Source organism: Micromonospora sp. NPDC050784, from assembly GCF_044456765.1.
Taxonomy (GTDB): Bacteria; Actinomycetota; Actinomycetes; order Mycobacteriales; family Micromonosporaceae; genus Micromonospora; species Micromonospora foliorum.
Map to the genome: position 1 here is coordinate 1 of NZ_JBITGG010000007.1, position 57,671 is coordinate 57,671.

Sequence of the window (57,671 nt, forward strand, 5' to 3'; positions counted from 1 at the left end):
TGTTTTGGGGGTCGGGGCCTTTGTGTGGTGGTGGGGGGCTGGGGGGGCCCAAACTGGGGGGGCATCCCCCACCCCCCCGGGGGTGGGGGGGGGGTTTTCCCCCCCCCCCACGACGGTTGGTTGGGGCGAAATCCTCCAAATTGAGACGGCGCGGGGAGGAGGTGCCCTAACCCCGACGGCGCCGGTGATCCGACGACGAGGCAAGGGCGGCAAGGAAACGACTGTCGAGCTGAACGCTCTTGGGGGCTATGGACTTTTTCGGCATGACGCGACGCCTGGGCAGGTGGCCGCCGACGGGCTGAATGAGCACCTCAAGGCTTGGCGGAACAGCCAGGGTCGCGAGTCGAGGTAACCGTTCTTAGTCGCGGCGGAGCCAGACGGCACCCAACGGCGGTACCTGGAGGGCCGCCGAGGCCACCATCCCGTGCCACGGCACGTCCTCGGCCCGTACCGCGCCCAGGTTGCCCACCCCCGACCCGCCGTAGTGGTGCGCGTCGGTGTTGAGCACCTCCTGCCACGTCCCGCCGGCCGGCAACCCGATCCGGTAGTCGTGCAGCGGCTGGGCGGAGAAGTTCGCCACGCAGACAAGCGTCGAGCCGTCCGGGGCGATCCGGACGAACGACACGGTGTTGTTGGCGACGTCGTCGCCGGCGATCCAGCGGAAGCCGGCCGGTTCGGTGTCCTGTGCCCAGAGCGCCGGGGTGTCCCGGTAGACCCGGTTGAGGTCGGCGACGAGCCGTTGCACGCCGGCGCGGGCCGGGTCGTGCAGCAGGTACCAGTCGAGGCCGCGTTCCTCGCTCCACTCCCGGTCGTCGGCCAGTTCGGAGCCCATGAAGATCAGCTGCTTGCCGGGGTGCGCCCACATGTACGCCAGCAGCGCCCGCACGTTCGCCAGTCGCTGCCAGGTGTCGCCGGGCATCTTGCCGGCCAGTGAGCCCTTGCCGTGCACCACCTCGTCGTGGCTGATCGGCAGCACGTAGTTCTCGCTCCAGGCGTACGCCAGGGAGAAGGTGAGCTGGTGGTGGTGGTGCTGGCGGTAGATCGGGTCCTTCGAGGTGTAGAGCAGGGTGTCGTGCATCCAGCCCATGTTCCACTTGAAGCCGAAGCCCAGGCCGCCCTCGGCGGTGGAGCGGGTGACGCCCGGCCAAGCGGTGGACTCCTCGGCGATCATCACGACGCCCGCGTGGTGCTTGTAGACGGTCGCGTTCACCTCCTGCATGAACGCGATGGCCTCCAGGTTCTCCCGACCGCCGTACTTGTTCGGGGCCCACTCGCCGTGGTTGCGGGAGTAGTCGAGGTAGAGCATCGAGGCGACCGCGTCGACCCGCAGCCCGTCGACGTGGAACTGGTCGCACCAGTAGAGCGCGTTGGCGACCAGGAAGTTGCGCACCTCGTTGCGGCCGAAGTCGAAGACGTACGTGCCCCAGTCGGGGTGCTCGCCGCGCCGCGGGTCGGGGTGCTCGTAGAGCGGGGTGCCGTCGAACCGGGCCAGGGCCCACTCGTCCTTGGGGAAGTGCGCGGGCACCCAGTCCAGGAGTACGCCGATGCCGGCGGCGTGCAACTGGTCGACGAGGTGGCGGAACTCGTCCGGGTCGCCGAACCGGGAGGTCGGCGCGTAGTAGCCGGTCACCTGGTAGCCCCAGGAACCGCCGAACGGGTGCTCCATCACCGGCAGGAACTCCACGTGCGTGAAGCCCAGCTCGGTGACGTACGCGGTGAGTTGTTCGGCCAGCTCGCGGTAGCCCAGGCCGGGCCGCCACGAGCCGAGGTGCACCTCGTAGACGCTCATCGGTTCCTGGTGCGGCTGCCGTTCGGCCCGCCGGGCCAGCCAGTCCGCGTCGTTCCACCGGTACGTCGAGTGGTGCACCACCGAGGCGGTGGCCGGCGGCACCTCGGCGTACGCGGCGAGGGGGTCGGCCTTGTCCCGCCACTGCCCGTCGGCGCCCAGCACCCGGTACTTGTAGCGGGCCCCGACCCGGGCGTTGGGGACGAACAGCTCCCACACCCCGCTGGAGCCGAGCGACCGCATCGGCCAGCCGTCGTCGGGGCCCCAGCCGGTGAAGTCGCCGACCACGCGCACTCCACGGGCGTTGGGCGCCCAGACGCTGAACGCCACGCCCTCGTCGAAGACCCGGGCGCCGAGCGCCTCCCACAGCCGCTCGTGCCGGCCCTCGCGGATCAGGTGCAGGTCCAGCTCACCGAGAGTCGGCGGGTAGCGGTACGGGTCGTCGTGCGTGGCGCCGTCGACCTCGACCCGGTAGTCGAGCACGGTGCCGTCGACCTGCGCCTCGAAGACACCCACGTCGTGCACGCGCTTCATGGGGTGCCGCTCGTCGCCGACAAGCAGCGTGACGTCGCCGGCACCCCGGCGCATCGTGCGGATCGTCGTCGAGGAGTCGGCGGGGTGCGCGCCGAGCAGCGCGTGCGGGTCGTGCGTCGCGCCGGAGATCAGCTGGTCCATCGGGCGTCCTTCGGGGCGGGAGCGGTCGGCGCGGAACGGGATGAGCGGGCGGCAGACGAACGGGCAGCCAGGCGGGACGCCACCGTGGCCGGCGTCGTCGTGGCCAGGGTCGTCGTGGCCGGGGCGGTCGTGGCCGGGGTCGTCGTGGCCGGGGCGGTCGTGGCCGGGGTCGTCGGCGCGGTGCCGCCAGAGAGGTCGTCCGGCACCTCGGCGAGGGTGAGGTCGGCGGGCTCGGCGCCCGCCGGCTGCGGCGCGGTCGGCGGGGTCGGGCGGCGCACGGTCAACACGTGCGCGGGTTGCAGGTACGGGTCGAGCCGGACCGCGTTGCGTTGACCCCAGTCGTAGCTGGTGCCGGTCAGCTCGTCGTGCACCGTGAACCGCTCGTGCCAGTCGAAGCCGAGCGCCGGCATGTCGAGGGTGGTGTTGCCCCACTGCACGACGCGCGGGTCGAACGAGCAGATCACGATGACCGTGTTGCCGGTCTCCGGGTCGTGCTTGGACCAGCAGAGCAGCGCCGGGTTGTCGATCTCGTGGAAGCGCAGGTTACGAAGCTGGTGCAGGGCCGGGTTGTCGTGGCGTACCCGGTTGAGGGTGGTCAGGAACGGCGCCAGCGAGCGGCCCTGCGCCTCGGCGCCGGCCCAGTCCCGGGGGCGCAGCTCGTACTTCTCGTTGTCCAGGTACTCCTCGGCGCCCGGCCGGGCCACGTGCTCGAACAGCTCGTAACCGGCGTACAGGCCCCAGGAGGGGGAGAGCAGCGCGGCCAGCACCGCCCGGATCTTGAACATCGGCGGGCCGCCGTGCTGCAACGACTCGTGCAGGATGTCCGGGGTGTTCGGCCAGAAGTTCGGCCGCATGTAGTCGGCCGCCTCGATCAGCTCCTCGCAGTACTCCCGCATCTCGGCGGCCGTCGTGCGCCAGGTGAAATAGGTGTACGACTGCGTGAAGCCGATCTTGCCGAGGCCGTGCATGATGGCGGGCCGGGTGAACGCCTCGGCCAGGAACAGCACGTCCGGGTCGACCGCCTTCACCTCGGCGATCAGCCGGTGCCAGAAGTCGAACGGCTTGGTGTGCGGGTTGTCCACCCGGAAGATCCGGATGCCCTCGCCGACCCAGTGCAGCACCACCCGCAGCACCTCGGCCCGGATGCCCTCCGGGTCGTTGTCGAAATTGACCGGGTAGATGTCCTGGTACTTCTTCGGTGGGTTCTCCGCGTACGCGATGCTGCCGTCGGCCCGGGTGGTGAACCACTCCGGGTGCTCGGTCACCCAGGGGTGGTCCGGCGCGCACTGCAACGCCAGGTCCATCGCCACCTCCAGGCCCTGTGCCGCGGCCGCCTGGATGAAGGCCCGGAAGTCCGCCGGCGTACCCAGATCGGGGTGGATCGTGTCGTGGCCGCCCTCGGCGGCGCCGATCGCCCACGGCGAGCCCACGTCGGTCGCCCCGGCGGTGAGCGCGTTGTTGCGGCCCTTGCGGTTGACCCGGCCGATGGGGTGGATCGGCGGCAGGTAGAGCACGTCGAAGCCCATGGCGGCGACACCTGGCAGCCGCTCGGTGGCGGTCGCGAAGGTGCCGGACCGGCCGCCCACCGCTCCTTCGGAGCGGGGGAAGAACTCGTACCACGCCGAGTAGAGCGCCCGCTTGCGGTCAACCCAGATCGAGTACGTGTCACCGACGGTGACCAGCTCCCGTACCGGGTGCTCCCAGAGCAGGTCGGCCAGGGCCAGCGCCGGGTCGACCCGCTGGGCCAGCGGCAGGTCGGTGTCGACAAGCGCGGTGAGCGCGTCGGCGACCCGGGGCCGGTCGGCGGTCGGGACGAGGCCCCGGGCGGCGGCGAGCACCCGCGCGCCCTCGGCCAGGTCGTTGGCCAGGTCCTCCGGCCCCTGCCCGGCGGCGATCTTCTTGGTCACCGCGTTCTGCCAGGTCAGGTACGGGTCCTGGAACGCCTCCACGGAGAAGGTCCACGAGCCGACGGCGTCCGGTGCGATGGTGGCGTGCCAGCGGTCCTGGCCGGGCTCGCCGGGGCGCATCCGGGTGAACGGCCGGCTCGCGCCGTCCGGGCCAGCCCACACCACGTTGCAGCCCAGCGCGTCGTGCCCCTCCCGGTAGGCGCGCGCCGACACCGGAACCGGCTCGTCGACCACCGCCTTGGCCGGGTATCGCCCGCACGAGACGACGGGGGAGACGTCTTCGATCGGGAACCGTCCAGTCACCCCGCCAACCTACTGCGCGAGATCCGTTCGCGCGCGGCCAAGCCCGCCGGTCCGCCCCACGCCCCCGGGTAGCCCAGCAAGATCCGCGCACTTTCGGGAAAGCTGCTGCCTCACGGCGTCGTCCACGCAGCAACTTCCCCGAAGTTGTGCGGATCTTCGCGGTGCCGGCGAGGTGACCTCAGGCGGAGTGTCCCCGGTCGGAGGGAGGCCCGGCGCCCCAGCCGGTGTTCGTCGCCCGCCAGGACGGCCAACCGTGCGGCCACGTGTCGGGCCAGTTGTCGATTCGGCCGGCCGGCACGATCCCAGTGGGGCTGAGCGCGTCTCGGACGACCCGATCGGCGACCTCGCCGATCTCCACCGCGGTCAGCGGCGCCCACCAGCCGAACCGCTCGAGCGCTCCGTCGACCACAGCCTGCGCCTCTTCCGACGGTATGCCGGCTGCGGTGAGGAACCACTGCAGGGTGACCCGGCAGTTCCCCTGCCAGCCGTCGTCGTCGACGACGGGGGTGGCGGCGAATGTCATCAGCTGTGCGACGGCGACCTCAAAGGCGGCGACGACATCCGCCGCGCCGGCGGCCCGCCTCGGATCGACCGACGGCAGAAGGTGGTCGAAACGCTCAGCCAGGCTCTCCAACCAGTGCCGCCAGGCCAGTAGCGAGTCGGCGACGAACGTCGGCGCGTCGGCTGGCGCCGGGATGCGGTCGGTCACGAAGCCCACATGCTCCCGCTCCCAAGGGCCCCAGTGCCAGCGGTAGGCCCACGGGCCGTACCGGTCGGACAGGAGCACGCTGACGGACTCGACCCAGGCGGAGGCTTCTGAATACCCGGCCCACCCATCGTCGCGGGTCGGCTGCGGAGGCGGCGGAGGCACCAACGTCCGGACCGCCGCCGACATCTCGACCGGGTCGAACGGGTACCGCGCCGGATCGACGTCCGCCCACGTCGCGAGAAGATGTCTCAACCCGTCGTCCGCCATGGCTCAGCATCGTGGCAGGCGGCCAACCCAGCGTCGAGCGAGTACCCGCGAGCGGTGGCCCAGGGGGCGACGGTGGTGCTGGCTCTGGTGCTGCCGGCTGTGACGGTGCGGTCTTCGGTGTCGGGGGTGCGGCGGTACGGAAGCTGGTCGCGGTCGTGTGGCGGTCCGCCGACGCACCGGCCGGCCTGGCCCAGCTCGCCGCCACCCTCCGCGACACGTGACGCGCGCCGTGGGCAGCGGATAGCTCCGTCGCTGGCTATCTGCGGAGGTGGTAGTGGTTGCGGCGGGGGACCTGTTCGGGGTCGAGCCAGGCGGGTGGCACGAATTCGGGGTGGCCGTCGCCGCCGAGTCGAACAGCCCAGTCGCCGCTGTGCAGGTGTCGGTGGTGGTGGCCGCAGAGCAGCACGGCGTTGTCGAGGCTGGTGGTGCCGCCCTCGGCCCAGTGCTTGATGTGGTGGCCGTCGCACCAGCGCGGCGGGCGGTCGCAGCCCGGGAACGCGCAACCCCGGTCGCGCAGCACCAGGGCGCGGCGTAGCGGCCCGTTGATGAGGCGGCGTTGCCGGCCGACGTCGAGTGGTTGACCGTTGCCGCCGAGCACTGCGGGCAGGATCGCCGCGTCGCAGGCCAGGCGGCGCACGGCCTCGGGCGTGAGGTGTAGGCCGGTGTCGAGAGCGCCGGTGCCCAACTGGCGGGTCAGCCCGTCGTAGCTGGTGGTGACGACGACCTGGGCGAGGTCACCGCCGTTCCCGGGTAGCTCACCGGTGCGCAGCGCGAGCCGGCACACGTCGGCCAGGGCGTCGTGGCGGCGTTGGCCCGGGGTGCGGGTGTCGTCGGGCCCGCCGGCGGTGGCGTGGACGGTGCCGACCGTGGAGGCGATGACCCGGACCTGCTCCACGTCGACCGCCCCGCCGGCCAACGCGTCCCGCACTCCCGGCGGCGCGGTGTCGAGGGTGGCGGCCAGCTCGACCAGACGACGGGCGACACCGACGCCGAGGCGTAACCGGTCACGCAGCCACACCGCTGTCGAGGACGCGCCCTGGGCCGTCGCGGTGCCTCGGCCATCCAGCTCCCGCACCAGGGTCAACTTGACCGCCGCCAGGCGCTGCTCCAGGCGATGCGTCGCATCCAAGGCTGCCACGAGATCCCGCTCGGTGGCAGCCCAGGCGGCCGTGTCGAAGCAGGCCGCCACCGCGGCCTCGGCCTGCTCCAACGCATCGATCACCGGCAAAGACTAGAACAGGTGTACGACACTTCCCGGTGCGGAAGTGACGTAGCCTCCCGCCATGACCGAACGGGTGAGAGTCGCGGTTGTCGGTGTCGGTAACAACACGTCCGCGTTGGTGCAGGGGCTTGCCCTCTACCGCCAGAGCGGCAGCCTGGTCGGAATCCGCAGGCCGATGATCGACGGGCTCGGGGTGGGCGACATCGACGTGGTGGCGGCCTTCGCCACCTCCGAGGAGAAGATCGGTCGGGACCTGACCGAGGCGATCTTCCTGGCGCCCAACAACTTCCCCCGGCTGAACTGCGACCTGCCCGAAGCGGGTGTGCCGGTCACGAAGGGCCTGGTCGACGCGACCGAGGTGCGGCGGGTGGCGGCGGCGCTGGCAGGGGCGGAGGTGCTGCTCTACTCGGCGCCGAGTGGCCGGCCGGAGACCGCCCAGGCGTACGCCGCGGCAGCCCACGCGGCGGGCGTCGCCTTCATCAACACCACCTCCGACCCGGTCGCCCGCGATCCACGGCTGCTGGCGAGCTTCGAGGCGGCCGGTCTGCCGCTGCTCGGCGACGACCTGGCCAGCCAGTTCGGCACCTCGGTGCTGCACAACGCGCTGCTGCGGCTCCTAAAGGAGCGGGGCCTCACCCTGGTCAGCTCCTACCAGGTCAATCTGGGCGGCACCGAAGACTTCCGCAACCTGGTCGAGAACCCCAACACCAAGAAGCAGTCCAAGCTCAACGCCCTGTCGGCGGCTGGCAGCGTCGAGGTGGCCCCGCTCGGATACATGCCGCATCTCGCGTCGCAGAAGGTGGCTCACCTCAACCTTGAGGCCCAGGGTTGGGGTGAGACCTCGGTGAGCCTCGACGTGAAGCTGAAGGTGCACGACCCGAGTGGTGCCGCCGGCGTCAACATCGACCTCATCCGCATCGCCGCCAGCGCGCTACGGAACGGGCGTGGTGGTCATGCTGCCGAGGCGGCGTCGTTGCTCAAGTCGCCGCCGGGAACGGCGATCTGAACTTTGTCTCCCTCAGGCCGCGCCGACGGAGCGGTAGACCTCCAGCGTCTGCCGGGCGATGGCGTCCCAGGAGAAGTGCTGCACCGCGCGCCGCCGGCCGGCCAGGCCGAACCGCTCGGTGCGCGCCGGGTCCCCCAGCAGGGTGTTGATCGCGGCCGCGAGGTCGGCCACGAAGCGGTCCGGGTCCAGGGGGGTGCCGGAGCCGTCGGTGGCCTGCTCGATCGGCACCAGCAGGCCCGTCTCGTCGTCGGCCACGACCTCGGGGATGCCGCCGGTCGCGGTCGCCACCACGGCCGTCTCGCAGGCCATCGCCTCCAGGTTGACGATGCCCATCGGCTCGTAGACCGACGGGCAGACGAAGACCGTGGCGTGCGTGAGCACCTGGATCACCTCGGGCTTGGGCAGCATCTCGGCCACCCAGACCACGCCAGAGCGGTTGGCCCGCAACTCGGCGACCAACTCCTCCACCTCGGCGGCGATCTCGGCGGTGTCCGGTGCGCCGGCGAGCAGGACGAGCTGGGTGTCGGCCGGCAGCTCCCGGGCGGCCCGCAGCAGGTACGGCAGCCCCTTCTGCCGGGTGATCCTGCCCACGTAGACCACGCTCGGGCGGGACGGGTCGACGCCGAGCCGGTCGAGCACGTCGGTGCCCTGATCAGGGGCGTACTGGATGGTGTCGATGCCGTTGTAGACCACCCGGACCCGGTCGGGGTCGATCTGCGGGTACGCGGTGAGCACGTCGTTGCGCATCCCGCCGCTGACCGCGATCACCGCGTCGGCGGCCTCCATCGCGGTGCGCTCGATCCAGGAGGAGAGCGCGTAACCGCCGCCGAGCTGCTCGGCCTTCCACGGCCGCAGCGGCTCCAGGCTGTGTGCGGTCACCACGTGCGGCACCCCGTGCAGCAGCTTCGCGGTGTGGCCGGCCAGGTTCGCGTACCAGGTGTGGCTGTGCACCACGTCGGTCCCGGCCGCGCCGGCGGCCATCTCCAGGTCCACGCCCATCGTGCGCAGCGCGGCGTTCGCGCCGGTCAGGCCGGGTGGTTCGGCGTACGCGGTGACGCCCGGCTCGGTGCGCGGCAGGCCGAAACAGTGCACCCGTACGTCGGCGAGGCGGCGCAACTCCCGAGCCAGGTACTCGACGTGCACGCCCGCGCCGCCGTAGACCTCCGGTGGGTACTCGCGGGTGAGAAGGTCAACGCGTAGAGGGGTGCGTTCCGTCATGACCTCGCACCCTAGTGCAGAAGACTCCCCGTACGAGTGGTGAAGTGCGACGCGGGTGGATAGCGTCGGGGCATGGCTGCCAAGGTGCTCGCGATCGTCCTGGCGGGTGGGGAGGGCAAGCGCCTGATGCCACTCACCACGGATCGGGCCAAGCCGGCCGTCCCGTTCGGCGGGATGTACCGCATGGTCGACTTCGTCCTCTCCAACCTGGCCAACGCCGGCTATCTCAAGATCGTCGTGCTGACCCAGTACAAGTCCCACTCCCTCGACCGGCACATCACCAAGACCTGGCGGATGTCCACGCTGCTCGGCAACTACGTGACCCCGGTGCCCGCGCAACAGCGTCGCGGCCCGTGGTGGTTCGCCGGCTCGGCCGACGCCATCTACCAGAGCTTCAACCTCATCAACGACGAGCAGCCCGACTACGTGATCGTCTTCGGCGCCGACCACATCTACCGGATGGACCCCCGGCAGATGGTGGAGGACCACATCGCCTCCGGCGCGGCGGTGACCGTCGCCGGCATCCGCCAGCCGCTGTCGATGGCCGACCAGTTCGGCGTCATCGAGGTCGGCGACGACGGCAAGCGGATCCGGGCGTTCCGCGAGAAGCCCACCGACGCGGTCGGCCTGCCCGACGCACCGGACGAGATCTACGCCTCGATGGGCAACTACGTCTTCACCACCCGGGCGCTCTGCGAGGCGGTCGAGCGCGACGCCGAAGACAAGACCAGCAAGCACGACATGGGCGGCAGCATCATCCCGATGCTCGTCGAGCGCGGCGAGGCGAACGTCTACGACTTCCGCGACAACGAGGTGCCGGGCAGCACCGACCGCGACCGCGGTTACTGGCGTGACGTGGGAACGCTCGACTCGTTCTACGACGCGCACATGGATCTGATCAACGTGCACCCCGTCTTCAACATGTACAACTTCGACTGGCCGATCTACACCGAGCAGCCGCCGTGGCCGCCGGCGAAGTTCGTCCACCAGTGGGGTGAGCGGGTCGGCCGGGCGGTCGGCTCGATGGTCTCCCCGGGTGTGGTGATCTCCGGTTCGCTGGTGGAGAACTCGATCGTGTCGCCGAAGGTGCGGGTGCACTCCTGGGCGCACGTCGAGGGCTCGGTGCTGATGGAGGGTGTGGAGATCGGCCGGCACGCCGTGGTCCGGCGGGCCATCCTGGACAAGAACGTGTTCGTCCCGGAGGGCGCCGAGATCGGCGTCGACCTGGAGAAGGACCGGCAGCGCTACACCGTCTCCGACAACGGCATCGTGGTGATCGGCAAGGGCCAGAAGGTCGAGCCGTGACCGACAGGTACTCCCCGAGGAGGTTCCCGCAGTGACCCACCCCCGTGCCGGCCAGCCCGCCGAGCCCGCCGACCTGGTCGACGTGCCGCGCCTGGTGACCGCCTACTACGCCGAGCATCCGGATCCCGCGGACCCGGCGCAGCAGGTGTCGTTCGGCACCTCCGGCCACCGCGGCTCCAGCCTGCGCAACGCGTTCAACTCCGACCACATCCTGGCGGTCACCCAGGCGCTCTGCGACTACCGACGCGAGCAAGGGCTGGACGGGCCGCTCTTCCTCGCCCGGGACACCCACGCGCTCTCCGCGCCGGCCGCGGTGGACGCCCTGGAGGTGCTCGCCGCCAACGGGGTCACCGTGCTGGTGGACAGCCGCGACGGCTACACCCCGACCCCGGCGCTGTCGCACGCGATCCTCACGCACAACCGGGGGCGCACCAGCGGGCTCGCCGACGGCATCGTGATCACCCCGTCGCACAACCCGCCCGACGACGGTGGTTTCAAGTACAACCCCACCAACGGCGGGCCGGCCGACACCGACGTGACCCGGTGGATCCAGGACCGGGCCAACACCATCCTCGCCGCCGGGCTCAAGGAGGTCCGTCGGATCACCTACGCGCGGGCGCGGGCCGCCGACACCACCGGGGAGTACGACTTCCTCGCCAACTACGTCGACGACCTGCCCGCGGCGATCGACATCGACGCGATCCGCGACGCGGGGATCCGGATCGGCGCGGACCCGCTGGGCGGGGCGAGCGTGGCGTACTGGGGTGAGATCGCCGAGCGTCACGGGCTGGACCTGACCGTGGTCAACCCGACGGTCGACCCGACCTGGCGGTTCATGACCCTGGACGGCGACGGCAAGATCCGGATGGACTGCTCCTCTCCGAACGCGATGGCGTCGCTGATCGCCGCACGGGCCGACTACCAGATCTCCACCGGCAACGACGCCGACGCCGACCGGCACGGCATCGTCACCCCGGACGCCGGGCTGATGAACCCCAACCACTACCTGGCGGTGGCGATCCGTCACCTGTTCCGCACCCGCACCGAGTGGGGGCCGGACGCCGCGGTGGGCAAGACCCTGGTCTCCTCGTCGATGATCGACCGGGTCGCCGCCGACCTGGGTCGGCCGCTGCTGGAGGTGCCGGTCGGCTTCAAGTGGTTCGTCCCCGGCCTGCTGGACGGCGCGGTCGGCTTCGGCGGCGAGGAGAGCGCCGGGGCGTCGTTCCTGCGCCGCGACGGCTCGACCTGGACCACCGACAAGGACGGCCTGCTGCTCTGTCTGCTCGCCGCCGAGATCCAGGCCACCACCGGGCGCAGCCCGAGCGAGCACTGGGCGGAGTTGGCCGAGCGCTTCGGCGCGCCCGCGTACGCCCGGATCGACGCCCCGGCCACCCGGGAGCAGAAGGCCGTGCTCGGCAAGCTCTCCCCGGAGCAGGTCACCGCCACCGAACTCGCCGGTGAGCCGATCACCGCGACGCTGACCACGGCCCCCGGCAACAACGCCCCGATCGGCGGCCTCAAGGTCAGCACGAAGTCCGGCTGGTTCGCCGCAAGGCCCTCCGGCACGGAGGACGTCTACAAGATCTACGCCGAGTCCTTCCAGGGCCCCGACCACCTCAAGAAGATCCAAGAGGAAGCCAAAGCCCTGGTAGATCAAGCCCTAGCCTCCTAACCCCCACACCCACCCCGGGCCCCGCCCTCACCCGCGTTGATCATGGGGTTAGCGGGCTTGTCGATCTCCAGATGCCCCGCCAACCTCATGATCAACTGGGACGGTGGGGGGTGCGGGCGGGTGGGGTGGGGGTTAGCAGGGTGGGGGGATTTCTTGTTGGGCGCGTCGTCGTAGTTCTTCGGGGAGGAGCTCGCGGAGCTGCTCCGGGAGGAAGGGCAGGTCCAGCAGGGTCATCTTCAACTGGTTGCGTTCCTGGTAGCGCAGCGGGTCGAAGCGGACCACCAGGCCGGCGTTGCGGCGGTAGGTGATGTCCACGGCCCCCTCCGTCGCCGCGTCGCGGAACACCAGCCCGTCCATCTCCACCACCACCGGCGATGACTCGGGTCGTAGCTCCAGCCGGATCTTCTCGTCCGGCGAGAGCACCACCGACCGGGAGATGCCGGCCATCGGCGCCGACGGCGTGATCACCACCGAGTCGGCGGCGGGGGAGATCAGCGGTCCACCAGCGGCGTAGCTGTACGCCGTCGAGCCGATCGGGGTGCTGACCACCACGGCGTCGCTGCGGTAGTAGCCGTACTGCTGGTCGTCGATGGAGAGGGTGACGCTGACGAAGCCGGACCCGGGTTGGCGGACCAGCGCGATGTCGTTGAACGCCACGACGTCGTCACCGCACACGTCGCAGGCGAGGCAGGCGTGCGACTCGACGGTGAAGTCCTTCGACAGCAGCCGGCTCAGCGCGTCCGGCAGCTCCGGCGGCTCGATCTCGACGAGGAACCCCAGATGACCCAGGTGTACGCCGAGCACCGGCTTCGGGTCGCGGATGGCGGAGCGCAGCGCACCCAGCATGGTGCCGTCGCCGCCGATGCTGATCAACGCGTTGGCGCGCGCGGCGACCTCCTCCGCCGGCACCGGTTGGACGCAGGACGATACGCGGTGCTGGTCCTCCTCGCGCACCATCAGCGTCTTGTGGTGGCGCTTCGCCCAGCGCTCGATGATTTCGACCACCTCGGTGACATCCCGGGTGGGGTGCAGCACAAGTCCCAGCCCCGACACCCGTACAGCCCATCACATCGGTGACGGGCGCACCGGGCGTACACCGAAGGTGTGCCGACACGTCGAAGACGCGCCGTGGGGCGTACGACGTGTCGGCCGTGGTCGGTCAGGACCGGAGCGGCGCTCGGGAGTTCCGTCACCTCGGCTCGACGGGATCGTTACGGAGGTGTTTGGTCCGGTGACGCTGGGCCATTTTCTCCGCCGATTGCTCCGTAAGTGAGGTCGACAGGTGCCGAGTCGCGTTCGCACCATGATCCGCAGGGTCCAGGACCACCTCGCCGGCTCCCGTGATCCTGAGGCGTTCGCCCGTTCACTCGGTGTGAAGCTGAACGGTCGGGTCAAGTTCTACGCGGTGAACCGGGCGATGTTCGGGTCCGAGCCCTGGTTGATCACCATGGGGGACAACGTCTACATCACCGCCGGGGTCCAGTTCGTGACGCATGACGGGGGCACACTGATCCTCCGCAAGGACCATCCCGAGCTGGACTGGACGGCCCCGATCACCATCGGCAATGACGTCTACATCGGCATGCGGTCGATGATCCTGGCCGGGGTCAACATCGGTAACAGGTGCGTGATCGGCGCCGGTTCGATCGTGACCCGCGACATCCCGGACAACACCGTGGCGGCCGGAGTGCCGGCTCGCCCGTTGCGCACCACCGACGAGTACCTGGCGCAGTTGCAGGCCAAGTCGCTGGGCGTCGGGCACCTCGCGGTCCAGGCGAAGCACGAGGCGATCAAGAGGATCTACGGGGTCACGACGGTCTGACGCCGCCGACGCCCGCCGGGCCGCGATTTCGGCATCTTCCGGTACAGACGCACCGTTACTGCACCCTGGCCTCGCTCGATGTACAGGTGGTCGGTCCATTCACCGAGAGGTTGTCGATGCGCATTCTGATCACTGGCGGGGCCGGTTTCATCGGTTCGAACCTGGCCCGCGCCGCGTTGGTCGATCCCGCGGTGAAGGAGGTGACCGTCCTCGACGACCTGTCGGTCGGGCTGCGTGGCAACCTCGACGGGCTCGACGTCGACTTCGTCGAGGGGTCGATCCTGGATCCCCGTGCGCTGGACGCCGCGATGGCCGGACGGGAGGCCGTCGTCCATCTGGCGGCGCTGCCCAGCGTGCCGCGTTCGCTGAGCGACCCGCTCGCCTCGCACCACGCGAACGCGACGGGCACGCTCATGGTCCTCGAGGCGGCGCGACGACACGACGTCGGCCATGTTCTGGTCGCCTCGTCCTCGTCGGTCTACGGCATGAACCCTGCGCTGCCGAAGGAGGAGCTGACCTGGACCCGGCCGATGAGCCCCTACGCCGCCAGCAAGCTCGCCACCGAGGCGTACGCCCTCGCCCACCAGGCTTCGTTCGGTCTGCCGACGCTGGCCTTCCGGTTCTTCAACGTGTTCGGTCCCGGGCAGCGGCATGACCATGCCTACGCCGCGGTGATCCCCCGGTTCGTCCACGGGGCCCTGCGGGGGGAGCCCGTCCTGCTGCACGGCGACGGCACCCAGTCCCGCGACTTCACCTTCGTCGGCACGGTGTGCGAGGTCATCCTCGACGCGCTGCGCCGGCGCGTGCACCACCCGCACCCGGTCAACCTCGCCTTCGGGGCGCGGGCCAGCCTGCTGCAGGTGCTGGACGAACTCACCGAGTTGCTGGACCGTCCGATCGCCCGCGAGTACGCGCCGCCCCGCGTCGGGGATGTCCCCCACTCGCTGGCCGACAACACCACGCTGCGGGAGCTGTTCCCGGAGGTCGTGCCGATCGCTCGTACCGACGGTCTCCGGGCGACGATCGAGTGGATGGCCGGGCTGTTACACGTCGAACACACCGGACAGCGGTGACCCAGAAGTCAACGAGCAGGGTGAAGCGGGCAGAACTCACCGCCGACCCGCCCCTACCACCCCCCGACCCCGGCCCACCGGCCGCGCCGGAGGTCGCACCCGGACGGGGCCTGCTGCGGGTCCTGCCCGCGGGGCGCGACCACCGGCTCAGCGTGGACATCGCCACCTCCCTGGTCGCCAAGGGGGTCGGTCTCGCCGCACCGCTGGTCATCACCCCCGCGTGCTTCCGTTATCTGGGCGACCAGCGCTACGGCCTGTGGATGGCGATCACCGCGCTCACCGGGATGGCCTGGTTCGCCGACCTGGGGCTCGGCAACGGCCTGCTCACCCGACTCAGTCTCCTCGCCGACGACCCTCGTCAGGGGGCGCGGGAGATCTCCAGCGCGTACGCCACGCTCGGCGTGGTCTCGGTGGCGCTGCTGTCCGGTCTTGTGCTGGTCGAGCCCCTGGTGCCCTGGGCCCGGGTCTTCGGCGTCACCGACCCCACCATCGCCGCGGAAGCGTCGACCCTGACCCTGCTCTGCTTCGGGGCCTTCGCGATCAACATCCCGCTCTCCCTGATCCAGCGGATCCAGTACGCTCGCGCGGAGGTCACCCGGAGCAATGCCTGGCAGGCCGCCGGGGCCCTGGCCTCGATGGCGGCCGTGCTCGCCGCGATCGCCGCCGGGAGTGGTCCGCTGACGGTGATCGCCTGCGCCGTGGTGGCCGTCCCGCTGACCAACATGATCAACACCCTCGTCTACTTCTGGCGCCAGGAGTCCACCGCGCGACCGCGACCCGGGCTGGTGCACCGGGCCACGGCGGTGGGGCTGCTCCGGCTGGGCCTCCAGTTCTTCGCGCTCTCGGCGATGTCGTCGATCGCGCTGAACGTGGACAGCCCGCTGGTCGCACACGTCCTCGGGCTCAGCGTCGCCGCGTACTACGCGGTCGTCGGGAAGCTCTTCGGCGTCCTCGCACTGTTCGTCGCGCTGGTCGGGATGACGGTCTGGCCGGCGAACGGGGCCGCCCTCGCTCGTGGCGACATCGCCTGGGTACGCCGGACCACCCGACGGATGGTGCTGCTCAACGGTCTGATCGTGGGAACGGCCGGGCTCGCGCTGGTCGTCCTCGGCCATCGGCTGCTCGACCTGTGGGTGGGTGGGGTCGACGTGGCGGTGGTGCCGGTCGCCGTCCTGGCCGGGCTTGCGCTCTGGTCGTTCCTGGTGGCGATCGCGTCCCCGCTGCTTCTCGTTCAGAACAGCATCGGCCTGCTCCGCCCGCAGTTCGTCGGCTGGATGGCCTTCCTGCTGCTGGCCACCGCGCTGAAGTTCGCAGGGCTGCGTGAGTTCGGGCTGGTGGCCCTGCCGGTGGCTGGCTGCCTGGCCTACCTGCTAACCATCTGGCCCGCCGCCATCGTCGGTTACCGGCGCGCGCTGGCCAGGTCCGACCGTGCCGCCACGCCCAGCGGGTCCGAGGTGGCGGTGTGACCGTCCGCCGTGCAGGCCGGCGGGGATCGTCAGCCAGCCGGCCCTCGCCAACAGCTAGGGGAGTCCTTCGATGAAACAGGCGCAGATCGTCATCGACGCCGCTGGCGGGGCCGGCGGCGGCGCCGGACGTCTCAAGACCGAACTCGACGCCTTCCTGGCCGACGGCACCGCCCCGGTCCGGGTCATCGGCCGGGACCGCCACCTCACGCCGTCGTGGCTGGTGCGGCGCGAGGTCGCCGCCGGCGGCGCCCCCGTAGTCGCCTCGCTGAACAATGTCTCGTTCGGCTGGCGGGGCGCCGAGCGGCGGGTCCTGGTGCACAATGCCCTGCACTTCCTGGCGCCCGCCGAGCGATGGCTGTTGAGGCTGCAGCCCCGGTCGCTGCGGGCGCAAATTCCCGTGGTCCGGCGCATGCTGCATCGAGCCGACGTGATCGCCGTTCCGTGCTCGGCCATGGCGCAACGGGTCGCCGATCTGGTGCCGGCGGTACGCGACCGACTGCTGGTGCTGGCGAACCCGGTCAGCCCGGTCGGCCCCCGCGTGCCCACGGACGTGGTGTCGATCCTCGTCCCGGTCGTGCCATCGCCGTTCAAGAACGTGGTGGCGGAACTCCGTGTGCTGCTCGCCGCGCTGGACCGGCGTCAGCACCCGGCCCGGGTGCGGATGACCGCGCACCCGCACGACCTCCCGGACGACCTGGCCCGCCACCCCCGACTGGACCTGCTGGGGCAGTTGCCGCACCAGGAACTCTCCGAACAGTGGCGCCGGACGACGGCTGTCTTCTTCCCGTGTCTGGTGGAGTCATTCGGCTACCCGCTCGCCGAGGCACGCGTCTACGGCCTGCCGGTGCTGGCGGCGGACACCGAGCAGTCCCGAGAGGTCGCGGGCACTGCCTTGACTCCGTACCGACTGTCGGACGTGGAAAGCCTCGCGGAGGCTCTCGACCAGATCGACCGGACGGTGGTCCCGGAACCGGATGCGTTCGAGCGGGGCGCGTATTTCACCCGGCTGCTGGGACTCGACCGGCAGCGTCCGGGTCGCCAGGCCGGCGGGTCGTCGGCGGCCACCGCACGGGCGGTCCGCCCGTGACGAGGGGCCGGACCGCAGCGCAAGGGGACGCAGTGGTCGACAGCGCGGGCGACGGTCCCGGACGTCGGGGTGACGACGGCCGGTGCCGGGTGGTACGGGTCCTCGGTGAGCTGAACTTCGGCGGAACGGAGATGCGGACCGCCGAGTTGCTGCCCCGTCTCGCAGCCGCCGGGACGGAAGTCCACTTCGTGACGCTCAGCGACCGGATCGGGCCCGGGCCCCTGGCCGGGACGGCCGTCCGACACGGCGGATCAGTCCTCCCGATCCCGCTCGATGTCCGGTTCCCGCTGCGCTTCCTCCGGCTGCTGCGGCGGCTGCGTCCGGACGTGGTGCACGTGGACTGCGCGAACTTCTCCGGCGTGTTCCTCTGCCTCGCCCTGCTCGGCCGCGTACCGACCCGCGTCGCTCACTTCCGGGGCGACGACAACCAGCACCGGAACCTGCGTCGGCGGATACAGCGGTGGATCTGGAGACAGCTGCTGCGGGCATCGGCCACGGACATTCTCGGCGTCTCGCCCAGCGCGCTCACCTTTGGCTATTCCCGTGCCTGGCGCGACGACCCGCGGTGTCAGGTCGTGCTCAACGGTCTGGACCTCGACCGGCTCCGCAGGCCGACCGGTCACCATCTCCGGGCCCTGACCGGGGCCGGCCCCGACGACCTGCTCTGTCTGAGCGTGGGACGGGCATCGCCGGAAAAGCGGCGCTGGCTTCTGCCACCGATCGTCGCTGGTCTGCGCGACCAGGGCGTCGACGCCCACGTCGTTCTCGTCGGCCCCTCGGACGAGAACGACGAAGCCCGCGTGCGGGCCGCCGCCACTGAGTACGGGGTCGCCGATCGGGTGCACCTGCTCGGTCCGCGCGACGACGTGGGTGGGCTGCTCCGCCAGGCCGATGTGGTCGTGCACCCGTCCTGCCTGGAAGGACTGCCGGGTGGCGTGCTGGAACCCGTGGCCCTGGGGATCGGCACGGTGGCCGCCGACCTGCCCGGTGTGCGCTTCATCGACGAGCACCTGCCCGGAGTCACCATCGTCGACACCGACGCGGCGCCGGCGGTGTGGGCGGCGGCGGTGACGAGCGCCGCCGGTTACACGATGACGACGGATCCCGACGCGGCCGGCAGACGCTTTCAGCTGAGCCCCTTCGCGATCGAGGCGGCGGTCATGACGCACCTGGCGATCTACCGGCGGCGGCTGCCTGACGGCCCACCGTCCGCACCTGTTGTCAAGAACAGAAGTCGGCTGCCCGCCGCTTCGGAACGGTGAGACAGATGAACGACCAGACGACGGTGCTCGGCACCGACCACGGGAGGCACGACGGCCCGGCGCGGCGGACGGGGCAGCCACGTCCACTCCTGATCGGCCACTACCGCTTCCCCTACGGTGACGCGACCTCCAACCGGCTGCTGCAACTCGCCCGGTGCGCGGCGCCGCACGGCACGTACACCCTGGTGGTGAACGACTGGCCGTCCGACGGGTCAGTGCCACCGCATCGTGACGAGGTGGCGGGCATCGAGCTGATAACGCTGCGTACCCAGGGAGGGAACCGCCTCACCCGGATGTCGGCCCGCCTCGCCCGTCCGCTGCGGGTGCTGCGGGCGATGCGCCGCCGAGGCGTGGTACGCGGTGACGTCTCGGTGGTGCTCCTGCCGATGGCCATGATGACCCTGGGCAACTGGGCGGTGCTACGGCTCGCGCTGCGCTGCCCGGTGGTGGTGGACGCGAGCGAGCGGCACGACCGCCGCCAGTTCCGGCGCGGCTGGCTGGCCCCGTACTTCGTTCGGCACCGCTGGTCCACGTTCCTGGCCAGCCGTCTCCTCCATCGGGCCATCGCGGTGTCGACCACCCTCGGCGGCTACTTCGAACGGCGGGGCTTGGACGTGCTGGTGGTGCCACCGCAGGTGGACTGCGAGGAGTTCGCGGAGCCGCGGCCGTCGTCGCTGACCGACGGGTTGCGGCTGCTGTACGCCGGCACCCCCGGCCGTAAGGACATGTTGGACGTCATTCTCCGCGGGATCAGCCGACTCGCACCGCAGGACCAGGCACGGGTGCACCTCACCATCGCCGGGGTCACCCGCCAGGACGCGGCCACCCTGTCCGACCTGGACGTCTCGGTGCTGGACTCGGTGTCGGCCGAGGTGACGTTCCTCGGCCGGGTGCCTCGGGACACGGTGCTCACCCTGCTGTCCGAGGCGCACTTCTCGCTGCTGGTGCGCCCCACCGGCGGATACGCCGCCCACGGGTTCCCGTCCAAGGTGCCCGAGAGCCTCTCCGCCGGATGTCCGGTGATGCTCAACCACACCAGCGACCTCGCCCTGTACGTGCGGGACGGGGTGGAGAGCCTCGTGCTCGACGGCAACGGTCCGGACGACGTCCAGCGCGGCATCGAGCGGGCGTTGCGCCTGCGGGACGAGGACTGGGCGGCGATGAGCCGGGCGGCCCGGAGGACGGCCCGCGGGTCCTTCGACCACCGGGCCTGGCGGGCCCGGGTGACGGCTTTCCTCGACCCCACCGGCGGGGCGAGCTGACGCGCGAGGGTTCCGAGCCGACCGACGGCCGCCCCGGTGGGGCGGCCGTTCGGCATTTCAGGTCGGGCTTTACCGCACGGGCACCCGTTCCCGCCGGGGCGCACCGTGCGCAACGGTCGGCTGCCGCTGGCCCGTCGAACCGTGCGAGTACGGCCCGGCGTCGGCACGTGCCGAGATGAAGACGCTCGCGGGAACCCCGGAGACGTGGCGTCCCGAGCGGAGACTCACCAGGACGCCCGCCACGGCGAGCCAGAACACGTACGGGTAGGGCTGGCCCATGCCGAACATCGTCGACTCGGTGACCTGGATCAGCAGGCCGGTGACGATGAGCCAGACCAGACCCGAGTTGAGTGCGCCGACGGGAGCCAGCGCCGCCCGTAGCGCGACGGCCAGGAGCAGCAGGAGCGGCGCGACGCCGATGACGCCCATCTCCAGCAGCCACTGCAGATAGCTGTTGTGCACCAGATTGACGTTGGCGTCGAGGAAGCCGTTCTGACGGGTCTGTTCGAACAGCTGGAAACCTGAGGCGTATCCGAAGCCCAGCGTCGGACGACCCTGCCACAGCTCGATGGCCGCCTGCCAGGTCTGGGTACGTCCGTTGGAGAAATCGCCATTGTCCGGGTCGGTGAACCGGGTGGCGAGAGCCTGCACCCAGGACGAGCCGACGAGGCTGGGGAGCATGCCGAACAGGTACGCCACCCCGAGACCTCCGACTGTCACCACCAGTAGGCGGGCCAGCGGCCCGACCCCGTGCCGCAGCACCACCCAGAGGCCGCCGACGAGGAGGGCGATCAACGCGGTACGGGACTCGGTGATCGGGAGGGCGATGACGGCCGGCACGACGCCGAGCAACTCTGTCCGCTTGCCCGACTGCCGGTAGAGCGCCCAGCCGAGCGGGATGGTCAGAGCACAGATGATGCTCAGCATGTTGGGGTTGGAGTACAGGCCCTGGAACCGGTCGTTGAAGGAGGCGGCGGACGCGCTGCCCGCGATGCCAAGGCCGAGACTGACGACGAGCGACATGCTGAGGACCACGTAGACCACGTGCAGGTCGGCGGCCACAGCCACCGGATCGGCCCAACGGCGCCACAGCACCACGTGGGTCAGCGCGGCCAGGAGCAACAACGCGATGGCCTGCTGGAGTGTGTGCAACGGGGTGACCGACCAGACGCTGCTCAGCGTGGCCAGCGCTGCGGTCGCCCAAAGTGCGGTGACGAAGAAAGCCGTCCAGTGGTCGGCCCGCCGAATTCCACGGCTGCGCCCCACCAACGCCCAGACGACGAGGCAGCCGACCGCCACGTACCGCGCGTAGAAGCTGAAGCTGACCAGCGACGGCATGTTCGACGTGGCGCAGATCAGCAGAACCGTCGCCACCGCCAGGATCCGCCCGAAGCCGTCGAGCCGCCGCGTGAGGTAGAGCGCGACCAGCAGGAGCGCCACCCCGCCGGCGATCATCGGTTCGTCCACGGCGAAGACGGTCGTGACCGCCGTGAGACATGCTGCCCCAACGACGAGGGCGACGAGGCCAAACCGTTCTACCACGTGATGTCCTTCGGCTCCTGCCGGCCTGGATCGGCGACGGCGCGTTGTTCTGGTCGACTCCGGGGACCGGCGGGGCGCAAACCCCACCGGTCCGCCGTGGTCGCGGAGATGTATCGGGAGATGGGTCAGCGCGCGGCCGACCTGGCGTACGGGCGGTCAGACCCGGGTGGCGTGTCGGCCCACCTGGGTCGCGGGCACATTCCACCTGGCCCGCGCGTCGTGCATCAGCCGGATCATGTCCGGCCAGGACGGCGGGCGGTATCCGGTGTCCTGTGCCAACGCATCGGCGCGCATCGACCGGTCGAGCACGAAGTCGACGTTCGGCACCAGCTCGCCCGGCCAGCCGTACACGTCGGCGACCAGCCGGAGGAGGTCGTACTTCGAAATCGGCTCCGCGGCGAGGTGGTACAGCCCGGTCAGGTCTTCGCTCGGCAGGATGACCTCGCGCAGCAGACGGGCGAACTCGACGGTCGTCACTCCGCTGTAGATGGCCCTGGTGTATCCGCCTACCCGGCCCGGTTGGGAGAGGAACCAGTCCAGCAGCGACCGGTTGGTGGTCAACTCGTGCCCGATGATCGACGTTCGCAGGGTGAGCGCGGGAGCCAGCGTGGTCTCGCCCAGCAGCTTGGACTGCCCGTAGAGGTCCGGTGGGTCCGGCAGGTCGCTCTCCCGGTAACCACCGCGACTGCCGGAAAAGACACAGTCGGTGCTGACGTGCACCAGCCGGCTGCCGAGCTGAGCGCAGGCGTTGGCCAGCAGGTGGGGGAAGAGAGCATTGAGCGTCACGGTCTGTACCGCGTCCTGGACGTCCGGGCGCTGTTTGATCACGCCGACGCAGTTGACGACCATGTCCGGTCGGATGTCGTCGAGGACCTGTCGCACCTGGTCGAACCGGCTGACGTCGAGCGCCGGGGTGATCCGGGCCAGCAGGTCGGGCGGGAAGAGGTGGGCGCGGCCCTCCATGCTCCGCGCGGCGCCGTACACGTCGAGTGCGGTGTCCTCACTCAACTCCCGCACGAGTGCGTGGCCCAGCATCCCGGTCGCGCCGAGGACGAGGACGCGTCGGGTCATCGTGACTCCTTGTCCCGGCGGCCGCTCCTGGCCCGCCGTGCCGCTTCGGAGAGCAGGTCGGCGAGGACCTGCACGTTTGTCGCTTGACTCATGTGGGTCAGGTAGTGGTGGCGGCCGGCGCGTCCCATCGCCCGTAGTCGCGCTCGGGGCGTCTGCCGGGCCTGTCGGAGGACCTCGGCCAGGCTCGCCGGGTCCTCGGGTTGGGCGTCGAAGCCGGCGCCGGCGTGGCGGACGACCCGAGCGGCGTCGCCGGGCGCGCAGGCGAGCACGGGTTGGCCGCAGGCCAGGATCGACTGGACCTTGCTGGGCAGGGTGATGCCGAACAGCGGATCGTTGGCCAGGGACACGAGGTGCAGGTCGGCGGCCGCCATTCGAGCCGCCAGGCGCTCCGGCGGGACCGGGTCGAGGAAGTGGACGTGGCCGGGTCGGCTCCGCGCGGCCCGCGCCATCAGCGCGTCCTTCTCCACCCCGTCGCCGACCAGAACCAGGTGGACGTCCGGCAGGTCGTGCAGCCGGGCCAGGGCGTCGATCACGGTGTCGAGTCGCTGCGCCGGGCCGTGGTTGCCCGCGTACATCAGCACGAAGTCGTCGTCGCGCAGGCCGAGCCGGGCGCGTAGGCCGGGCTCGGGCTCGGTCGGCTGCATGACCTTCTCGTCGGCCCAGTTGTAGACCACCGAGACCTTGTCGGCCGGGACGCCCCGGGCGATGATCGTGTCCCGCAGGCCGGGCGCGGGGACCGTGACGTGATCGGCCCAGCGGTACGTCCGGTCCGTGAACCAGCCGAGGCTCGCCTCCGCGAGCCGGCGGGCCACCCCGTCGGTGAGGAAACCGGTCGCGAAGATGGAGTCCGGCCAGAGATCCAGCACCATGGTCACGTACGGGGTACCCCAGCGCCGCCGCGCCGTCATGGCCGCGGCCGTGGCGGTCACCGGTGAGGAGTAGACGAGAGCGACGTCGGCGGTGCGCAGGACGGACGCGCCGAGCAGGGACGAGGATGCCGCCCAGCTCAGATAGTTGGCGGCCCGGCCGACTGCGGACCGGTCGTGGCTCGGGTGCAGCGGTGTACGGAGGATCCGGGACCCGTTGCGCAGTTCGGTGGTCCGCCGCCGGGCCGAGTATCCGTCGTACACGACGCCCTTCGGATAGTTGGGCACCCCGGTGAGCACGTCGACGTCGAAGCCCTGTCGGCGCAGCGAGTCGGTGATGCCCTCGGCGAAGGGCGCCGGCTCCGGGGGGAACCACTGACTGACCAGTGCGACCCGGTCGGGTCTTCCGCCGCTGCGGACCGGGGCGCTCACGCCGCGACAGCGTCGAGGTGCGCCCGCACCTCCGGCAGGCTCAGCAGCAGCGACTCGATCTCCGGAACGACGAGACGCCTGGTGTTGTGCGAGTTGAAGTCCTGGGTGCCCCGGTCGACGCTGCCCTCGTCGAAGTAGAGGGCGTAGTTGAGGTCCCGGCTGTCCACCGGCACCCGGAGGAACTCGCCGAAGTCCTCGGCGCGGGACAGGTCCTCGCGGCTGGCGAGGGTCTCGTAGAGCTTCTCGCCATGCCGGATCCCGAGGACGTTCATCTTGACGGGCACCCCGAACAGGTTGCACAGCGCCGTGGCCAGGTCGCCGATCGTGCAGGCGTCGGCCTTGCGGATGAAGATGTCCCCGGGCTGGCCGTGCCGGAAGGCGTGCTCCACCAGATCCACCGACTCGTCGAGCGACATCAGGAAGCGGGTCATCGTCGGCTCGGTCACCGTCAGCGGCGTCCCCTTGCGGATCTGGTCGATGAACAGCGGGATCACCGACCCCCGCGAGTACATGACGTTGCCGTAGCGCACACAGCAGACGCGGGTCCGGGCGGCCGGGTTGTTGCGCGCGTGGGCCTGCGCCACCTTCTCCATGAGCGCCTTGGTCATGCCCATCGCGTTGACCGGATAGACCGCCTTGTCGGTGCTCAGCAACACCAGCGCTTCGACACCGTTGCGCTCGCAGGCGTCCACGACGTTGGCGCTGCCCAACACGTTGGTCCGCAGCGCCTCCAGGGGAAAGAACTCACAGGAGGGAACCTGCTTGAGAGCCGCGGCGTGGAAGACGAATTCGGTGTCCCGGCTGGCCTTGGCCACGGAGTCGTAGTCGCGCACGTCGCCGACGTAGTAGCGGACCCGGTCGTCGCGGATGCGGTGCCGCATCGCGTCCTGCTTCGACTCGTCGCGGCTGAGGACCCGCACCTCGGAGGCCCCGGCGTCGAGCAGGCGACGGACCATGGTCTGCCCGAAGGAGCCGGTCCCGCCGGTGATCAGGAAACGTCGGTCCGAAAGCGAGGAAATCACTTCTCCTCCAGCCCTCTCCGCCATTTCGGGGGAGCTCGCAGTTTTCATAGATTCGGACCATACCGTCCTAAGCAGACCGAGAACCGGGGAAACCAGATAACCGCCGACAAAGTTGATAGGCGACTAATTTTCATTAAAAATGCCGCTACCGCCGGCTATCTCGACTCGTTTGTCCAACGAGCGAACTGCCGACCCGAGACGGAGTTCGGCGCAGTCATCGGCGAAGGGTGGACACGTGACACGGGTAATGACCGTGGTAGGGACCCGACCAGAGATCATCCGGCTTTCCCGGATCATGACGGCGCTCGACGAGACGGTGGAGCACGTGCTGGTCCACACCGGGCAGAACTGGGACGCGACCCTCTCCGACGTCTTCTTCAAGGAGTTGGGGCTGCGGGAGCCGGACCGGTCGCTGCGAGTGGACACGTCTTCGTTGGGACGGGTTCTGGGCGGCGTGCTGACCGGCATGGAGACGGCCATCACCGAGCTGAGGCCGGACGCGCTCCTGGTCCTCGGCGACACGAACAGCAGCATCGCCGCCCTGATGGCACGGCGGATGCGCGTGCCCGTTTATCACATGGAGGCCGGCAACCGTTGCTTCGACCTCAACGTCCCGGAGGAGACCAACCGGCGTCTGGTCGACCACATCGCCGACTTCAACCTGGTCTACAGCGAGCACGCCCGGCGCAACCTGCTCGCCGAAGGGCTCCATCCGCGCCGGATCCTGCACACCGGTTCACCCATGCGTGAGGTGCTGAACCACTACGCCGCCGACATCGCGAGTTCGGAGATCCTGCGCCAGCTCGGCCTCGAACCCGGCGGCTACTTCGTGGTCAGCGCACACCGCGAGGAGAACGTCGACCAGCCGGCCCGGCTGGGTCGGTTGCTCGACTGCCTCCGTGCCGTTCGACAGACCTGGGGGCTGCCGGTACTCGTGTCCACCCACCCCCGCACCCGAAAGCGGCTCGAGGCCCTGACCGACGCCGATCTCACCATCGACGGCATCACCTTCCACGAGCCGTTCGGTCTCTTCGACTACGTACGTCTGCAGAGTCAGGCGCGGTGCACCCTCTCCGACAGCGGCACCATCAGCGAGGAGGCGGCGATTCTCGGCTTCCCGGCGGTCACCCTGCGCGACTCGATGGAACGTCCGGAGGCGCTGGACGCCGGCGGGATCATCATGACCGGCCTCGACCCGGACGGCGTCGTCGAGGCCGTCCAGGTCACCGTGGCCCAGGTCGCCGCACGCGGGGTGCCCTGCCCGGCCGACTACCAGGTGCCGGACACCTCCCGGCGGGTGGTCGACTTCATCCTCTCCACGGTCCGCCGGCACCACGACTGGGCGGGCATCCGCCGCTGAACGAGGCAGCAGACAGGGCCGGCGACCGCACACCCGCGGTCGCCGGCCCTGTTGTCGGAAGCCTGCCGGCCGGGTCGGTCAGCGCGACTGCAGTGGTACGCCCAGCGGACCGTCCACCACCGGATCGGTCGGCTGGTTGCAGAGCAGCGCGAGGTGCTCGACGACCTTCGCCGCGTCCTCGTACGGGTCCAGCCCGCTGACCTCCATCGGATCGAGCGCCGGCACGGTCACGTGGGACACCAGGGGGTGCAGGGGTCGCGTGTCGACCTCGCCGGTCCCGAGCAGGTCCTCGTGCAGCTTCTCGCCCGGCCGCAGGCCGGTGTAGACGATGGGCACGTCACTGGACGCCTGGTCGGCCATCTGGCGTGCCAGGTCGACGATCCGGACCGGGTCGCCCATGTCGAGCACCAGCGCCTCCCCGTCCCGACCGATTTCGGCGGCCTGGAGCACGAGGTGGACTGCCTCTTGAAGGGTCATCAGGTAGCGGGTGACGTCCGGGTGGGTGACGGTCAGCGGTTTGCCGGTCTCGATCTGCCGTTGGAAGGCCGTCACCACCGAGCCGCGGCTGCTCAGCACGTTGCCGAACCGGACGCTGAGGAACGTGCCCGGGAACCGGGACGCGGCGTGCGCGGTCAACCGCTCGGTGATCCGCTTCGAGTAGCCGAGGACACTGATCGGGTTGGCGGCTTTGTCAGTGGAGATGTTCACGAACTTCGCCACGTCCTGACAGGCGTCCAGCACCGACAGGGTGCCCCAGACGTTGGTCTTGATCGCCTCGCCCGGGTGCCGCTGGAGCAGCGTCAGGTGCTTGAGCGCCGCCGCATGGAAGATGATCTCCGGACGGCGCTGCCGGATGATGCGCCGAATCCCCTCGTCGTCGCGCAGGTCCGCGAGGATCAGCTCCGGCCCGTCCAGCATGGCCCGCCCAGCGAGCGACATCTGAAGGCTGTGCAGGGCCGACTCGTCCCGGTCGAGCATCATCAGCTCGCCCGGATTGGCCTTCATCACCTGCCGGCACAGCTCGGAGCCGATCGACCCGCCAGCGCCGGTGACCAGGATCCGCCGGCCGGTCAGGCTGTTGGTGCTCAGCGGCAGGTCCCCGACCACCTGCCGGCGGCCGAGCAGATCGCTGACCTGTACGTCCCGGACGTCGGTGACGGTGATCCGGTGGTCGACCAGATCCCGTACCGGAGGGAGCACCTTGAAGACCGCGCCGGCCTCGAGGGTTGCCTCGCGGATCTGCCGGATGAGCGCGGCGTCCGCGTTGGCCACCGAGAAGATCACGGTGGTGGCGCCGGTACGCCGGACCGAGGCGGCGACGTCACCCCGTCCGCCCAGCACGCGTACCCCGCCGATGCGCAGGTCGCGCTTGTCCGGGTCGTCGTCGAGCGCGCCGACCGGTAGGTACCGGCCGCGCGGGTCACTGAGCATCGCGCGCAGCAGGCCCTGGCCGGCGTCACCCATCCCGAACAGCAGCACCGGCGTCGACGACCGAACATCGGGCCGCATGGCGAGGTCGCGCCGGTGCCGGTACGCGAACCGGGCACCGAGCATGAACAGCAGAGCGAGCGCGCCACCGACCAGAGGGGTACTCGCCGGAACCGCCCGCTCGCCGGACGGCAGCAGGGCGAGCAGCACGATGCCCGCCGTCGTGATGGTGGTCCCGGCGACGCCCTGGACCTCTTGCAGGCTGCCCAGCGGATGTCGTCCGGAGTAGAGCCGGCGTAACGCCGCCACCGCCACGTGTACGACCGCCGCCACGACACCGACCGCGGCTGCCCGGCCCAGCTGACCCGGGGGAAGCTGGAACTCGAACCGGGTCCACGCTGCCGCGACGAATCCACCGACCCAGGCGGTGGTGTCGGTGACGAGGAACCCGGCGGTGCGCTGGCGGGCCCTGGCCCGCCGCGCCTGCCGGTCCGCGGCCTGCGTGTTCTCGGTGTCCTGCGGCATGTGCTGGCTCCCTGTCCCGTCGCACGCTCCCTCGCCCGCACGGCAAAAGGAGCCTCTAGGCTCTTTGTTCTTGTTACATGCCAAAGCGGCGCTGTTGGGCGTTTCGAGTGCTGTGAGCTGAATATGATGTTTGTTTTGGTGCCCTCAGCGGGCCGGAACGCCCTTGACCGTCACCTGATCGGGTACGTCACGAACGACGCAGGCACCTGCCCCGACCGTGCTGTCCCGGCCGATCCGCAGGCCCTGCAGCACCGCGGCGGTGGTCCCGATCAGCACGCCCTCGGCCAGGTGGCAGTCACCGGACACCGCGGCGAGCGGGTTGACCGAGACGTAGTCCGCGAGACGGCTGTCATGGCCGACGGTGGCGTTCTGGTTGAGATGGACGTGCCGACCGAGGGTGACGTTCGTGGTGACCCGGGCGCCCGCGAAGGCGACGAACCCCGGCCCGTACTCGGTGTCCGGGCCGATGGTGGAGTCCGGGTGGACGAGACTCGCGGCCGCGATGCCGTACCCGTCGATCCGCTGGCCGATGGTGCGGCGGATCCGGGGATCGCCGATGCCGATGACGTGGCGGGTGCCCTGGGGCGCGTCACGCAGCCAGGCCACGTCCCCGAGGTACGGCACGTCGAGGCGCTGCAAGCGCTTCAGGTTCTCCTCGGTTGGTCGGTCGTCGACGACGCCGAGCAGCTGCCAGACCGCCCGGCCGGCGGCCTCGTTCACCGCCCGGGCGATGGTGAGCACCTCCCGGCCGTGACCGCCGCAGCCGACCACCACCAGTCCCGTCGTCACGCCGTGGACCCTCCCGTCCGGACGGCCAGGAACTCGTCGATCGCGGCGAGCACCCGCGCGATCTGCGACTCGGTCAGGGCGCTCCCGCTGGGCAGGGCGAGCCCGTCGGCGAAGAGCCGCTCCGCCGCACCGGTGAGCAGGGTCTTCGCGCCGACATGCATGGGCTGCAGGTGCATCGGTTTCCAGACGGGCCGGGTCTCGATGTCCCGCTCGGCCAGGTGGGCCGCCAGGTCGTCGGCCTGCCAGCCACACCGCTCCCGCTCGACGGTGATGACGGTGAGCCAGCAGTTCGACTCGGTGTCCTCGGCGCCGAGCAGCTCGACGCCCGGCACCGGGGCGAAGAGCTTCGCGTAGTGGTCGCGCAGTTGACGGCGTCGCGTGATCATCCCGTCCAGCCGGAGCAACTGGGCCCGGCCGAGCGCCGCGAGGAGGTTGCTGAGCCGGTAGTTGTAGCCCGTCTCCAGGTGCTCGTAGTGCCGCGCCGGCTCGCGGGCCTGGGTGGAGAGGTGGCGGGCCCGATCGAGAAGCGCGATGTCGTCGCTCACCAGCATTCCGCCACCGGAGGTGGTCATGATCTTGTTGCCGTTGAACGAGAGCACGCCGACGTGCCCGAAGGAGCCGGCGGGTCGCCCCCGGTGACTGGCCCCGAGGGCCTCCGCGGCGTCCTCCACCAGGGGGACCTCGGCCTCGGCGCAGACCGGGACCAGCGATCGGTAGTCGGCGCAGCTCCCGAACATGTCCACCGGGACGACCGCCCCGACCCGCTCGCCGCGTGATCGCAGCCGGCGCAGCAGGTCCGCGACAAGGTCGACGTCGACGTTTCCGGTCCCGGGCTCGCAGTCGACGAAGACTGGACGCGCGCCGATGTAGTGGACCGCGTTCGCGGTGGCGACGAAGGTGAGCGTGGGCACGATGACCACGTCGCCGGGCCCGACGCCGACGCCGAGCAGAGCCAGATGCAGGGCGGCGGTGCCGGAGCTGACCGCCACGGCTCCGCCGGTGCCGACCCGCTCGGCGACGTCGAGTTCGAAGGCCCGCAGGTCCGGACCGGCCGGTGCCACCCAGCCCGAACGCAGGGCCGCGACCAGGTACGACTCCTCAAGCGGCCCGACGTCGGGCGGGGACAGGTGGATCGTCTGGTTCATCGGCCGGCTCCCAGGGGAATCGTCATGCCGGTGTCCGGTCCCTCTGCGGAGGCGCCGGACGTCGGGGCGGCGTACCGAGGAACTCCGGCGCGGTCGCGGACCCGGCCGCGTTGATCCCCTCGCGGCGTAGCACGGTCCGGACGGTCGCGGCGAGAATCGACAGGTCGACCCGGAGGTTGTGGCTGTCCACGTACCGCACGTCGAAGTCCAGCTTCTCTTCCCAGCTCAGGCTGTTGCGACCCCGTACCTGGGCCAACCCGGTGACACCGGGCCGGACCTCGTGCCGCCGGGCCTGGCGGGGGGAGTAGCGGCCGAGGTATTCGGGCAGCAGCGGGCGCGGGCCGACCAGGCTCATGTCACCGCGCAGCACGTTCCAGAGCGTGGGCAGTTCGTCCAGGCTGGTGGCGCGCAGCCAACGCCCGAGCGGGGTGAGTCGGTCCTGGTCTCCGAGCAGGCCGAGGCCCAGGTTGGGTGGCCGCATGGTGCGGAACTTGACCAGCTCGAAGGGTTGTCCGTGCAGACCGGCGCGGCACTGTCGGAACAGCACCGGGCGACCGAGTCCCGCCGCGACCAGGGCCGCCACCACGAGCAGCACCGGCGTGGCCAGGAGGAGGAGGAATGCCGCCACGGCGACGTCGATGATGCGCTTGCCCCGCTTCGGGCTGGTTCGGGGCAGTGACAGATCGGCGTCCACGAAACCATCAGGCACCGGCACGTTGTGACCTCCCACGTGATTTACGCAAAACGTACTCATTTGTCATATCAGGTACACACGACGCGGTGGTGCCGAATAGCGACACTGGGTCCGCATTCCCCCGATCAACCCCGAAACCCCGCGGTCGGACACGGCCAGATCCGCTGCCTTGTACAGCGCCTACGGGTGATGGGTCGAGCGGTAGAGCCGCGACGACCGGTCGGGCGAGGGAAGAACTGGCCGGTCGGGCGAGGGGGGTTGACGTGGTGCACCTGGGGGTGATCGCCCCGGTCGACGGGGTCGTCGACCTGCTCTCCGCGGAGGCGGGGGTGACCGTGCTGCCGGCTGCCCGCTCAGCGACGTCATCTGGCGGCCGGACGCGCTGTCCTGGGTGGTCGGCCTACTCGCCGGTGTGGCCGCTGGCTACGGAGCGTGCGGTGACGCGGGCGGCTCGGCTCTCCAACTGGTGATCAACCTGTGCGCGATCGTGCTGGCCGGGCCGCTCACCCTCGTGGTGCAGCAGGCCTGGTGGTGGGGCCTGGCTCGCCGGTCCCGTCGCCAAGCAACCGGGTGAGCAGCGTCCGCAGCGGAATCGACTCACCGTCGCGGCCACCCGCCCCGACGACCAACGGCGCCGGGCTGGGCTCCGGGTCGACGCCGAACAGCCGGGCTCGCAGACCGCCCGGCACGGTCAACAGGTGGAACCGGCCGGTCACGTCCACCGCCCGGGTCTCGGCCCGGTCTACGTACCAGCCGGTCAGCCTGGTCCGGTAGCGGCCGCGCCCGTCGTAACCCCGGGCAACCAGCCGGGTGGTGCGCAGGCCTCGCCGGGTCGCCTCGGCCACGAACCAGGCCACCAGCTCCGCCGCCTCCGCGTGCTCGGCGGCCCGCCGCCGCGCGTCCGCGTCGGCGTGTGCCCGCACCGCCTGCTGCCGCTGATCCCGCCACGCCCGGCCGTCCAGCTCACTCACGACGACGACGGTACGCGACGGGGCTCAGTCGAGTACGGCCCGCAGGGTGCGCCGGGCGATCGCGGCCATCACCGGATTGGTCTCGACGTAGTACGGCAGCGCGTTGATCGCCTGGTCCAGCGCCCATCCGCGCCCGCGCACCCACGTCGCATCGTCCACGCCGAGCGCCCGCCGGTACGTCTCCCGCGACCCGGCGTCGAACAGGTTCCACGCCGGCATCAGGTCCACCGCCGGGTCGCCCACACCCACACTGCCCAGGTCGATGACCGCGGTTAGTCGGCCGTCGCGAACCAGCAGGTTGCCCGGCATCAGGTCGGCGTGGATCCACACGTCGGCGGGGTCGTCGCGGCGGGCGTCCCGGCACCGCTCCCACACCTCGGCGAGCGCGACGGTGTCGGTGAGCGCGCCGCTGACCGCGAGTGAAGCCCGTACGCCGGCGTCCTCGTCGGCCAGCCGCCCGCCGCGCCCGCTCCCGGACCACACCCGCCCGCCGGTGTCGATGCCGCGCAGGGCCGCCACCACGCCGGCCAGGTCACCGGCGAAGACGTCGAGGTCGCCGATCCGGTCGGGCTGGGCCGTCTCGCCCGGAATGAACTGGTACGCCGTCCACGGCCCGGGGTACCCGTCGCCCGGCTCGCCGAGGCCGAGCGGTTCGGGCACCGCGACCGGCAGGTGCGCGCCGAGCAGCACGGCGTACTCCTGCTCACGCCGCAGCTCGGCGCGCAGCTCGGGGCCGGTCGAGGGGAGCAGCGGAAACCGCAGCACGACGTCGGGGCCGAGCCGGAACAGGGCGTTCACCGTGCCGGTCGAGGGGAGCGGCCGGACCTGCAGGCCCCGCCACCGCGGAAACTGCTCGGCCACCAGCGCGGAGACCACGTCCACGCCTACGTCCACCTGATCGGCGTGCATCCTCACCGCGAGATCATCACCCCGAACCTCGCAGCCACGCGAGCAAATTTCCCCGCCGGCCGCGCCGCCCGCCGCCCGTGGTTGCCCGGCCAGGTCTGGGCCAGGGGGTGGGCACCCGCGCCGACCTTGCAGGTTCGGTGGTCGGGATAGGCGGATTGCCGGCTTATGTCGGGACAGAAATTGCAAGATCGACGGAGAAGGGCGGCTCGGCTTCGTCGATCATGGAGTTGTGGTGCCTGGTTTGGTGTTATTCAGGCGATTTGTCGCCCACCACAACTCCATGATCGACGGGACGGACGGGACGGGACGGGACGGGGCGGGACGGGGTTGACGTGCTGAACGGGGTCAGGCCAGTCCGGCGCGGCGCAGGGCCTCCGCCATCGCGTCGTTGGCCGGCGCCGGTGCGCCCTGCCGCTGCCCGCCACGGCCGCCCTGCTGCCCGCCGCCACGGCCGCCCTGCCCACCGCGGCCATCCTGCGCGCTGCCGCGTCCGCCCTGTCCGCCGCTACGACCGCCCTGTCCGCCACGGCCGTCGGGCTGTCCGCTGCCGCGACCACCCTGCTGGCCACCGGACGCGCCCTGCCCGCCGCGACCACCCTGCGGCGCGCGCTGCGCCGGACCGCCACGCCCCTCCTGGCTCGTCCGACCGCCACCGCCGCCGGTCGGGGGCTCGTCGTCCAGGCGCAGGGTCAGCGAGATCCGCTTGCGGGGTACGTCCACGTCGAGCACCCGGACCTTGACCACGTCGCCGGACTTCACCACCTCGCGAGGGTCCTTCACGAAGGTCCGGGACATCGCCGAGACGTGCACCAGACCGTCCTGGTGCACGCCGACGTCGACGAACGCGCCGAACGCGGCCACGTTGGTGACCACGCCCTCCAGCACCATCCCCGGCGTCAGGTCGCTGATCTTCTCCACCCCCTCGACGAAGGTGGCGGTGCGGAACTCCGGACGGGGATCCCGGCCCGGCTTCTCCAGCTCGGCGAGGATGTCGGTGACGGTGGGCAGGCCGAACCGGTCGTCGACGAAGTCGGTGGCCCGCAGCCCCCGCAGGATGCCGCTCTTGCCGATCACCGAGCGCAGGTCCTGCCCGGTGGTGGAGAGGATCCGGCGCACCACCGGGTACGCCTCGGGGTGCACGCTGGAGGAGTCCAGCGGGTCGTCGCCGTCCGGGATGCGCAGGAAGCCGGCGCACTGCTCGAACGCCTTCGGCCCGAGCCGGGCCACCTTCTTCAGCTCGGTACGCGAGCGGAACGGCCCGTTGGCGTCCCGGTGCAGCACGATGTTCTCCGCCAGGCCGGCGCCGATCCCGGAGACCCGGGTCAGCAGCGGCGCGGAGGCGGTATTGACGTCCACCCCGACCGCGTTGACGCAGTCCTCCACGACCGCGTCCAGCGACCGGGACAACTTCACCTCGGACAGGTCGTGCTGGTACTGACCGACCCCGATCGAGCGCGGGTCGATCTTGACCAGCTCCGCGAGGGGGTCCTGGAGGCGGCGGGCGATGGAGACCGCGCCGCGCAGCGACACGTCCATCCCGGGCAGCTCCTGCGAGGCGTACGCGGAGGCGGAGTAGACCGACGCGCCGGCCTCGGAGACCATCACCTTGGTCAGGTTGAGCTGCGGGTGCCGGGCGATCAGGTCGGCGGCGAGCTTGTCGGTCTCGCGGGAGGCGGTGCCGTTGCCGATCGCGATCAGCTCCACCCCGTGCGCCCCGGCCAGCCGCGCCAGGGTCTCCACCGACGCGTCCCACTGCCGGCGCGGCTCGTGCGGGTAGATCGTGTCGGTGGCGACCACCTTGCCGGTGGCGTCCACCACGGCCACCTTCACGCCGGTCCGCAGGCCCGGGTCCAGGCCCATGGTGGGCCGGGTGCCGGCCGGCGCGGCGAGCAGCAGGTCCCGCAGGTTGGTGGCGAAGACCCGGACGGCCTCCTCCTCGGCTGCCTGCCACAGCCGCATCCGCAGGTCCGCGCCGAGGTGGATGAGGATCCGGGTACGCCACGCCCAGCGGACCGTGTCGGCCAGCCAGCGGTCGGCCGGGCGGCCCGCGTCGGACACCCCGAACCGGCCGGCGATGGCCGCCTCGTACCGGGTCGGGCCGGTCGGTACGGCGTCCGCCTCGCCCGCCTCCTCCGACTCCATCGTCAGGTCGAGCACGCCCTCCTTCTCGCCCCGGAACATCGCCAGGATCCGGTGCGAGGGAAGCTTCGGGTAGGGCTCGGAGAAGTCGAAGTAGTCGGCGAACTTGGCGCCGGCCGCCTCCTGACCCTCGCGTACCCGGGAAACCAGCCGGCCCCGCGACCACATCTGCTCGCGCAGCGTGCCGATCAGGTCGGCGTCCTCCGCGAAGGTCTCGATGAGGATCGCCCGCGCGCCCTCCAGCGCGGCGGCGGCGTCGGCGACGCCCTTCTCCTCATCGACGAACCCGGCGGCGGTGGCCCGCGGGTCCTGACTCGGGTCGGCCAGCAGCGTCTCGGCCAACGGCGCCAACCCGGCCTCGCGGGCGATCTGCGCCCGGGTCCGCCGCTTCGGCTTGTACGGGAGGTAGATGTCCTCCAGCCGGGACTTCGAGTCGGCGGCCATGATCTGCGCTTCCAGGGCCTCGTCCAACTTGCCCTGGCCGCGGATCGACTCCAGCACCGCGGCCCGCCGCTCGTCCAGCTCGCGCAGGTAGCGCAGCCGCTCCTCCAGGGTGCGTAGCTGGGTGTCGTCGAGCAGGCCGGTGGCCTCCTTGCGGTAGCGGGCGATGAACGGCACGGTGGAGCCGCCGTCGAGCAGCTCCACGGCCGCCCGCACCTGGCGCTCGGCCACGCCGAGCTCGTCGGCGATCCGCTGATGAACAGACTGGGTCACGATCTCGATCCGCCTTCGGGAGTGGGTACGCCTGCATTCTGCCGGGCGGGCCGGGGCGCTGTCGCCGCGCCCGGCCGGGGCGGGGGACGCAACCGCTTGGCCCGGCCGGGGTGAGCGACGGCGGTCCCGTCGGGCCTGCGCTAGCGTGGCGATCATGGAATCTGCTGCGGAGCCGCGTGCCCGGCGGCTGTTCGGCGGCAGCGCCCGGGCCCTCGGTGACCTCACGGCCAACCCGTTCCGCGCCGACCGGGACCGGATCGTCGGCTCGCCGTTCTTCGCCCGCCTCGGCGGTGTCACCCAGGTGATCAGCCCGGTCGGCTCCGGGCTGCTGGTGCACAACCGGCTCACCCACAGCCTCAAGGTCGCCCAGGTGGCCCGGGCGGTCGCCGAGCGGTTGGGCGGCGACGAGCGGTGGCGTGACCTGCTGGACAAGCTCGGCGGCTGCGACCCCGACGTGGTGGAGGCGGCGGCGCTCGCCCACGACCTCGGCCACCCACCGTTCGGGCACCTGGGGGAGCGGGTGCTGGACCGGCTGGCCCGCCAGCGCCTCGGCCTCTCCGACGGCTTCGAGGGCAACGCGCAGTCGTACCGGATCGTCACCAGCACCGAGATCCGCGGCGCGGCCACCACCGGGTTGGACCTGACCGCGGCGGTCCGCGCGGCGATGTTGAAGTACCCGTGGACCCGCCTGGACCACCCCGACCCGCACCCCCGCACGATGGATCCCCCGCCGCGCGGCGCCACCCCGCCGCCGGACGACCCGGACAGCGGCTCGTCGAAGTTCGGCGCGTACCGGACCGAGCTGGACGACCTGCGGCAGGCCCGGGAGCCGTTCGCCGGTCGCATCCCGGACTGGCAGCAGACCGTGGAGGCGTCCGTGATGGACACCGCCGACGACATCGCGTACGCCATCCACGACGTGGAGGACTTCTACCGCGTCGGTGTGCTCCAGCAGGGTTCGGTCTCCGCGGAGTTGATGGCCTGGCAGCGCGAGAGCGGGCACTTCCGGGCGATCACCGACGCGGCGCTGGCCACGGCGGCCCGGCGCCCCGGGGCGGCGATCGAGCGGCTACGCCGGCAACTGCACCGCAAGGACGCCTGGATCGCCGACGACGACGCGTTCGCCGCCGCCGTCGAGCACGTCCGCGAGGAGTTGGTGGACGGGCTGCTCGCGATGCCGTTCGACGGCTCGATCGAGGCCGAGCAGTACGTGGCGCGGTTCTCCGCCCGCTGGTCCACCCGATTCGTGGAGGCGATCACGGTCACCGACCAGCCGTCGGTGCGCTCCGGGCACGTGCTGCTGGGCTGCGCGCAGTGGCACGAGGTGCAGGTGCTCAAGTTCGTCCACCACCGGTTCGTGCTGGCCCGCCCGGATCTCGCCCTGCACCAGCGCGGCCAGGCCCGGCTGCTGGGCACCCTGGTCGAGGCGCTCTGGGAGTGGCTGCTCGACCCGGAGGAGGAGTCCCGGCTGCCCCGCCGGCTGCACGACCTGGTCGAGTTGGCCGAGGCGGAGCTGCACCCGCGTACCCCGGACCGGATCGGTCGTGCCCGGGGGCGAGCCATCGTGGACTTCGTCGCGCAGCTCACCGACGGTCAGGCGGTGGCCATGCTGGACGCCCTCTCCGGCCGGTCCGGCGCGCTCTGGACCGACGCGTTCGTGCTCTGACCCGGCCGGGCTCAGCTCCGGCCGGGCTCAGCTCTGGCCTGACTAAGCTCTGGCCTGACTCAGGCGACCGACTGCCACCAGCCGTCGACGGCGGGCGGCTCGTCGACCACCACCCGCTCGCCGGGGCGGGGCACGGCGAGCCGCACGTCGCGGGCCTTCGCCTCGGCCCACAGCCGGTCGACCGGCTCGGACCAGTCGTGCAGGGCCAGGTTGAACGTCGCCCAGTGCACCGGTACGAACAGCCCGCCGCGCAGGTCGAGGTGGGCGGTGACCGCCTCCTCCGGGAACATGTGGATCGACGGCCAGGCCCGGTCGTACGCGCCGATCTGCATCAGCGTCACGTCGAACGGCCCGTGCTCGGCGCCGATCTCCGCGTACCCGTCGAAGTAACCGGAGTCGCCGGTGTAGAAGACCTTGCGGCGCGCCCCGGCCACCACCCACGAGCTCCAGAGCGTGCCGTCGCGGCGCAGCCCGCGACCGGAGAAGTGTTGGGCGGCGGTGGCGGTGATCTCCAGGCCGGCGACCTGGTGCGACTCGGACCAGTCCAGCTCGATGATCCGCTCGGCGGGTACGCCCCAGCGGTCCAGGTGCGCGCCCACGCCCAGCGGCACCAGGAACGGCGCGGACTGCCCGGCGAGCAGCGCCCGCACGGTGGCCATGTCGAGGTGGTCGTAGTGGTCGTGCGAGATCAGGATGGCGTCCAGCGGGGGCAGCTCGTCGATGCCCACCGGTGGTTCGTGCAGCCGGCGCGGGCCGACCAGCCCCGAGGGCGAGCACCGGTCGCTCCAGACCGGGTCGAGCAGCACCCGCCGCCCCTCGATCTCGACAAGCGTCGAGGCGTGGCCGTACCAGACGATGTTGAGCTCGTCGGCGGCCTCCGGGCCGCCGGCGCTGGGGCGCAGCAGCGGCACCGGCGCGGTCGGACGCCGCTTCTGCTTGCCGAAGATCAGCTCGCGGAGCAGGTTGCGCCCCGGCTCGGCGACCATCGTGCGGGTGCCCGTCCGGTTGTGGAAGGTGCCCTCGCGGAACTGCGGCGAGCGGGCCGCCCGTTCCGCCCGCGCCCCGCTGAGCCGGCCCCCCAGCGCCGCCGGCACATCCCGGGCGACCCAGGCCAGGCCGGCCAGCGCGGCCAGGCCGGCCGCGCCCCGCATCCGTCGCCCGAGCGACCGTTCGACGTCCGTGTTCTGCGCTCGTGCCATTGCCGTCCCTCCGACGTGTCCGCCCTACACGGTAGTCACCCGGACCGACCCGTGCCTCGGTGGTTGCCACGCCGGGTCGGTCGCCGGCAGCGGCGACCGACCCGGGACAAGCTCAGCGGGTGCCCTAGCCGCCGTTGCTGGGGCGTCGGGCGGTGATCCGGAACGTCCTGCCGACGCCCGCGATGCGGTCCACCGCGGCCAGGAACCTGGGGCCCATGGCGGCCCGGGCCTGCACCGCCGGGTGGGTCGCGCCGAAGTCCTCCGGGTTGGCCTGCCCGTCGGCGAAGAGCGCGTAGGTGAGCACCGCCGCGCCGGAACGGTCGAAGATCACGCCGGCCTCGTGCCGGGCGTCGGCGTACCAGCCGGCCTTGGTGGCGATCCGGGCCCGCTCGTCGGAGGACATGGTGCGCCGGATGCCGTCGGTGAACGCCACCGGGGAGCGCAGGATGCCCAACAGGTACGTCGTCGAGGCGGGGGAGAGCAGCGTGCCAGCGACCAGGGCGCGCAGCAGGTCGTGCGTCTCCCGGGGGGTGCTGGTGCCGAGGAAGAACCGGTTCGGGTTGGCCACCGGCTGGACCTGGGTGTTCGGGAAGCCCTTGGCGACCAGGATGGAGTTGATCTCGGCGGCCGGGGCGACCAGCCCGCACAGCCGCACCGCCGTGTCGTCCGAGACGGTCAGCAGGTTGGCCAGCACGTGCCCGAGGGTCACCAGACTCGGGTACGCGCCGTCCAGGCTGAAGATGCCGTCCCCGCCCGGTACGACGATCGCCGCGCTCACCTCGACCTGCTGGTCCAGGGTGAGCAGCCCTCGGTCGACCTTGTCGAGCACCGCCGTGGCGACGGCGATCTTGTTGACGCTGTACGCCTCGATCCGCCGGTCCGCGTCAGCCTCCACCGCGACCACCGGCGTACCGGCCGGGTCGGCGACGCTGACGTACGCCTGCCAGTTGCCGCCGGCCTCAGCACTGTGCTTGGCGAAGACCTCGGCGACCCGGCGCGCGGCCCGGGCGGGCGTGGTCGGGACGGCCTCGGTGCTCTCGGCGGCGCTCGCCGAGGAGGCGGCGCCCAGCACCGTGCCGGCGGTGACCACCGTGCCCAACCCGAGTGCCGTTCTGCGGTTCAGTCGCATGATCGATCGTCTCCCCCATCGTGGTGCGCCAGAGCGCTTACTGGCCCACCACCCTAGGCGAGTTGATCGATCCACAATGTCCCCCCGAAGTGTTCCGAACAGTCCCGAACAGCTCAGCCGAACCGTCGACGCAGAGCGGCGCCGACCGCACCGGCCGACCCGGCCACGAGTTGTCGCAGGTCGGGCAGGTGGCCGCCGCGTACCGACTCGCCGGCCGGGTTCGGGGCGAAGACCGAACCGTCGTGCGCGGCGACTGACCGACCACTCAGGCCCGCCGCCCGCATCAACGGCCCGACGAGTACGTCGTAGACCCCTGGCAGCACGGTGAAGCCGGCCCGCAGCAGCACGTTGAGCCGGCCCACGGAGACCTCCCGGCGGGGCCGGTCCACGCAGTGCACGATGGCGCGGGCCACCCGCTGCGGGCCGGCGATCGGCGGCGGAGGTCGTCCGACCCGACCCAGATAGTTGGCCGCCTGCTGGTACACCGGAGTGTCCACGCTGCCCGGGTTGACGAGACACAGCCGGATCTCCGGGCTGTCGCGCAACTCCTGCTGCACCGTCCGGACCAGACCCTGCAACCCCCACTTGCTCGCCACGTAGGCGCTCATGTACGGCGCGGTGATGTGCGCCAGCACCGAACCGGTGAGGACCACCGTGCCGGCCCCGGCGGCCCGGAAATGCCGCAGCGCCACCCGCACCGAGCCGGCAGCACCGAGCAGGTCGGTCCGCACCACCTGGTCGAAGACCCGTTCCGGCAGCTCGTCGAAGCGACCGTAGGCCATCACCGCCGCCGTGTGCACCCACACGTCGATGCGGCCGAAGCGGTCGACGGCCGCGCCCGCGAGAGCGTCCAGCGCGCCCGGCACGGTCACGTCGGTCGGCACGGTCAGCACGTCGACGTCGGCGCACTCCGCGCGTACCTCGGCCAGGGTCGTGGTGGCGCGAGCGGCGAGGACCAGGCGGTCGCCGCGCTCGGCGAACGCCCGGGCCGTCGCCCGACCGATCCCGCTGCTCGCGCCAACGATCACGACCACCCGGCTCACGGTGCCCGCTGCAATCGTGACTGCGGGGCTCGCAACCCCGGCTCACTCCTCGCACTCATGGTGCCCGCTGCAATCGTGACTGCGGGGCTCGCAACCCCGGCTCACTCCTCGCACTCATGGTTCGAGCACGACCTTGATGCAGCCGTCCTCCTTCTTCTGGAACATCTCGTACGCCTGCGGCGCCCGGGCCAGCGGCACCCGGTGGGTACGCAGGTCCTCCACGCCCAGCGGGTCGTCGTCGCCGGCGAGCAGCGGCAGGATCTCGTCGGTCCACCGGCGCACGTGACACTGCCCCATCCGCAGCTGGATGCCCCGGTCGAACATCTCCATCAGCGGCATCGGGTCCGCCTCGCCGCCGTACACGCCGGAGATCGACACGGTGCCACCGCGACGGACCCCCTTGACCGCGGCGTGCAGGACGGACAGCCGGTCCACGCCGACCCGGTCGGTCATCGTCTGGGCCAGCTTGTCCGGCAGCAGCCCGACCGCGGCGTGGGCGAACTTCCCCACCGGCGAACCGTGCGCCTCCATCCCGACCGCGTCGATCACCGCGTCCGGGCCACGCCCGTCGACCAGGTCGATCAGCGCGCCCGGCACGTCGGACAGCTCACTGACGTCGAGCACCTCGATGCCGTGCCGGCGGGCCAACTCCAGCCGCTCCGGCACCAGGTCCAGCCCGATCACCCGGCCCGCGCCAAGATGACGGCCGATCCGCGCGCAGAACTGCCCGACCGGGCCCAGGCCGAAGACGGCAAGGGTGCCACCCGGCGGAGTGTCCGCGTACTTCACCGCCTGCCAGGCGGTGGGCAGAATGTCGGACAGGTAGAGGTAGCGCTCGTCCGCGCCGGTCTGCGGGATCTTGATCGGCCCGAAGTGGGCCTGCGGGACGCGCAGGTACTCGGCCTGCCCACCCGGCACCGAACCGTAGAGCGACGTGTAGCCGAACAGGGCCGCGCCCTTGCCCTCGCTGGTGACCTGGGTGGTCTCACACTGGGCGTAGAGCTGGCGCTCGCACATCCAGCAACTGCCGCAGGCGATGTTGAACGGCACCACCACCCGATCGCCCGGCTTGAGCCCGCTCACCTCCGACCCGACCTCCTCGACGATGCCCATCGGCTCGTGACCCAGGACGTCACCCGGCTTCAGGTACGGCCCGAGCACCTCGTACAGGTGCAGGTCGGAACCACAGATCGCGGTCGAAGTGATCTTCACGATCGCGTCGGTCGGCTCCTTGATCTCCGGGTCCGGGACCTCCTCGACCCGTACGTCCCGCTTGCCCTGCCAGGTGAGCGCCTTCATGTCCCTCATCCCTTCTTCCTGCCGTCTGGGAAGACTGCTACCCGGGCTCGGGCACTTGAACCGGCCGCCTGCCCCCGGCCTCAGCCCCACCGCAACCACAGGCCAAGAGCCAAACGCCAGACCGCCGTACCCCCTAGGAAGCGGGATACGGCGGTCTGGCGTCGTGCGGTGGGCCTCAGGAACCGGGGGTGTTGTTGGCTCCCTTGGCGGTGGCCGCGAGGTAGTCGCGGTTGAGCCGGCCGATGGTGTTCAGCGGGATGCCCTTCGGGCAGGCCGGGGTGCATTCGCCGGCGTTGGTGCAGCCGCCGAAGCCGGCCTCGTCGTGCGCGTCGACCATGCCGATGACCCGGGTGTAGCGCTCCGGCTGGCCCTGCGGCAGCAGCGAGAGCTGGGTGAGCTTGGCGGCGGTGAACAGCATTCCGGAGCCATTCGGGCAGGCGGCCACGCAGGCACCGCAGCCGATGCAGGCCGCCGACTCGAAGGCGGCGTCGGCGTTGGCCTTGGCCACCGGGGTGGAGTGGGCCTCGGGTGCGCTGCCGGTCGGCGCAGTGACGTAGCCGCCAGCCGCGATGATCTTGTCGAAGGCGCTCCGGTTGACGACCAGGTCCTTGACGACCGGGAAGGCGCTGGCCCGCCACGGCTCGATGTCGATCGTCTCGCCGTCCTTGAACTGCCGCATGTGCAGTTGGCAGGCGGTGGTGCCGCGCTGCGGCCCGTGCGCGTCACCGTTGATCATCAGGCCGCACATGCCGCAGATGCCCTCGCGGCAGTCATGGTCGAACGCCACCGGGTCCTCGCCCGCGAGGATCAGCCGCTCGTTGAGGACGTCGAGCATCTCCAGGAACGACATGTCCGGGGACACGTCGTCGACCGGGTAGGTCACCATCCGACCCTTGTCCTCAGGGCCCTTCTGGCGCCAGATGCGCAGGGTCAGGTTCACTTGTAGCTCCGCTGCGTGGGGTGGACGTATTCGAACTTCAGGTCTTCCTTGTGCAGCACCGAGGGCTCGCCGTCGGCGGTGAACTCCCAGGCCGCCACGTACGCGAACCGGTCGTCGTCGCGCTGCGCCTCACCGTCGGGGGTCTGGTGCTCGGCCCGGAAGTGGCCGCCGCAGGACTCCTCGCGGTGCAGGGCGTCGATGCACATCAGCTCGGCCAGTTCGAAGAAGTCGGCCACCCGGCCGGCCTTCTCCAGCGACTGGTTGAGCTCCTCGCCGGTGCCGGACACCTTGACCCGCTGCCAGAACTGCTCGCGCAGGGCGCGGATCTCGTCGATCGCCTTGCGCAGCCCGGCCTCGCTGCGCTCCATGCCGCAGTGCTCCCACATGATCTGGCCCAGTTCCCGGTGGAACGAGTCCACGGTCCGGTCGCCGTCGACAGCGAGCAGCCGCTGGACGCGGTCCTCGACGTCGGTGCGCGCCTCGACCGCCGCCGGGTGACTGGCGTCGACCTTCTCCAGCGGACCGGAGGCCAGGTAGTTGGCGATGGTGGTGGGCAGCACGAAGTAGCCGTCGGCGAGGCCCTGCATCAGCGCCGAGGCGCCGAGCCGGTTGGCGCCGTGGTCGGAGAAGTTCGCCTCGCCGATCACGAACAGGCCGGGGATGTTCGACTGGAGGTCGTAGTCGACCCACAGGCCGCCCATCGTGTAGTGCACGGCGGGATAGATGCGCATCGGCACCTCGTACGGGTCCTCGCCGGTGATCCGCTCGTACATCTCGAAGAGGTTGCCGTACTTGGCCTCGATGGCCTTGCGGCCCAGCCGACCGATCGCGTCGGCGAAGTCGAGGTAGACGCCGAGCTTGGTCGGGCCGACGCCCCGGCCCTCGTCGCACACGTTCTTCGCGGCGCGGGAGGCGATGTCGCGGGGGACCAGATTGCCGAAGGAGGGGTAGATCCGCTCCAGGTAGTAGTCCCGCTCGTCCTCCGGAATGTCCTTCGGGCTGCGGTCGTCACCCTTGGTCTTCGGCACCCAGACCCGGCCGTCGTTGCGCAGCGACTCGCTCATCAGGGTCAGCTTCGACTGGTGGTCGCCGGAGACCGGGATGCAGGTCGGGTGGATCTGCGTGTAACACGGGTTGGCGAAGTACGCGCCCTTGCGGTGCGCCCGCCAGGTGGCGGTGACGTTGCAGCCCTTGGCGTTGGTGGAGAGGTAGAAGACGTTGCCGTAGCCGCCGGAGGCGAGCACCACGGCATCCGCCATCTCGGTGCTGATCTCGCCGGTGACCAGGTCCCGGACGACGATGCCCCGGGCCTTGCCGTCCACCAGGACCAGCTCCAGCATCTCGTGCCGGGCGTTCATCTCCACGTTGCCCAGGCCGATCTGCCGCTCCAGCGCCTGGTACGCGCCGAGCAACAGTTGCTGGCCCGTCTGGCCCCGGGCGTAGAAGGTGCGCTGCACCTGGGCGCCACCGAAGGAGCGGGTGTCCAGCAGGCCGCCGTACTCGCGGGCGAACGGCACCCCCTGGGCGACGCACTGGTCGATGATGTTCACCGACACCTCGGCGAGCCGGTGCACGTTCGACTCCCGGGAGCGGAAGTCGCCGCCCTTGACGGTGTCGTAGAAGAGCCGGTGCACGGAGTCGCCGTCGTTGCGGTAGTTCTTGGCCGCGTTGATGCCGCCCTGCGCCGCGATGGAGTGCGCCCGGCGCGGGCTGTCCTGGTAGCAGTAGGACTTGACGTGGTAGCCCTGCTCGGCCAGGGTCGCGGCGGCCGAGCCGCCGGCCAGGCCGGTGCCGACCACGATCACCGTCATCTTGCGGCGGTTGGCGGGGTTGACCAGCTTGGCCTCGAAGCGCCGGGTCTCCCAACGCTTGTCGACCGGGCCGGCGGGAGCCTTGGTGTCGGCGATCGGGTCGCCCTCGGTGAAGAGTTCCATGTCAGGACACCAATCCGGTGAGTACGGCGAACGGGACCACCAGGTACCCGGCGCAGAGCAGCACGGCGAAGACCAGAGCCGCGGTACGCGCCCTGCGCTCGCCGCGTGGCGTCTGCTGGCCGAGGCTGCGGAACGCGCTGAACGCGCCGTGGCGCAGGTGGAAGCCCACCGCGAGGATGGCCAGCGTGTAGAAGAGCGTGACGTACCAGCGTTCCGGCGCGAAGTCGGCGACGACGTTGCCGTACGGCTTGCTGGCGTCGCCGACCGGGTTCAGCGTGCCGGTGGTCAGGTCCAGCAGGTGGTAGATCACGAAGAGCAGGATGATCACTCCACCCCAGCGCATCGTGCGGGCCGCGTAGCTGCCGTTGACCTTCTTGCGGTGGGCGTACTTGACCGGGCGGGCGGCGCGGGCACGCCTGGCCAGCACGGTGGCGGCCACGATGTGCGCGACCACCGCCACCACCAGCACGGTGCGCAGGATCCACAGGAACCAGACGCCCGGCAGTAGTGGCTTGCCGATGTCGCGCAGCCAGTGCGCGTAGTGGTCGAACGAGGTCTCCCCCGTGAACACCTTCAGGTTCCCGAGCATGTGGGCGATGAGGAAGAGCGCCAGCAGGATGCCCGTCACCGCCATGACGGCCTTGAGGCCGACGTTCGAGCGGATGGGCGACCGAGTTTTCGTGATTACCACAGGACCGACGCTAGGAGCACTTCGATCAGTCGTCCAATGCATCAAACTCGCAGTGTTGATAGCCGTAGGCTATTTAGATGCAGCTCCATCAGCTCCGGTACTTCGTCGCGGTGGCCGAAGTACGACATTTCACCCAAGCCGCCGACATCGTGGGCATCACGCAGCCCTCGCTCAGTAAGCAAATTCACGCTCTGGAGGCCGACCTCGGCGCCCCGTTGTTCGAGCGGGTAAGGGGCAACATCACGCTCACCGCGGCGGGTGAGGTGCTGCTGCCGTTGGCCACCCGGATCCTCGCCGACGTGGAGACCGCGACGAGGGAGGTCCAGGAGTTGGTCGGGCTGCGCCGGGGCCGGGTCCGGCTCGGGGCCACCCCCAGTCTGGCCACCTCGCTCGCCCCGCCGGTGCTGCGCCGGTTCCGCGACGCGCACCCCACCATCGACCTCCGCGTCGAGGAGGGCGGCTCCCAGGACCTGGTGCGTGACCTGCTCCGGGGCGATCTCGACCTGGCCCTGATCATCATGCCGGCGCAGGGCGCCGACCCGGGGCTGCGGGTCGACCCGATCCTGCGGGAGAGTCTCGTGGTGGCCTCGGTCGGGGAGGTGGCGACCGCGTCGACGACCGGGGAGCTGCGCATCACCGACCTGCGGGACCAGCCGATGGTGATGTTCCGGGAGGGGTACGACCTGCGCGACGCGACCATCCAGGCGTGTCGGGAGGCTGGCTTCGAACCGACCTTCGCGGTGGACGGCGGCGAGATGGACGCGGTGCTCAGCTTCGTGGAGGCGGGGCTCGGCATTGCGCTCGTGCCGGGCATCGTGCTGGCTCGCCGGCCGGGCGTGCGGATCACCCCCCTCGCCCCGCCCGGGGTGCGGCGGACTATCGCGGTGGCCCGCCGCCGCGACGTCGTACCCACCCACGCAGGTCGGGAGCTTCGACGCATCCTGCTCGCCTACATCCAGTCGGCGATCGACCTCGGCGAACTGCCCCCCGGCGTCGAACCACTGACCTGACCCGGCCGGGGCCGCCGCCGGGAAGCCGGGGCCGCCGCCACGAAGAGGCGGCGGCCCGGCCGCCGGCGGCTCAGCGGCCCTCGGCGTCGTCCATCGCTCGGTAGATCCGCTGCTCGGAGACGGGGTACGGGGTGCCCAACGCCTGGGCGAAGACGTTCACCCGCAGCTCCTCGATCATCCAGCGGATCTGCCGGACGGCCGTCTCCTGTCGGCGGGCCGGCGGCAGGTTGGCGAGCAGGTCGGCGTACTCCTTCTGCACCACCGCGATCCGGTCCTGCTGCTGACGGTCCCGCTGCGGGTTGCCGCCCAGCCGGTCCAGTCGACGCTCGATGGCGGTGAGGTAGCGCAGCAGGTCGGGCAGCCGCGCGTACCCGGTCTCGGTGATGAAACCGGCGTGCACCAACCCGGCGAGCTGGCTGCGGATGTCGGCCAGCGCCGCCACCACGGCGAGGTTGCGGGTCGCGCCGAGCCGCTGCTCGACGGCGTACGCGGCGGCGAGGACCTTGCGCACCCGGTCCATCACCTCGACGACGGTGTCGACGAGGTCGGCGCGAACCTTCTCGCGCAGGGCCGCGAAACCGTCGGCGTCCCACGCCGGCCCGCCGGCCACACCGATCAGCCGGTCGATGGCCGCGCCCGCCGCGTCCTCGATCAGCTCCTGCACGCCGCCGTGCGGGTTGCGGCTCAACGCCAGCTTCGCCTCGTTGTCCAGCCGCCCCTGCAGGAACCGCGCCGGGGACGGCACGGTGAGCCGCAGCAGCCGGCGGGTGCCGGCCCAGTGCGCCGCCTCCGCCTCGGCGGGGGAGTCGAACACCTTCACCCCGACCGTGGCGCCCTCGTCGACGAGCGCCGGGTACGCGGTGACCGCGTAACCGGCGCGGACCTGCTCGATGGTGCGAGGCAGCGTGCCGATGCTCCACTCGCGCAGCCCGGTACGGGCCACCTCGGGCGCGGCGGCCGCCACCACCTGGCGTACCTCCTGGCGGAGTTGGCGTTGCAGGGCCGGCAGGTCCTTGCCCTCGGCGACCGGCTTCTCGTCGTCGCCGAGGACCCGGAAGGTCACCCGCAGGTGCGCCGGCAGCTTGGCCGGTTCCCAGGCGTCCCGGGGCACGGTCACCCCGGTCATCCGGCGCAGCTGGCGGGTGAGCGCGTCCAGCAGCGACTCCTCGCCGGGCGTGATCGCCGCCAGCGCGGCCCGGGCGTAGTCCGGCACCGGGACGAAGTTGCGGCGGATCGCCTTGGGCAGCGAGCGGATCAGCGCGATCACCGTCTCCTCGCGCAGCCCTGGCACCTGCCAGTCGAAGCTCTCCGCCGGCACCTGGTTCAGCAGCGGCAGCGGGATGTCCACCGTGACGCCGTCGTCCGACGTGCCCGGCTCGAACCGGTAGGTCAGCGGCAGGCTCACCCCGTCGGCCTGCCACTCGTCCGGGTAGTCGTCCTCGTCCACCCCCGGCCGGCCGTCGTTGATCAGCAGGTCGCGGGTGAAGGTGAGAAGGTCGGGTTGCTCGCGGCGAACCTTCTTCCACCAGCTGTCGAAGTGCCGCCCGGAGGACACGTCGGCCGGGATCCGCTGGTCGTAGAAGCCGAAGATGGTCTCGTCGTCGACCAGGATGTCCCGGCGCCGGGCCCGGCTCTCCAGCTCCTCGATCTCGGCGAGCAGCCGCTTGTTGTCCGTCCAGAACTGGTGGTGGGTCTGCCAGTCGCCCTCGACCAGGGCGTGCCGGATGAACAGCTCCCGGCTCAGCGTCGGGTCGATCCGCCCGAAGTTGACCTTGCGGGAGCTGACCAGCGGGACGCCGTGCAGGGTGACCTTCTCGTAGGCCATCACCGCGGCCTGCTTCTTCTCCCAGTGCGGTTCGCTGTAGCTGCGCTTGACCAGGTGCTGCGCGAGCGGCTCGACCCACTCCGGCTCGACCCGGCCGGCGATGCGGCCCCACAGCCGGGAGGTCTCCACCAGTTCGGCCGCCATCACCCAGCGCGGTGGCTTCTTGAACAACGCCGACCCCGGGAAGAGCGCGAACTTCGCGCCCCGCGCCCCCAGGTACTCGTGTTTCTGGGCGTCCTTCAGGCCGATGTGCGACAGCAGGCCGGGTAGCAGCGACTGGTGCACCTTCGGGGTGTCGATCTCCTCCGGCAGGTCCGCGCCACCCCGGCGGCCCCGGCCGGCGTCCGCGTCGTCCGAGGTGTCGCGCGCCGGGCGCCCACCACGCCGGTCGCCCTCCTGCGGGGTACGCAGCACCTGCCGCAGTTGGCTGACGATGTCCTGCCACTCGCGGATCCGCAGGTAGTTCAGGTACTCCGCCTTGCACATCCGACGGAACGCGCTGGAGGAGAGCTCCCGCTGCTGCTCGCGCAGGTAGCGCCACAGGTTGAGGAACGCGACGAAGTCCGACTCCTTGTCGGCGAACCGGGCGTGCGCCTGGTCCGCCTGGGCCTGCTTCTCCGCCGGCCGCTCCCGCGGGTCCTGGATGGACAGCGCGGCGGCGATCACCAGCACCTCGGTGGCGCAGCCGTTGCGTTCGCCCTCGACCACCATCCGGGCCAGCCGCGGGTCGACAGGCAACTGGGCCAGCCGCCGGCCGAGCGCGGTGAGCCGCTTCGCCGGGTCGGCCTCGGTCGGGTCCAACGCGCCCAGCTCGTGCAGCAGGTTCACGCCGTCGGTGATGTTGCGCTTGTCCGGCGGGTCGATGAACGGGAACGCGGCGAGGTCGCCGAGCCCGATCGCGGTCATCTGGAGGATGACCGACGCCAGGTTGGTCCGCAGGATCTCCGGGTCGGTGAACTCGGGCCGGGAGAGGAAGTCCTGCTCGTCGTAGAGGCGGATGCAGATGCCGTCCGAGGTACGGCCGCAGCGGCCCTTGCGCTGGTTGGCCGAGGCCTGTGAGATCGGTTCGATCGGCAGCCGCTGCACCTTCAGCCGGCTGGAGTAGCGGGAGATGCGGGCGGTGCCCGGATCCACCACGTACTTGATTCCGGGCACGGTCAGCGAGGTCTCCGCGACGTTGGTGGCGAGCACCACCCGGCGCGACGAGTGCGCGGCGAAGACCCGGTGCTGCTCGGCGCTGGACAGCCGCGCGTACAGCGGCAGTATCTCGGTGCCGAGCAGCGAGCGTTTCTTCTGCACCAGCTTGCCCAGCGCGTCGGCGGTGTCCCGGATCTCCCGCTCACCGCTGAGGAAGACCAGGATGTCGCCGGGGCCCTCGGCGGCCAGCTCCTCGACGGCGTCGCCGATCGCCTGGATCTGGTCGCGGACGTTCTCCTCGTCGCCGTCGCCGTCCTCCTCGCCCTCGGCGAGCTCGACGAGGGGCCGGTAGCGCACCTCCACGGGGTAGGTACGCCCGGAGACCTCGACCACCGGCGCGGGCACGCCCTCCGGCTCGTCGGCGGTGGCTGGGCCGGCGAAGTGCCGGGCGAACCGGTCGGTCTCGATGGTCGCCGAGGTGATGATCACCTTGAGGTCGGGTCGGCGGGGCAGCAGCTCCCGCAGGTACCCGAGGATGAAGTCGATGTTGAGGCTGCGCTCGTGCGCCTCGTCGATGATCAACGTGTCGTACTGGCGCAGCATCCGGTCGGTCTGCAACTCGGCCAGCAGGATGCCGTCGGTCATCAGCTTCACCAGGCTGCGCTCGCTGACCTGGTCGGTGAAGCGCACCTTGTAGCCGACCACGTCACCCAACTCGGTGCCCAGCTCGTCGGCGATTCGGTCGGCCACCGTCCGGGCGGCCAACCGCCGAGGCTGGGTGTGCCCGATCAGGCCGTGCACCCCGCGCCCCAACTCCAGACAGATCTTGGGGATCTGGGTGGTCTTGCCGGAGCCGGTCTCGCCCGCCACGATCACCACCTGGTGATCACGGATGGCGGCGGCGATGTCGTCCTTGCGCTCACTGACCGGCAGCCCCACCGGGTACGTGATCACGGGGACCGCCGCCTGGCGGGCGGCGAGCCGCTGCTCGGCCCGGACCAGGTCGGCGGTGATCTCGGTCAGCGCCGCCTCCCGACGCTGCGGGTCGCGCAGCTTGCGGGCACCGTCCAGCCGCCGCTGGAGCCGGCGCTGGTCGCGGAACATCAGAGGTGTGAGGCGGCGGTGCAGCTCGCGAACGGGGTCGGACGCGACGGAGGCGGTTGGATTCTGCATGTCGTGCCCAAGGATAGGCAGCCCGGCGGCGCACCGCCCCTGGGTTACCGAGCGGCCGGCTCTCCGAAGGCCACCTCCCGTCCCTGGACGGCCACGAGCAGGGCCCTAGAGTTGGCGGCCGACGTCGAGCGCTGGGGGAGCCGGGATGGAGATGCGCGACACCGACCGCGCGTTGGTGCAGGCCGCCGTGGCGGTCTCCAAGCTGCGCTGCCGCAGCCAGCACCACACGGTCGCGTCGGCGGCCCGGACCGCGGACGGGCGGGTCTTCACCGGCGTGAACGTCCAGCACGCCACCGGAGGAGCCTGCGCCGAGCTGGTCGTGATCGGCACGGCCGCGACGCAGGGCATCACCGCGCTGGAGACGATCGTCACGGTCGCCGACCGTGGCCGCGAGGTCGTCGCGCCCTGTGACCGGTGCCAGCAGGTGCTGCGGGACTACTTCCCGGAACTGCGGGTGATCGTCGGCCCGATGGACGCCCTGCGGGTGGTTCCGCTCGGGGAGTTGCCGGCGGAGGCCGGCAGGGGCCCGGCCGGCTGACCGGGCCCCGAGTCAATCTCCGGAGGCCGCCTCCAGCATCGACTGCGGCACCGGCACGCTCTCGAAGCGCAGGTTGCCCTCCGGGAGCAGCCACGACGTGACCCGCGCGACCAGCCGACCGGCCCGCACGGCGGGGTCGTTGGCGAAGAGCGCGCGTGCCTCGTCCGGGGCGATGGAGAGCACCACGAAGCCCCGCAGTTGCTCGTCGTCGGGGTGCAGGAACGGCCCGGCCGCGAGTACCAGCCCCTGCTGCACGAGGCCCGCCTGGTGGGCCAGGTGTGCGTCCCGCAACCGGTCGATCGCGTCCTGCGGTAGCTCCGGCGGATCCGACGGCCGGCTCAGCAGGACGACCGTGTGCTGGTCGAATCGCATGCCCACACTTTATGGCCCGAATCTTCCTCTTCTGGGTGTCATCTGCCATCTGTCCGCCCCGTCATCGTCTGCGAATCTCATTCTCGATAGGGGTTCGCTGCGATTGGGAGGTGCGGCATGGTCAGCAGACGACAACTGCTCGCGGCCAGTGCCGCCGGCGGCGCGGCGATTCTGGTCCCGGCCGGCGGCACGGCGTCGGGCCGGGCGCTCGCCGCGGCAGCACCACTGGACGCCGGCGAGATCCCGAAGTACGTCACGCCGCTGCGGATCCCACCGGCCATGCCGGCGGTGGCGACCGGCCCGGAGCGGGACGAGTACGTGATCGCGGTACGACAGTTCCGCCAGCAGATCCTGCCGCCGTCGTGGCCGCGCACCACCGTGTGGGGCTACGGCTCCACCGCCCACCCCGGAAGCTTCGGCTACCCGGCGCCCACCATCATGGCCCGGGTGGGCCGCCCGGTCCGGGTGACCTGGGTCAACCAGCTCGTCGACGATCGGGGCGACCACCTGCCGCACCTGCTGCCGGTCGACCCCACCCTGCACTGGGCCAACCCGCCGGGCGGACCGGCGGGCCGGGACCGGCACGGTCACTGGGACGGCGACCCCCGGGGGTACCGCGGCCCGGTGCCCCAGGTGGTGCACCTGCACGGTGGGCACAGCACGCAGGAGAGCGACGGACACTCCGAGGCGTGGTACCTGCCGGTCACCCGCGACCTGCCGCCCGACTTCGCGGTGACCGGCAGCGCGTACCGCGAGTTCCGGTCCCGCTTCGCCGAGGGTTCCGGCCTGCGCTGGGCGCCCGGCTCGGCCACCTTCGAGTACGCGAACGACCAGCGGTCCTGCACCCTCTGGTACCACGACCACACGCTGGGGCTCACCCGGGAGAACGTCTACGCCGGACCTGCCGGGTTCTATCTGCTCGGCGGCGGGGACGACCTGCCCGACGGCGTACTGCCAGGCCCGGCGCCGGAACGCGACGATCCGCCGAACGCCCGGTACCACGACATTCCGCTGCTGATCCAGGACCGCAGCTTCACCGCCGACGGCGACCTGCTCTACCCGGAGGGGCACTCGTCGCACGGCGACGTGCCACCGCTGTCGACGTCGGGGTTCTCCGGCTCCGCCATCGTGGTCAACGGCCGCACCTGGCCCACGTTGACGGTCCAGCGTCGGCGCTACCGGTTCCGGCTGCTCAACGGCTGCAACAGCCGGTTCCTGCTGCTCAGCGTGGCCGCCCACGCCACCGCGCGGCCGGCCCGGCCGGTGTTGCCGGTCTGGCAGATCGGCAGCGACGGCGGTCTCCTACCCGAGCCCGTGCCGCACGAACGCGTGACCCTCGGTCCCGCCCAGCGGGTCGACGCGATCGTTGACTTCACCGACGTTCCGGCCGGCACCGAGCTGTACCTCGTCAACGAGGGACCCGACTGGGCGTACGGCGGCGGCCGTCCCGGGGTGGACTTCGACCCCGCCGACCCGCACACCACCGGGCAGGTGCTCCGCTTCGTGGTCACCGACGCGGCCGGCGCGGACCCGAGCGTGCCACCGGAGCAGCTTCGGCTGCCGTCACACCCTCGACTCGGCTCGGCCCAGCGGGTACGCCGGTTGTCGCTCAACGAGCGCAGGGCCGGCGGGTCGGGCGGGATGACCATGCTGCTCGGCGTCCTCGACGAGCGTGGCCGGGGCCGGCCGTTGCGCTGGAGCGACCCGGTGACCGAACAGCCCAGCCTCGGCGACACCGAGGTCTGGGAGGTGCGCAACTTCACCCGGCTCGTGCATCCGGTCCACCTGCACCAGGTCCAGTTCGAGTTGCTCGGCCGGGGGCACTCGGGGAGGGCGCAGCCCGGCCCGGGGGAGCGGGGATGGATGGACACGGTGCTCGCGTACCCGTGGGAGGTGACCCGGATCAAGGCGCACTTCGACCTGCCGGGTCGGTACGCCTGGCACTGCCACCTGCTGGAGCACGAGGACAACGAGATGATGCGACCGCTCAACGTGCTGCCGCGCGGTGGCGCCGCGGCCGGGGACGGTGGCTCGTCGGGCGGGGACGGTGGCTCGTCAGGTGGGCCGGGAGGACCCGGGACGGTATCGACAGACGCCGGTTAGGCCCCTTTCCGCAGCTCGGCTAAGGTTAGGCGAACCTAAGCGTGAACGTGCAGGAGACTCGTGACCACCCTCGCCACCCGGCCGACCCCGGCCCGCAACCGGACCGGCACCCGTACCGGCCGCCGGGTGGCCGTCACCGTCGGGGCCGCGCTGGTGCTGCTGCTCACCGTGCTGGCCAGCTTCGCGCTCGGCAGTCGGCAACTCGGCCTCGACCAGGTCTGGCACGCGCTCGTCGCGCCGGACGGGGGCGACGCCAGCACCATCGTCCGTGAGCTGCGGATGCCGCGGACCGCGCTCGGCCTCGCTGTCGGGCTCGCGCTCGCCGTGGCGGGGGTGCTGTTCCAGGCGCTCACCCGCAACCCCCTCGCCGAGCCGCGCATCCTGGGTATCAGCGCGGGCGCGTCGTTCGGGGTGGTACTCGCCATCTCGGTCTTCGGCGTCGGCACGCTCGCCGGGTACGTCTGGTTCGGCATCGCCGGAGCCCTGATCGCCGGCCTGCTGGTCTTCGCCATCGCCACCCGCGCCCGCGAGGGCGCCAGCCCGGTCACCCTCGCGCTGGTCGGCGCGGCGCTCGACGCCAGCCTGGCCTCCGGGGTGTACGCGCTGCTCAGCATCGACGCCCGTACCTTCGAGGAGTACCGCTTCTGGGTGGTGGGCGGGCTGGCCGGACGGGACCTGTCGGTCGCCGCGCAGGTGCTGCCCTTCGTCCTCACCGGGTTGGTGCTGGCCGCCCTGGTGGCCCGAGGGCTGGACGCGCTGGCCCTCGGTGACGACGTGGCCCGAGGTCTCGGCCACCGGATCGGCCTGGTTCGCCTCGGTGGTGGCCTCGCCGCCGTGCTGCTGACCGGTGCCGCGGTGGCCGCCGCCGGGCCTGTCGCGTTCGTCGGGCTGGCCGTGCCGCACCTGGCGCGCGCCCTGGTCGGCGCGGACCACCGCTGGACCCTCGCCGTCTCCGCCCTGCTCGGGCCGGCGCTGCTGCTCGCCGCAGACATCGTCGGTCGGCTCGTCGCCCCGCCCGGCGAGGTCCCGGCCGGCATCGTCACCGCGCTGATCGGTGCGCCACTGCTGGCCGTGCTGGTCCGCCGTGCCCGGGTGGTGACCGCGTGACCACCACCCGGCGCCCACTGGGCCCCGCTGACCCGTCCGGCCCTTCCGGCCTCTCGGGCCCGGCTGGCTCGCCGAGCTCGGCTGGCTCTGCCGGCTCGGCTGGCCCCGGTGGCTTGTCGACCGTCGCGGCCGCCGGCTCGCCTGGTGCCGACGGTGCTCGGCTGCCCGGGCGGTCGCTGCTGCGGATCGGCCCGGTCAGCCTGCTGATCCGCCGTCGGGCGGTGCTGGTGGCCGCCGTGCTGACCGTGCTGCTCCTGCTGGCCGTCGTGCTCAGTCTCTCGCTGGGCACCCCGTACGTCGCCCCGGCCGACGTGCTGCGTGCCCTCTCCGGTGCCGGCACCCCGTACGACCTCGTGGTTTTTGATCTTCGGCTGCCGCGGGTCGTGCTGGCGGCCGTGGCCGGCGCCGCCTTCGGCGTGGCCGGCACCCTGATCCAGAGCGTGGCCCGCAACCCGCTCGCCAGCCCGGACGTCATCGGCATCACCCAGGGCGCCGGCCTCGCCGCGACCGTGGCCCTGACCAGCGGAATGGCCGCGGTGCTGGTGGCGCCCACCGCGCTGGTCGGCGGGCTGCTCGCGGCGGTGCTGCTGTTCGCGCTCGGCGCCCGGCACGGGCTGGCCGCGCAGCGGTTCGTGCTCGCCGGGGTGGCGGTCGCGTTCGGCTTCCGGGCGCTCACCGAGGTGGTCATGCTCACCGCCGACCCGATCGACGGGCTGCGCGCGCAGATCTGGCTGATCGGCACCCTGGCCGGAAAGGGCTGGACCGAGGCCGCCTGGATCGCCGGCACGCTGCTGGTGCTGCTGCCGGTGCTGGCCTGGGCCGGCTGGGCGCTGAACAGCAGCGCCCTGGACGACGACACCGCCCGGGGCGTCGGGCTGCGCCCGGTGGCCCGCCGGATCGGCCTCGCCGGCACCGGCGTACTCGTCGCCGCCATGGTCACCGCCCAGGTCGGCGCCGTCGACTTCGTGGCGCTGGTCGCCCCGCAGGTGGCCCGACGACTGGTACGTGCCGAACGACCACCGCTGGTCTGCGCGGCGCTGCTCGGCGCCCTCCTGCTGGTGCTGGCCGACCTGGCCGGTCGGCGGCTGTTCGCACCCACCCAACTACCCGCCGGTGTGCTGACCGCCGCGATCGGCGGCCCGTACCTGATCTTCCTGCTGCTGCGTGGCCGGCGGCGGTCGTCGTGACGCCTCAAGGAGTCGTGTGATGCTCTCCACCCGCGACCTGGTCGCCGGCTACGACGAGCGGACCGTGCTCGACGGGCTCGACCTCGACCTGCCCACCGACGCGTTCACCGTGATCGTCGGACCCAACGCGTGCGGCAAGTCCACCCTGCTGCGCACGATGGCCCGGCTGCTCACCCCCCGCCGAGGCACGGTGCTGCTGGACGGCACCGCCATCCGCGACCTGCCGACCCGGGAGGTCGCCCGGCGCCTCGGCGTCCTGCCGCAGAGCCCGCTGGTGCCCGAGGGCGTCACGGTGGCAGACCTGGTCGGACGCGGCCGACAGCCCTACCAGCGGTGGTGGCGGCAGTGGTCGACGGAGGACGGCGCGGCGGTGGACCAGGCGATGGCCCTCGCCGACGTCACCGACCTGGCCGACCGGCCGGTGGACAGCCTCTCCGGCGGCCAGCGGCAACGGGTGTGGATCGCCATGACCCTCGCCCAGGACACCGACGCCCTGCTGCTGGACGAGCCGACCACCTTCCTCGACCTGGCCCACCAGGTGGAGGTGCTGGACCTCCTGCACCGACTGCGCTCCGAGCGGGGCCGCACCGTGGTCGCCGTGCTGCACGACCTGAACCAGGCCGCCCGCTACGCCGACCACCTGGTCGCCATGCGCGCCGGCGCCGTGGTCGCCGCCGGACCGCCCCGGGAGATCCTCACCGCCGACCTGGTCCGCGACGTCTTCGGGCTGGCCTGCGTGGTCGTGCCCTGCCCGGTGACCGGCGCACCGCTGGTGGTGCCCGCGTACACCGGCGGCAACGCTCCGGCTGCCGTTCCCGCTACGGCTGCCGTTCCCGCCGTGGCTTCGGCTTCCGCTGCCGCGTCTGGCGGCGCGGTCGCTTCGCCGGGTGGCGATGGTGGCCCGGGCGATGCGTCCGCTGCTGCCGGAGAACCCACTGCCTCGACGGCGTCCGTACCGGACGCCCGACCCGCCACCGGCGACGCGGCCAACCCGCTCGCCGGCTCGCACCCCTCGAAAGGACTCTGATGCGTCGTCTCGTCGCCGCTCTCGCCGCGGCCGCCGCCCTCGGCGTCGGACTCACCGCCTGCGGTGAGAGCGACCCGGTCGCCGGTACCACCACCGGGGAGACCCGGGAGATCACCCACGCCATGGGCACCACCAAGGTCCCGGCCGAGCCCAAGCGCGTCGTCGTACTCGACACCGACAAGATCGACACGGCGCTCTCGCTGGGCATCACGCCCGTCGGCGCCGCCACCGCCGGTGAGGCGAAGAGCTGGCCGACCTACTTCGGCGCGGACAAGCTCGCCGGCATCAAGGAGGTCGGGGTGCTCACCGAGCCCGACCTGGAGGCGATCAACGCGCTGAAGCCGGACCTCATCCTCGGCAGCAAGTTCCGCCAGGAGAAGTTCTACGACGAACTGGCCGCCATCGCGCCGACCGTGTTCACCGACAAGGTGGGCATCACCTGGAAGGACAACCTCCTCCTCGACGGCAAGGCACTCGGCCGCGAGCAGCAGGCCAAGGACCTGCTCGCCACGTACGAGAAGCGGGCCAAGGACTTCGGCGCGACGCTCGGCGACGCCGCCGCGCGCAAGGTCTCCATCGTGCGCTTCCTGCCCGGCAACATCCGGGTGTACGGCCCGGACTCGTTCTCCGGCATCGTCATCG

44 protein-coding genes and 1 pseudogene (1 of these 45 running past the window's edge) are annotated in these 57,671 nt (G+C 71.4%); 19 read left to right on the forward strand and 26 right to left on the reverse strand.

All coding sequences use genetic code 11. The features are described from left to right. Positions 1-358 precede the first annotated feature (358 nt). From glgB to ACIBD9_RS11455, 4 genes are all read right to left on the reverse strand, one after another. Positions 359-2,461 carry a 1,4-alpha-glucan branching protein GlgB gene (glgB, locus tag ACIBD9_RS11440; protein WP_396716718.1) on the reverse strand — a complete coding sequence of 701 codons (2,103 nt, stop codon included), beginning with the start codon at positions 2,459-2,461 and terminating at the stop codon, positions 359-361. Then, positions 2,449-4,671, reverse strand: coding sequence for a maltotransferase domain-containing protein (locus tag ACIBD9_RS11445; RefSeq protein ID WP_396716720.1), 2,223 nt, complete (start codon positions 4,669-4,671; stop codon positions 2,449-2,451). Before ACIBD9_RS11445 ends, glgB begins: the two co-directional genes overlap by 13 nt. A gap of 178 nt (positions 4,672-4,849) precedes the next feature. Continuing rightward, a complete protein-coding gene (locus ACIBD9_RS11450) occupies positions 4,850-5,647 on the reverse strand; it encodes a hypothetical protein (RefSeq protein WP_396716722.1) in 798 nt (265 codons plus the stop codon). 256 nt (positions 5,648-5,903) lie between these two features. After that, positions 5,904-6,869 (reverse strand): DUF222 domain-containing protein, encoded by a 966-nt coding sequence (locus ACIBD9_RS11455; RefSeq protein ID WP_396716724.1) that lies wholly within the window; start codon positions 6,867-6,869, stop codon positions 5,904-5,906. 61 nt (positions 6,870-6,930) lie between these two features. On the opposite strand from ACIBD9_RS11455, the gene ACIBD9_RS11460 reads away from it, so the two are divergent. After that, complete coding sequence (locus ACIBD9_RS11460) at positions 6,931-7,875, forward strand: inositol-3-phosphate synthase (protein WP_396716726.1); 945 nt, start codon at positions 6,931-6,933, stop codon at positions 7,873-7,875. A 12-nt stretch (positions 7,876-7,887) separates the two neighbouring features. Here the strand turns inward: ACIBD9_RS11460 and glgA are convergent, their stop codons facing one another. Beyond that, the gene (gene glgA, locus ACIBD9_RS11465; protein ID WP_396716728.1) at positions 7,888-9,093 is read right to left on the reverse strand and encodes a glycogen synthase; all 1,206 of its coding nucleotides are present in this window, start codon (positions 9,091-9,093) and stop codon (positions 7,888-7,890) included. A gap of 72 nt (positions 9,094-9,165) precedes the next feature. Between glgA and glgC the strand changes: the two genes are divergently transcribed. Further along, positions 9,166-10,398, forward strand: coding sequence for a glucose-1-phosphate adenylyltransferase (gene glgC, locus ACIBD9_RS11470; protein WP_238658614.1), 1,233 nt, complete (start codon positions 9,166-9,168; stop codon positions 10,396-10,398). A gap of 31 nt (positions 10,399-10,429) precedes the next feature. Continuing rightward, complete coding sequence (gene pgm / locus ACIBD9_RS11475) at positions 10,430-12,070, forward strand: phosphoglucomutase (alpha-D-glucose-1,6-bisphosphate-dependent) (RefSeq protein ID WP_396716730.1); 1,641 nt, start codon at positions 10,430-10,432, stop codon at positions 12,068-12,070. 132 nt (positions 12,071-12,202) lie between these two features. On the opposite strand, the gene ACIBD9_RS11480 is transcribed toward pgm, so the two are convergent. Further along, the gene (locus tag ACIBD9_RS11480) at positions 12,203-13,114 is read right to left on the reverse strand and encodes an NAD(+)/NADH kinase (protein ID WP_396717165.1); all 912 of its coding nucleotides are present in this window, start codon (positions 13,112-13,114) and stop codon (positions 12,203-12,205) included. 259 nt (positions 13,115-13,373) lie between these two features. On the opposite strand from ACIBD9_RS11480, the gene ACIBD9_RS11485 reads away from it, so the two are divergent. From ACIBD9_RS11485 to ACIBD9_RS11510, 6 genes are all read left to right on the forward strand, one after another. Beyond that, a complete protein-coding gene (locus ACIBD9_RS11485) occupies positions 13,374-13,892 on the forward strand; it encodes a DapH/DapD/GlmU-related protein (protein ID WP_396716732.1) in 519 nt (172 codons plus the stop codon). Between the two features lie 116 nt (positions 13,893-14,008). After that, entirely contained in the window at positions 14,009-14,965 is a 957-nt protein-coding gene (locus ACIBD9_RS11490; RefSeq protein ID WP_396716733.1) for an NAD-dependent epimerase/dehydratase family protein, read from the forward strand. Between the two features lie 20 nt (positions 14,966-14,985). Then, positions 14,986-16,431 carry a lipopolysaccharide biosynthesis protein gene (locus tag ACIBD9_RS11495; protein ID WP_396716735.1) on the forward strand — a complete coding sequence of 482 codons (1,446 nt, stop codon included), beginning with the start codon at positions 14,986-14,988 and terminating at the stop codon, positions 16,429-16,431. A gap of 70 nt (positions 16,432-16,501) precedes the next feature. Continuing rightward, positions 16,502-17,518: a glycosyltransferase gene (locus tag ACIBD9_RS11500; RefSeq protein WP_396716737.1), complete on the forward strand. Its 1,017-nt coding sequence runs from the start codon at positions 16,502-16,504 to the stop codon at positions 17,516-17,518. 32 nt (positions 17,519-17,550) lie between these two features. Then, positions 17,551-18,780, forward strand: a complete 1,230-nt coding sequence (locus tag ACIBD9_RS11505; protein ID WP_396716739.1) for a glycosyltransferase family 4 protein — start codon at positions 17,551-17,553, stop codon at positions 18,778-18,780. A 5-nt stretch (positions 18,781-18,785) separates the two neighbouring features. Beyond that, positions 18,786-20,042, forward strand: a complete 1,257-nt coding sequence (locus tag ACIBD9_RS11510) for a glycosyltransferase (RefSeq protein WP_396716741.1) — start codon at positions 18,786-18,788, stop codon at positions 20,040-20,042. Positions 20,043-20,111: 69 nt separating this feature from the next. On the opposite strand, the gene ACIBD9_RS11515 is transcribed toward ACIBD9_RS11510, so the two are convergent. From ACIBD9_RS11515 to ACIBD9_RS11530, 4 genes are all read right to left on the reverse strand, one after another. Further along, positions 20,112-21,509, reverse strand: coding sequence for an O-antigen ligase family protein (locus tag ACIBD9_RS11515; protein WP_396716742.1), 1,398 nt, complete (start codon positions 21,507-21,509; stop codon positions 20,112-20,114). 231 nt (positions 21,510-21,740) lie between these two features. After that, the gene (locus ACIBD9_RS11520; RefSeq protein ID WP_396716744.1) at positions 21,741-22,655 is read right to left on the reverse strand and encodes a dTDP-4-dehydrorhamnose reductase family protein; all 915 of its coding nucleotides are present in this window, start codon (positions 22,653-22,655) and stop codon (positions 21,741-21,743) included. Further along, positions 22,652-23,953 carry a glycosyltransferase family 4 protein gene (locus ACIBD9_RS11525; protein WP_396716746.1) on the reverse strand — a complete coding sequence of 434 codons (1,302 nt, stop codon included), beginning with the start codon at positions 23,951-23,953 and terminating at the stop codon, positions 22,652-22,654. Before ACIBD9_RS11525 ends, ACIBD9_RS11520 begins: the two co-directional genes overlap by 4 nt. After that, the gene (locus ACIBD9_RS11530; RefSeq protein ID WP_396716748.1) at positions 23,950-24,975 is read right to left on the reverse strand and encodes a polysaccharide biosynthesis protein; all 1,026 of its coding nucleotides are present in this window, start codon (positions 24,973-24,975) and stop codon (positions 23,950-23,952) included. The genes ACIBD9_RS11525 and ACIBD9_RS11530 overlap by 4 nt, the downstream gene beginning before the upstream one ends. 235 nt (positions 24,976-25,210) lie before the next feature. Between ACIBD9_RS11530 and wecB the strand changes: the two genes are divergently transcribed. After that, the gene (gene wecB / locus ACIBD9_RS11535; RefSeq protein ID WP_396716750.1) at positions 25,211-26,335 is read left to right on the forward strand and encodes a non-hydrolyzing UDP-N-acetylglucosamine 2-epimerase; all 1,125 of its coding nucleotides are present in this window, start codon (positions 25,211-25,213) and stop codon (positions 26,333-26,335) included. Between the two features lie 78 nt (positions 26,336-26,413). On the opposite strand, the gene ACIBD9_RS11540 is transcribed toward wecB, so the two are convergent. From ACIBD9_RS11540 to ACIBD9_RS11555, 4 genes are all read right to left on the reverse strand, one after another. Beyond that, positions 26,414-28,288 carry a polysaccharide biosynthesis protein gene (locus ACIBD9_RS11540; protein ID WP_396716752.1) on the reverse strand — a complete coding sequence of 625 codons (1,875 nt, stop codon included), beginning with the start codon at positions 28,286-28,288 and terminating at the stop codon, positions 26,414-26,416. Between the two features lie 144 nt (positions 28,289-28,432). Beyond that, positions 28,433-29,077: an acetyltransferase gene (locus ACIBD9_RS11545; protein ID WP_396716754.1), complete on the reverse strand. Its 645-nt coding sequence runs from the start codon at positions 29,075-29,077 to the stop codon at positions 28,433-28,435. Further along, complete coding sequence (locus ACIBD9_RS11550) at positions 29,074-30,222, reverse strand: DegT/DnrJ/EryC1/StrS family aminotransferase (protein WP_396716756.1); 1,149 nt, start codon at positions 30,220-30,222, stop codon at positions 29,074-29,076. The genes ACIBD9_RS11545 and ACIBD9_RS11550 overlap by 4 nt, the downstream gene beginning before the upstream one ends. Before the next feature lie 22 nt (positions 30,223-30,244). Then, the gene (locus ACIBD9_RS11555) at positions 30,245-30,937 is read right to left on the reverse strand and encodes a sugar transferase (RefSeq protein WP_396716758.1); all 693 of its coding nucleotides are present in this window, start codon (positions 30,935-30,937) and stop codon (positions 30,245-30,247) included. A 242-nt stretch (positions 30,938-31,179) separates the two neighbouring features. On the opposite strand from ACIBD9_RS11555, the gene ACIBD9_RS11560 reads away from it, so the two are divergent. Beyond that, a complete protein-coding gene (locus ACIBD9_RS11560) occupies positions 31,180-31,386 on the forward strand; it encodes a hypothetical protein (RefSeq protein ID WP_396716760.1) in 207 nt (68 codons plus the stop codon). Positions 31,387-31,419: 33 nt separating this feature from the next. Here the strand turns inward: ACIBD9_RS11560 and ACIBD9_RS11565 are convergent, their stop codons facing one another. The 3 genes from ACIBD9_RS11565 to ACIBD9_RS11575 all read right to left on the reverse strand — a co-directional run bounded on the left by ACIBD9_RS11565 (position 31,420) and on the right by ACIBD9_RS11575 (position 35,649). Beyond that, positions 31,420-31,887, reverse strand: coding sequence for a hypothetical protein (locus ACIBD9_RS11565; protein WP_396716762.1), 468 nt, complete (start codon positions 31,885-31,887; stop codon positions 31,420-31,422). A gap of 24 nt (positions 31,888-31,911) precedes the next feature. After that, the gene (locus ACIBD9_RS11570) at positions 31,912-32,796 is read right to left on the reverse strand and encodes an aminoglycoside phosphotransferase family protein (RefSeq protein WP_396717167.1); all 885 of its coding nucleotides are present in this window, start codon (positions 32,794-32,796) and stop codon (positions 31,912-31,914) included. A gap of 345 nt (positions 32,797-33,141) precedes the next feature. Next, a complete protein-coding gene (locus ACIBD9_RS11575; RefSeq protein ID WP_396716764.1) occupies positions 33,142-35,649 on the reverse strand; it encodes a Tex family protein in 2,508 nt (835 codons plus the stop codon). A gap of 154 nt (positions 35,650-35,803) precedes the next feature. Between ACIBD9_RS11575 and ACIBD9_RS11580 the strand changes: the two genes are divergently transcribed. After that, positions 35,804-37,315 carry a deoxyguanosinetriphosphate triphosphohydrolase family protein gene (locus tag ACIBD9_RS11580; RefSeq protein WP_396716766.1) on the forward strand — a complete coding sequence of 504 codons (1,512 nt, stop codon included), beginning with the start codon at positions 35,804-35,806 and terminating at the stop codon, positions 37,313-37,315. 59 nt (positions 37,316-37,374) lie between these two features. Here the strand turns inward: ACIBD9_RS11580 and ACIBD9_RS11585 are convergent, their stop codons facing one another. The 7 genes from ACIBD9_RS11585 to ACIBD9_RS11615 form a co-directional block, all read right to left on the reverse strand. Beyond that, positions 37,375-38,514 (reverse strand): MBL fold metallo-hydrolase, encoded by a 1,140-nt coding sequence (locus ACIBD9_RS11585; protein ID WP_396716768.1) that lies wholly within the window; start codon positions 38,512-38,514, stop codon positions 37,375-37,377. A 124-nt stretch (positions 38,515-38,638) separates the two neighbouring features. Beyond that, on the reverse strand, positions 38,639-39,643 hold the full coding sequence (locus tag ACIBD9_RS11590) for a serine hydrolase (RefSeq protein WP_387177134.1): 1,005 nt from the start codon (positions 39,641-39,643) through the stop codon (positions 38,639-38,641). Between the two features lie 113 nt (positions 39,644-39,756). Beyond that, entirely contained in the window at positions 39,757-40,677 is a 921-nt protein-coding gene (locus tag ACIBD9_RS11595; RefSeq protein WP_396716770.1) for an SDR family NAD(P)-dependent oxidoreductase, read from the reverse strand. 123 nt (positions 40,678-40,800) lie between these two features. Further along, positions 40,801-41,985, reverse strand: coding sequence for a zinc-dependent alcohol dehydrogenase (locus tag ACIBD9_RS11600; protein ID WP_396717169.1), 1,185 nt, complete (start codon positions 41,983-41,985; stop codon positions 40,801-40,803). 175 nt (positions 41,986-42,160) lie between these two features. Continuing rightward, positions 42,161-42,925, reverse strand: a complete 765-nt coding sequence (locus ACIBD9_RS11605) for a succinate dehydrogenase/fumarate reductase iron-sulfur subunit (RefSeq protein WP_091401529.1) — start codon at positions 42,923-42,925, stop codon at positions 42,161-42,163. Then, positions 42,922-44,859 carry a fumarate reductase/succinate dehydrogenase flavoprotein subunit gene (locus ACIBD9_RS11610; protein WP_387177132.1) on the reverse strand — a complete coding sequence of 646 codons (1,938 nt, stop codon included), beginning with the start codon at positions 44,857-44,859 and terminating at the stop codon, positions 42,922-42,924. The genes ACIBD9_RS11605 and ACIBD9_RS11610 overlap by 4 nt, the downstream gene beginning before the upstream one ends. A gap of 1 nt (position 44,860) precedes the next feature. Further along, the gene (locus tag ACIBD9_RS11615) at positions 44,861-45,544 is read right to left on the reverse strand and encodes a succinate dehydrogenase cytochrome b subunit (RefSeq protein ID WP_307788828.1); all 684 of its coding nucleotides are present in this window, start codon (positions 45,542-45,544) and stop codon (positions 44,861-44,863) included. An 83-nt stretch (positions 45,545-45,627) separates the two neighbouring features. Between ACIBD9_RS11615 and ACIBD9_RS11620 the strand changes: the two genes are divergently transcribed. Further along, complete coding sequence (locus ACIBD9_RS11620; protein ID WP_396716773.1) at positions 45,628-46,560, forward strand: LysR family transcriptional regulator; 933 nt, start codon at positions 45,628-45,630, stop codon at positions 46,558-46,560. Positions 46,561-46,630: 70 nt separating this feature from the next. Here ACIBD9_RS11620 and hrpA read toward each other — a convergent pair whose 3' ends face one another. Continuing rightward, a complete protein-coding gene (gene hrpA, locus ACIBD9_RS11625) occupies positions 46,631-50,695 on the reverse strand; it encodes an ATP-dependent RNA helicase HrpA (protein WP_396716775.1) in 4,065 nt (1,354 codons plus the stop codon). A gap of 145 nt (positions 50,696-50,840) precedes the next feature. Between hrpA and ACIBD9_RS11630 the strand changes: the two genes are divergently transcribed. Next, on the forward strand, positions 50,841-51,233 hold the full coding sequence (locus tag ACIBD9_RS11630) for a cytidine deaminase (RefSeq protein WP_396716777.1): 393 nt from the start codon (positions 50,841-50,843) through the stop codon (positions 51,231-51,233). A gap of 12 nt (positions 51,234-51,245) precedes the next feature. Here ACIBD9_RS11630 and ACIBD9_RS11635 read toward each other — a convergent pair whose 3' ends face one another. Continuing rightward, the gene (locus ACIBD9_RS11635; RefSeq protein ID WP_396716779.1) at positions 51,246-51,605 is read right to left on the reverse strand and encodes a YciI family protein; all 360 of its coding nucleotides are present in this window, start codon (positions 51,603-51,605) and stop codon (positions 51,246-51,248) included. Positions 51,606-51,722: 117 nt separating this feature from the next. Here ACIBD9_RS11635 and ACIBD9_RS11640 point away from each other — a divergent pair, with 117 nt between their 5' ends. The 5 genes and pseudogenes from ACIBD9_RS11640 to ACIBD9_RS11660 form a co-directional block, all read left to right on the forward strand. Further along, entirely contained in the window at positions 51,723-53,708 is a 1,986-nt protein-coding gene (locus ACIBD9_RS11640) for a multicopper oxidase family protein (RefSeq protein ID WP_396716781.1), read from the forward strand. 60 nt (positions 53,709-53,768) lie between these two features. Further along, positions 53,769-54,815: a FecCD family ABC transporter permease gene (locus tag ACIBD9_RS11645; RefSeq protein WP_396716783.1), complete on the forward strand. Its 1,047-nt coding sequence runs from the start codon at positions 53,769-53,771 to the stop codon at positions 54,813-54,815. A gap of 113 nt (positions 54,816-54,928) precedes the next feature. Further along, positions 54,929-56,002: a FecCD family ABC transporter permease gene (locus ACIBD9_RS11650; protein ID WP_396716785.1), complete on the forward strand. Its 1,074-nt coding sequence runs from the start codon at positions 54,929-54,931 to the stop codon at positions 56,000-56,002. A gap of 19 nt (positions 56,003-56,021) precedes the next feature. Beyond that, positions 56,022-56,825: pseudogene (locus ACIBD9_RS11655) on the forward strand (ABC transporter ATP-binding protein); the annotation flags it as partial. 203 nt (positions 56,826-57,028) lie between these two features. Continuing rightward, positions 57,029-57,671, forward strand: the 5' portion of a protein-coding gene (locus ACIBD9_RS11660) for an ABC transporter substrate-binding protein (protein WP_396716787.1). It continues 305 nt past the right edge of the window; the window shows 643 of its 948 coding nt (coding positions 1-643); the start codon lies at positions 57,029-57,031; its stop codon lies beyond the right edge, outside the window.

Bases quoted from the DNA above. Each gene is read 5' to 3' on its own strand.
- glgB (WP_396716718.1), bottom strand. From the start codon at position 2,461: ATGGACCAGCTGATCTCCGGCGCGACGCACGACCCGCACGCGCTGCTC.
- ACIBD9_RS11450 (WP_396716722.1), bottom strand. From the start codon at position 5,647: ATGGCGGACGACGGGTTGAGACATCTTCTCGCGACGTGGGCGGACGTC.
- ACIBD9_RS11460 (WP_396716726.1), top strand. From the start codon at position 6,931: ATGACCGAACGGGTGAGAGTCGCGGTTGTCGGTGTCGGTAACAACACG.
- glgA (WP_396716728.1), bottom strand. From the start codon at position 9,093: ATGACGGAACGCACCCCTCTACGCGTTGACCTTCTCACCCGCGAGTAC.
- glgC (WP_238658614.1), top strand. From the start codon at position 9,166: ATGGCTGCCAAGGTGCTCGCGATCGTCCTGGCGGGTGGGGAGGGCAAG.
- ACIBD9_RS11485 (WP_396716732.1), top strand. From the start codon at position 13,374: ATGATCCGCAGGGTCCAGGACCACCTCGCCGGCTCCCGTGATCCTGAG.
- ACIBD9_RS11490 (WP_396716733.1), top strand. From the start codon at position 14,009: ATGCGCATTCTGATCACTGGCGGGGCCGGTTTCATCGGTTCGAACCTG.
- ACIBD9_RS11500 (WP_396716737.1), top strand. From the start codon at position 16,502: ATGAAACAGGCGCAGATCGTCATCGACGCCGCTGGCGGGGCCGGCGGC.
- ACIBD9_RS11510 (WP_396716741.1), top strand. From the start codon at position 18,786: ATGAACGACCAGACGACGGTGCTCGGCACCGACCACGGGAGGCACGAC.
- ACIBD9_RS11520 (WP_396716744.1), bottom strand. From the start codon at position 22,655: ATGACCCGACGCGTCCTCGTCCTCGGCGCGACCGGGATGCTGGGCCAC.
- ACIBD9_RS11540 (WP_396716752.1), bottom strand. From the start codon at position 28,288: ATGCCGCAGGACACCGAGAACACGCAGGCCGCGGACCGGCAGGCGCGG.
- ACIBD9_RS11550 (WP_396716756.1), bottom strand. From the start codon at position 30,222: ATGAACCAGACGATCCACCTGTCCCCGCCCGACGTCGGGCCGCTTGAG.
- ACIBD9_RS11570 (WP_396717167.1), bottom strand. From the start codon at position 32,796: ATGCACGCCGATCAGGTGGACGTAGGCGTGGACGTGGTCTCCGCGCTG.
- ACIBD9_RS11580 (WP_396716766.1), top strand. From the start codon at position 35,804: ATGGAATCTGCTGCGGAGCCGCGTGCCCGGCGGCTGTTCGGCGGCAGC.
- ACIBD9_RS11585 (WP_396716768.1), bottom strand. From the start codon at position 38,514: ATGGCACGAGCGCAGAACACGGACGTCGAACGGTCGCTCGGGCGACGG.
- ACIBD9_RS11590 (WP_387177134.1), bottom strand. From the start codon at position 39,643: ATGCGACTGAACCGCAGAACGGCACTCGGGTTGGGCACGGTGGTCACC.
- ACIBD9_RS11600 (WP_396717169.1), bottom strand. From the start codon at position 41,985: ATGAAGGCGCTCACCTGGCAGGGCAAGCGGGACGTACGGGTCGAGGAG.
- ACIBD9_RS11610 (WP_387177132.1), bottom strand. From the start codon at position 44,859: ATGGAACTCTTCACCGAGGGCGACCCGATCGCCGACACCAAGGCTCCC.
- ACIBD9_RS11620 (WP_396716773.1), top strand. From the start codon at position 45,628: ATGCAGCTCCATCAGCTCCGGTACTTCGTCGCGGTGGCCGAAGTACGA.
- hrpA (WP_396716775.1), bottom strand. From the start codon at position 50,695: ATGCAGAATCCAACCGCCTCCGTCGCGTCCGACCCCGTTCGCGAGCTG.
- ACIBD9_RS11630 (WP_396716777.1), top strand. From the start codon at position 50,841: ATGGAGATGCGCGACACCGACCGCGCGTTGGTGCAGGCCGCCGTGGCG.
- ACIBD9_RS11635 (WP_396716779.1), bottom strand. From the start codon at position 51,605: ATGCGATTCGACCAGCACACGGTCGTCCTGCTGAGCCGGCCGTCGGAT.
- ACIBD9_RS11640 (WP_396716781.1), top strand. From the start codon at position 51,723: ATGGTCAGCAGACGACAACTGCTCGCGGCCAGTGCCGCCGGCGGCGCG.